Source organism: Pararhodobacter sp. CCB-MM2 (genome assembly GCF_001691415.1).
In the GTDB taxonomy this organism is placed as follows: domain Bacteria; phylum Pseudomonadota; class Alphaproteobacteria; order Rhodobacterales; family Rhodobacteraceae; genus Pararhodobacter.
Map to the genome: position 1 here is coordinate 1 of NZ_LRRR01000012.1, position 56,076 is coordinate 56,076.

A 56,076-nucleotide genomic window follows, 5' to 3' on the forward strand; every position below is an offset into this window, starting at 1 on the left:
GGCTAAACTCACGATCCCTTCCCGAACTCGATGGATAAGGGCCGGAACGCCAATGGTACTGCGTCTTAAGACGTGGGAGAGTAGGTCACCGCCAAACTCGATAAGAAACAGCCTCTCTATAACGATGGTCATATAACACCAACGCCGCCCTTCGGGGCGGCGTTGGTGTTTGTCGTTCATGGTCTTAATGCCAGGACTTGGCTCGAGAACGCCAGAATGAATAGGGCAGGGGCATTTGCCTCCGCCCTATTACATGTCCTGAAGATTGGCATGCATCTGGCGCATCACATTGCGAAAGGTCTCGAGATCTTCCTCGGTGATGCCACGGACGAGCTGATCTTCCCGTTCCAAGGCAACTTGCAGCACAGCGGCGTGCAAGGCGTAGCCTGCCTCATTCAGCGACCACAGCTTGCGCCGGATATCCCGCTCGGCACCGGCTTTGTGGTCCAGAACCCGCAGCTCATCAAGGCGGGTGAGGGCGCGGCTCACGGCGCCTTTGTCGAGATCGATCAATTGGCAGATGCGCGAGGCCGGGATTTCGGGCTCGATGGCCAAAGATGCCAGGACACGCCAGTCGACGATCCCGATCCCGAAACGGTCAAGATAGATCTGTGACGACCCCCGAGAGAGGCGCGTGTTCACGATGGCTAGAAAATAGGGCACATAATACTCCGCGTTCAACACGAGCCGTCCGTCAACGATCCGGGTCGAGAGAGAAGTCGCGGGCGCAGGGCCGGAGCTGTCGGTCATGGCACGGTCCTCGCTGGTGTCTTGATCGCACGACAAAATGGTCGGGGCGCTTTGGACATTGGCCGGATCGTCGGCAGAGATAGGCTCGACGCTTAGGGTGGCATTGAAACCGTTCATGTCAAGTCTCCTCCCATCCGCGCACGTGCCGGACCACCCTAAAGGGGCCTCCAATGGTTCAGGAGTGCGCATGATACATAGTTCACAGGTACATATTCCAACATGTGCATGCTAGCACGAGGACCTGGGATCTAGGGAAGGAAATCGTCGCAGGTGCGACGAAATTCGGAGTGAATGCCCGATTTCGTGTCAGGCACTCCCTCTATGCGTGAGCGAATGTCGGGCATCCGCTCACGCTTTGCGTGTTCTTCGACTCTCAGCACCCTTGAGGGGCTAAATGCTCCGCCGGGGCGGCGTAAGCCGAATCAGCGCGAAAACTTTTTGTATTTCACACGTTTAGGTTCGACCGAGTCCGGGCCAAGGCGGCGAATCTTGTCTTCCTCGTAGGCTTCGAAGTTGCCTTCGAACCATTCAACATGCGCTTCGCCCTCGAAAGCGAGGATATGCGTGCACAGGCGGTCGAGGAAGAAGCGGTCGTGCGAGATGATGATCGCGTTGCCGGCGAAATCCTCGATCGCCGCTTCCAGCGCCTGCAGCGTTTCCACGTCCAAATCGTTGGTCGGCTCGTCAAGGAGCAGCACGTTGCCGCCCTCTTTCAACAGCTTGGCCATGTGCACGCGGTTGCGCTCACCGCCCGACAGCAGGCCCACCTTCTTCTGCTGGTCGCCGCCTTTGAAGTTGAAGGCGCCGCAATAGGCACGGCTGTTGACCTGCGCATCGCCAAGCTCGATCAGCTCGGCGCCGCCCGAGATCTCTTCCCAGACGGTGGCATTGGGGTCGAGCGCATCGCGCGACTGGTCGACATAGGCCAGCTTCACCGTGTCGCCCAGCGTGACCGAGCCCGCATCCGGGGTCTCGTTGCCGGTGATCATGCGGAACAGCGTCGATTTGCCGGCGCCGTTCGGACCGATCACGCCGACGATGGCGCCCGGCGGGATCGACAGCGTCAGGTTCTCGATCAGCTGGCGGTCGCCGTAATGCTTGCTCAGGCCCTCGACCTCGATCACCTTGCCGCCCAGACGCGGGCCGTTCGGGATGATGATCTGGGCCTTGCCCACGCGATCCTTCTCGGACTGGTCGGCCATCTTCTCATAGGCCGAGATACGGGCCTTCGACTTGGCCTGACGGGCCTTGGCACCGGCGCGGATCCACTCGAGTTCCTTTTCCAGAACCTTCTGCTTGGCCTTGTCTTCGCGCGCTTCCTGCGCGACGCGCTTCGCTTTCTGTTCCAGCCACGAGGAATAATTGCCCTCGTAGGGGATGCCGCGGCCGCGCTCGAGTTCCAGAATCCACGAGGTGATGTCGTCGAGGAAGTAACGGTCGTGCGTGACGCAGAGGATCGTGCCCTTGTATTCGATCAGGTGCTTTTGCAGCCAGGCGATGGTCTCGGCGTCGAGGTGGTTGGTCGGTTCGTCGAGCAGCAGCATGTCCGGGGCTTCCAGCAGCAGCTTGCACAAAGCGACGCGGCGACGCTCACCGCCCGAGAGTTTCGAGACATCGGCATCGTCCGGCGGGCAGCGCAGGGCTTCCATCGCGACGTCGACCTGGCTGTCCAGATCCCAGAGGTTCTCGGCGTCGATCTCGTCCTGAAGCTGGGCCATCTCCTCGGCGGTCTCGTCCGAGTAGTTCATTGCCAGCTCATTGTAGCGGTCGAGCTTGCCTTGCTTGGCAGCGACGCCCAGCATGACGTTGCCGCGCACATCGAGGTTCTCATCCAGCGCCGGCTCCTGCGGCAGGTAGCCGACCTTGGCACCCTTGGCAGCCCAGGCCTCGCCCGAGAAATCCTTGTCGATGCCGGCCATGATGCGCAGCAGCGTCGACTTACCGGCACCGTTCACGCCGACGACGCCGATCTTCACGCCGGGCAGGAAGTTCAGGCGGATGTTCTCGAAACATTTCTTGCCGCCCGGATAGGTCTTGGACACGCCGTCCATGTGGTAGACGTACTGATACGAGGCCATGTCATGCTCCAGAAGTTTGGCGGCCGAAAAGGGGCCGGAAATAACGGGGATTTGCAGCGATCCCTACAGGGGCGGGGGCAAAGCTGCAAGCGCAGGCTCTTTTCCTGCGCCGCGCTTGGCGGCATAATGCGCGGGTTCATTTGTTATTTGGCCGTGCCGTGAAACCCGACGAGCTTCCGACACCTCAGCCCCTGACCCCGGAGTCATTCATGCCCAATTTCATTGGCGGCGGCACCATTGTGCTGATCCTTCTGGCGCTGTTCATCATCATCTCGGTCTTCCTCGGGGTGCGGATCGTGCCGCAGTCGCAGAAATACGTGGTCGAGCGGTTCGGGCGCCTTCGTGCCGTACTGGGGCCGGGTATCAACCTGATCGTCCCCTTCGTCGACACCGTGGCGCACAAGGTCTCGATCCTGGAACGCCAGCTGCCCAACCAGCGGCAGGACGCGATCACCACCGACAACGTGCTGGTGCAGGTCGAAACCTCGGTCTTCTACCGCATCATGGAGCCGGAAAAGACGGTCTACCGCATCCGCGACGTGGACGCGGCGATCCTGACCACGGTTGCGGGTATCGTGCGTTCCGAAATCGGCACGATGGAGCTGGATGAGGTGCAGTCGAACCGCGCCCGTCTGACCCAGAAGATCGGCGCTGCGATTGCCGATGTCGTCGATGACTGGGGCATCGTGGTGACCCGTGCAGAACTGCTGGACGTGAACCTCGACGAGGCCACCCGCGCCGCCATGCTGCAGCAGCTCAACGCCGAGCGTGCCCGCCGCGCCGCCGTGACCGAGGCTGAGGGCAAGCGTCGCGCGGTGGAACTGGCCGCCGACGGTGAGCTTTACGCCGCCGAGCAGGAGGCCAAGGCCAAACGCATCTCGGCCGATGCCGAGGCTTATGCGACCGGCGTCATCGCCGAGGCCATCGCCAAGAACGGTCTGGAAGCCGCGCAATACCAGATCGCCATCGCGCAGGTCGAGGCGATGAAGCAGGTGGCCGAGGGGCCGGGCAAGCAGACCATCGTCCTGCCGGCCAATATGATCGAGGCCTTCGGCGATGCCTTCAAGATGCTGAAAGGGCGCGTGTAATGGCCGAGCTCTGGTGGATCTGGATCGCGGCCGGTCTGGCACTGGCGATCCTTGAGGTCTTGGTGCCCGGCTTCCTGTTTGCGGGCTTCGCCGTGGGCGCGGTGATCACTGGGGCCATCGTCGGCACGGGCCTGTTTGGTGATGCCAGCGAGTCACTGGCGATCATGGCCGTGGTCTTTGCCGTGATCTCGGTCGTCGCGTGGCTGGGGATGCGGCAATTCATGGGGGTCCGGCAGGGCCAGATGAAGCGGATCGACCGCGACATCAACGAAGACTGAGCAAAGGGGCCTGCGGGCCTCTTTCCCTTACCGGGCCGAGGAAAACAGCGTCTTGCGGACCACGTTCAGGTCGAAGCAAAAGCTCCAGTTGCGCTGATACATCAGATCAATATGCGCCTTTCGGGGCACGCAATTGCGGGCATAGACCGCGTCCGTCTCCTCGGGGGTCGAGGTGCGGGCCAGCATCCGTTGCTCATGCTTCGAGTAATAGATCGAGGCGAGGCCGGTCAGGCCCGGACGGCTTTTCAGCACCTCGTTGTAGAGGCCGGGAAACCGCTCGACATAATCGCGCAGCGGCGGGCGCGGTCCGACGACCGAGATATCGCCGCGCCACAGGTTCCACAGTTGCGGCAGCTCATCCAGTCGGCGCTTGCGCAGCCAGCCGCCGATCGGCGTGATCCGCGCGCTCTTGTCCCCGCCCGAGACGCCCCGGTCCCCGGGATCGACCCGCATCGAGCGGAATTTCCACAGGCTGAAGCCCTTGGTCGGCGTCTTCATCCGTTCGCCGCCATAGAAGATCGGGCGCCCGTCGGTGATCAGAATGATCAGCGAGAAAATGACGATCAGCGGCAAGACAAACGGCGTGATCGCCGCGGCCGTGAACAGGTCGAAAGCGCGTTTGAGCGGGTTCATGCGGGCCTCATACTGTGGCGCCATTGCGCGACCATGGTCGCCGGGTCGCTGTCGGTGTCGTCGAAACGGAACAGGGTTTCAAGCCGGGCGGTGGCCAGCGTCAGCCGGGGCAGGGCGCTCGCTGGTGCCGGTTGTCGCTCCATCGGCAGGTCCGCGGCGCGGGCGAGGGCAGCCATATCCACGGGCCGCGGTGTGGCGATGTTCAGAACCGGCGGCAGGGAAGGGGCTTCGGCCAAGGCACGTAGCACCTGCGCCAATGTCCGCGGGCCGATGTAGTTGCGTACCGGCCCGGCCCCGTCCGGGAAGCGGTCCAGCAGCAACGGCCGGCGCGGGTTGGTCAGCAACGCATCGGCCCCGGCGACATTGCCGATCCGCAGCATCGTCACCCCCGGCCCGGCGCAGGCGCGCTCCATCGCCAGCTTTGCCTGCCCATAGGGCGAGGGCGGCTCGGTCGCGTCTTCCTCATCCCACGGCTGTGTGCGGGAGAAGCCATAGACCGCCGAGCTGGACGCCAGCAGCACGCGCGCGATCCCGGCTGCGCGCGCCGCCGCAACCGTGGCGCGGCCGATCGCCACCTCGTCGCCCCGGGCCAGCTGTATCAGGCAGGATGGCGCGCCGTTCAGTCGGCAGAAGTCCAGCAGGGGCTCGGGTCCGGTCAACGGGTCCCAATCCAGCGCCTCGCCCGGGCCGCGACGGCACCGCAGGGTATCCTCGCCCAACCAAGGGCGCAGCAGCCGCCCGACGCGCCCGTTGGCGCCTGTGATCATCACGCGTGTCATGGCCCAGACTTGCCATGCAGCCGGGGCCGAGGCCAGCGAAAGAGTATGAAATAGATTGACTGACCGGACGGTTGATGAAATCCTCCAGCTCAGAGGCGCAGCAATGCGCAGGGAGGATGATGATGAGCGATTCGGACACCGTGCTGGTGCGCCTTGAAGCTGGCGTGCTGGAAGTGACCCTGAACCGGCCTGGCCGGTTGAATTCCTTCACCGAAGAGATGCACATGGCGCTGCGCGCAGCCCTGCAACGGGCCGAGCGTGAAGCCCGCTGCGTGCTGCTCACCGGCGCCGGGCGGGGCTTCTGCGCCGGGCAGGATCTGGGCGACCGCGATCCGCGCACGATGGACGGCCCGCCCGATCTGGGCGACACGGTTCGTCGCCTCTGGGCCCCGTTGATCCGTCAGATCAAGGCCCTGCCGATGCCGGTGATCTGCGCGGTGAACGGCGTCGCGGCGGGGGCGGGCTCGTCTCTCGCCATCGCCTGCGACCTGACCTTCGCCGCCGAGAGCGCCAAATTCATCCAGTCCTTCAGCAAGGTCGGCCTGATCCCCGACACCGCCGGCAGCTGGCACCTGCCGACCCTGCTGGGCCCGCAGCGCGCCATGGGCCTCGCCCTGACCGCGCAGCCGCTGCCCGCGAAACAGGCCGCCGATTGGGGGCTGATCTGGCAATGCCTGCCCGACGACCAGCTGATGGCCGAGACCCGCGCGCTGGCCACCAAATTCGCCGCCGGCCCGACCTTCGGCTATGCCCAGACCAAACGCGCGATGCAGGCCGCCGCAACGAACAAGCTGGCCGATCATCTGGAGCTGGAAGCCGAGCTGATGAAGGCTTGCGGCGAGAGTGCCGATTATGCCGAGGGCGTCGCTGCCTTCCTCGACAAGCGCCAGCCGGAGTTCAAAGGTCAATGACGCCCGACGAACTCGCCCAAGCCTGCGCCGACGCAATGTGGGCCGACGACAATGCGACCCAGCATCTGGGCATGCAGCTGTCCGATGTCCGCGCCGGCCACGCCACGATGACGATGACCGTGCGCCCCGAGATGACCAACGGCCACAAGATCTGCCACGGCGGCTATATCTTCACGCTCTCGGACAGCGCCTTCGCCTTCGCCTGCAACACCTACAACCAACGCGTCGTTGCGCAGATGGCGCAGGTGACCTTCCTCGCCCCGGCCTTCGAGGGCGACGTCCTCCGCGCCGAGGCCCGTGAGGTCTGGAAGCAGGGCCGCGGCGGCATCTACGACATTACCGTGACCCGTGCCGACGGCGTGAAGATCGCCGAGTTCCGCGGGCATTCGCGCAGCATCAAGGGCACGCATCTGCCCGACCTCTCGCAGGAGTAAGCCATGGAAGACCTCTCCCCCCGTCCCGGTGACCTCGAAGCCATCGAAACCGCGTCGCGCGACGAGATTTCGGCGCTGCAGTTGGAGCGGCTGAAATGGTCGCTGAGCCATGCCTACGAGAATTCCGCCTTCTACCGCGCCAAATTCGATGCGGCGGGCGTGCATCCGGATGATCTGAAGTCGCTGAAGGATCTGGCGAAATTCCCCTTCACGGTGAAGACGGACCTGCGCGACAACTACCCCTTCGGCATGTTCGCCGTCCCGCGCGAGAAGATCTCTCGCATCCATGCTTCGTCCGGCACCACCGGCAAACCGACGGTCGTGGGCTATACCGCCAAGGACATCGACACCTGGGCACAGCTCGGCGCGCGCTCGATCCGCGCCTCGGGCGGCCGGGCCGGCGACATCGTCCATATCGCCTATGGCTACGGGCTGTTCACTGGCGGTCTCGGGGCGCATTACGCGGCCGAGAAGCTGGGCGCGACGGTGGTCCCCGTCTCGGGCGGGATGACCGAGCGGCAGGTGACGCTGATTCAGGATTTCAAGCCGCGCGTGATCATGGTCACGCCCAGCTACATGCTGTCGATTCTTGATGAATTCCGCCGCCAAGGCATCGACCCGCGCGAAAGCTCGCTCGCGGTTGGCATCTTCGGCGCCGAGCCCTGGACCAACGCCATGCGCCGCGAGATCGAGGAAGCCTTCGACATGCATGCCGTTGATATCTATGGCCTCTCCGAGGTCATGGGGCCGGGCGTGGCGAATGAATGCGTCGAGACGAAGGATGGTCTGCACATCTGGGAAGACCATTTCTACCCCGAGATCATCAACCCCGAGACCGGCGAGCCGGTCGAAGATGGCGAAATGGGCGAGCTGGTTTTCACCACGCTGACCAAGGAAGGTCTGCCGATCATCCGCTACCGCACCCGCGATCTGACCCGCCTGCTGCCGGGCACTGCGCGCTCGATGCGGCGGATGGAGAAGATTACCGGCCGTTCGGACGACATGATCATCCTGCGCGGCGTCAATGTCTTCCCGACCCAGATCGAGGAGCAGATCCTGAAATGTTCGGGCCTCGCACCGCATTTCCAGATCGAACTGGTGCGCAACGACCGCATGGACGCGATGATCGTGCATTGCGAGGCGACCGAGGCCGCGGCCAACGCTGAAGGGCGGGCAGCCTCGTCCAAGGAGCTCGCGCATCACATCAAGTCGGTGGTCGGCGTGTCGACGAAGATCCAGGTGCACGAACCGGGCGGTGCCCCGCGCTCGGAAGGCAAGGCCAAGCGCGTGGTCGACAACCGGCCCAAGGGTTGATCGGCCATGGCACGCACACGCGCGGCCGATTTTGAAGACAAGCAGCGCGCGATCCTGTCGAGCGCTGCGTCCGTGCTGGCCGAGCAGGGGATGGACAAGGCCTCGATGGCACAGATCGCCGTGCAGGCGGGTGTGTCCAAGGCCTTGCTCTACCACTATTATCCCGGCAAGGACGCGCTGATCTTCGACATCATCCGCACCCATCTGACCGAGCTGGACGAGGCCTTGTCAGCCGCCGACGCCCCGGAGGCCGAGCCCCGATCGCGCCTTCGCGGCCTCGTTGGGGCGGTGCTGGAATGCTACCGGGACGCCGACAATTACCACAAGGTTCAGCTGAACGGCACACAGACCTTGCCGCCCGAACAGAAGGACGAGATCCATGCGATCGAGCGTCGGATCGTCCGTCGCTTCTCCGACGCCCTGCGCGCGGTACGCCCCGAACTACCGGCGGCGATGCTGATGCCGGTAACCATGTCGCTCTTTGGCATGGTGAATTGGGTCTATATGTGGTTCCGCGACGGTGGGGCACTGACGCGCGAGGGTTATGCCGACATTGCGACGGCATTGATCCTTGACGGGATCGGTGGCGTGAAGTCGGCTTAAACAAGCCGCGTCAAGCAATATCGCCCCCGAGCCGCGCGACATCGACCGCGCGTGTCGGCCTTTTCGGCCAAGTCGGCGTCAACCTGATCCGCCGACATATCTGGTGCTCGCTCACCTGATGTCCGCCTCTACGCAGATGCCAGGGCATTTGCCGGACACCGCGAAAGAAAGCGGCTGCAAGAACCGCTCATCGCTCTCGTCGAAACTACGTTGTGACGGTTGGGCGGTGGATCTGCCGCACCAGGCCGAGGTTCTGTTCGATCTCGCCAGTGATTGTTGCAGTACGACAAGCGCGCGCCGACAGGCCAGGGTGGTAAAACTCGATTATTCTGGCTCGCGATTGGTCTCGGCCAAAAGGCTCGCTGTCTAAGCTTGGCATGACGCTCCGCAATCTGCTGGCCACGTAATCGGTGGCAAGCCACCAGGAAAATGCGCATTCCGGGCCGGCAAGTGAGGCGCGAGGTGATTGAACGTGCCCAGCCCAAGCTGTCGGTCGGAGCGCAATGCCGCATGACATGTCGAAGTGGGAGCCCGAGGTTAACCCGGCGCTGATGCTGGTATTGCCAGCCAATTGCTCGAAGCCTGCTCGATGGCGCCCTGCAGATCACCTGGCACCTTCGGAACGAGGGGCGGTCTGTGACCGTAACGCGCATCTGGCGCCTGATCCGGCGCATGCCCACGCCTCTCGGCTGGTTTGCTTCGCAATTCGCCTGCTGGTCAACGGATGTCGATCTGCAAGGAGCGCTGCATCGACAACATATCCATCGAACACCTCTGACGAACCCGGATGCATGAGCGCGACTATCTGCACGCTCGGGAGACCAGCACGCAATCCCACGCCGCCCATGGCGGGCTGCCGCCTGCCCAAATCTACCTCCCTCAAAGAGAAGCCGGCTGACAGAGGCAGAGAAGTGCTGAAATCCCACCCGTGAATTATTCATGAGATGGGGGGGCACGTCCCGTAGTTCCTCGTTGCCGGCAACTTGCCCGCCAGGGACGTGACTGACACGCGATATCGTCCTCGCGGCCTTGCTCTATCCCAGCGCCAAGGTGCAGCACACGTGCCGACCGATAGGCGATATTGGCCCACGCGCCGTCACGACTGTCTGAATGATGTCACGGTGAGCGACACTGAGGCTTTTGCGGACCCATGGTTGGATGAACGATGGTATAAGCCCAAAACACCCCGCATCCCTTAACGGCATTGCCCTGCCCAGCGCTTCCGCTACCCAGATCACGCATTGTGTCGAACGCTTCGACCGCCAAGGACGCGGAGTGAGTTTGCTCAGCGTGACCGCTTTAGACCTGCATGTCGAAAGCGCACCTGCCTTGATCAAGCAATGCGAACCGATCTGCGGACGTTCACAAAGCACAGATGTGGCGCCGCAGAAAACTCGCCGTCTGACCTCGACCAATGCACGCGACCACGCTCCGCCATTGTTCTTCAGACAACGCGGGGTGTTCCGTGGATGTAGGTTTCGATCAAGCTTCGTCGGGCGCGGGCTTGGCTAGGCACAGTGGCCGCCACTAACGTCGCGCTGACATTTGTTCTCCGGTTACTCGCTTGAGATCATCAGCGGGGCCAGCGCATCACGGAGGCGCTCCGATTCCGCCAACAGGGTCGAGCTGCGGCGCACCAGGCCCAGACGATCATACTCGGCTCCGGCGTCGGGAAGCGGTTCTGCGGGGACGAACTGGGCAATGACCTCTTCCGTCGCCGTGGCGTGCGGGTCGCCGTGGCCGGCCTCTGCCGGGGCGGCGCCGTGCTCCTGGGGTGCATCATGCCCGGCTTGTGCGACGGCTTCTGCCGGCTGCGCATTCGTATCGCCGTGGGCGACCGGAGCCGGCGTATGATCTGCAGCCGGTGCTTGGGCCATCGGCACGTCATGGGCCTGAGCCGCAGGGGCCCTGGGCGCGTGGTCGGGGGCCCCTTGTGCCGCCGGTTCACGTGCCGTGGCGGGCGCGGCCGGCGCCGGGCTATGTGCCGGAGCAGGAGCATGCGCGGGAGCGGCGTGTTCTTCTGCCGGGGCACGGGCGGCCTCTTCGGCAGCGCGCTCAATCGCGATCTCGGCATGGCCGGGCGCGCGACCCAGCATCTGACCGAGGTCGGCCGCGGCCGGGGGAAGGACCCCTTCGTTGCGCAGGGTTTCCACGCGGCGCCAATCGCCGCCGGCGATGGCTGCGCGGGCCGCCGAGTCGGTGATGCCCAGTGCGGCAAATTCGGCTGCCGCGCCTGCATGGTTGCCGAGACGCTCCATCGCGGCGGCGCGGGTTTGGCGGGCTTCAACACCCATCAGCCCATCGATCATCGACAGGGCCGTCCGTGGATCGTTTTGTTCCAGATAGGCACGGGCCCGGGTGACGCGGGCGTCGTTGTCCTCGAGATTGCCGATCAGATCCTCAACCGGCGTTGCGAAACCGAGGTCCAGAAGACGACGGGCAAGCTTGCGGCGCGTGTCTTCCGTCAAGCCGCCGTCACGCCAGTCTTCGCGCGCCAGAACGGCTTCGATCAGGCCAAAATCGGTCCCGTTGGTTGCCAACGCATCCCAGACGGTATCGCGCAGATCGGAGAGGATCCGAAGGTTCTCGCCGGTCTCGCTCATCCAGCTTTCCAGCCGGTCGAGCGCCTGGAAGGCGTCAGGCAAGGCACCCGAGCGTGCGTGCAGGCGAATGACCGAGGCCATCAGCTCGGGCCCGCTTTCTTCACTTCTGGCGCCGGCAGCGATGGCTTCGACGTCATCAAGGTAGGCGGGGTCCATGCTGCCATTGGTCTGCAGGGCCAGATCAAGGCGGGTCTGAACCGTTTCGGTATCATGGCCGCCTTCCTGGGCAAGACGGGCCGCCGCCGCGCCGGGAAGGCCGCGGGCACGGTCAAGGCGGGCCTCGACCAAGGCCAGCTCTTCAGGGTTGACCCATTCCGAGCGATGGAGGGCATCCGCGACGATGCGGGCGGCATCCATCGCACCAACATCAGCAAGGGCCTGTGCCAGCGGAAGGCCCGTCAAATCGCGCAGATTTGCCGGCATGTTGACGAAGGCCAGTGCGAGTCGATCCGCCTGCGCGCGCACGCGATCTTCAGGGGCGCCCGCAAGGGCCGCCATGACCGAGACGGTGCCGCCGCAATCGATGGCTTGGGCCAGACGCATGCGCGAGTTTGAGGCGCGATCTTCCAGCACATCGGCAACGCCCATGGCGAGGTCCCGAACGGCAACGGGGTCCGCGGCATTCTGCAGCAGCGCCCGCGCTTCGGCGCCGAAGCCGGCCGCGAGATACAGGCCGACGAGTTCGGCACGCGCTTGTGGGTTGGGCTGATCGAACTCGCCGTAAAGTTCGCTGCTGAGGCGGCCGAATTCTGCGGCGAAGTTGTCGACATCCTTCGTCATCAAGCTGCTCAGCTCGGCCCCACCAACACAGATCGGCGGAAGCGGCTGTTCGGGCATGGCTTCGGGGTTCGGACGGTCCATCACGGTGGACACCCGCATGTTCGCCGGCATTTCCGGCGTTTCTGTCCCATTGAGAAGCCCCAGCGCACCGGGATTGTGGTCCGCGGAAGGCTCCAGCAGGCCTTGTCCCAGCGCGGCGGCGACCGTGCGGCCAAGATCCTCGGCCAGCGTCTGAAGACGCGGGTCGTCTTCCGGCGGCGGAGCCGGGGCTTCTTCGGTCGGCGGCATCAGTCGGGCCAGCGCGGCGCCCGCAGCCCGGCCGGCTGCGATAGGATCGATGTTCGGCCGGGGCAGGGTGACGGGACGTCGCGGAACCGGAGCGGGCTCAGGCTCGACCGCAGCGGTTTCGGCTTCGGTCAGGGGCTCTGGCGTGCCGGGAATGACGATGGGCGTCGCGGGGACCACGACGGGCGTGCGTGCCGCGGTCGCGTCCGGGGTACCTGAGATGTCGAGGACCAGAAGGCCGGGACGTTCCTCCCAGGCGCGGATCGTGCAATCGCAACCCATCGTCAACAGAAGATCGCCGCTGTCGTCCCGGGCGCCGGTCAGACGTGCGCGCGGGATTCGGTCGAACAGGCGTGAGACGTCAAAGCGCGTGTCGACGCCCTGTACGCTGACCCGGCGGTCGCGGCCCTCTGGCGTGATGGCCCATTCCGAGCCGGCGGGCAGGCGCAGCACGACGCGGGTGAAGGTCGCGTGTTCGCCGGCGAAGGGCGAAACGGTCGTGGCATTGGTCGCCCCTGCTGCGGCCGGTATCACCACGGGGGCACCACCGACCTGCGCCAGAGCCGGCGAGGCGAGGAACAATCCCAGCAGGATCGACCGAGAAAAGGGGCGAAGAACCGAACGCATCAGGCCGCCTCACGCTTGAGCGAGCGCATCGCTTCCTCTAGGTCGCCATAGGACGGGCGGACGTGGTGCGGCGCATTCTGGCGGCCGACCTCGATGCACATGTTGGCCGGGTGGTTGTGGAGGTTCGCGATCAGCACTTCGCGGATCAGCTTGTAGAAAGCGGCGTCCTCGTTGACGACGGTGGCCATCTTGGTCGCGAAGGGCGCGACGAAGCCATAGGCCAGGAACACGCCAAGGAACGTCCCCACCAGTGCGCCGCCGATCAGGCCACCCAGAACCTCGGGCGGCTGGTCGATGGCGGCCATGGTCTTGATCACGCCCAACACGGCGGCCACGATCCCCAGAGCGGGCAGGCCGTCAGCGATGGTTTGCATGGCGTGGCTGGAATGGAGGGCATGGTGCAGCGAGGCATCCATCCGCTTGTCGAGGACCTCTTCCACCTGCATCGGATCGTCATAGCTGAGCGTCATCGAGCGCAGCGTGTCGCAGATCAGCTCGATCGCCTCGTGATCTTTCAGGATCTTGGGGTAGCGGGTGAAGATGTCCGAATCGTTCGGCGCCTCGATATGTTCTTCCAGCGCGACCGGGTTTTGCCGGGCGAGGCGGATCAGTTCGAACATCAGGCACAGCAGGTCGCTGTAATCCTTGGGTTTCCAGGCGGCCCCCTTGAACACCTTGGAGATGTCTTTGAGCGTGTGCTTCACGCCCGCGCCGTTGTTGGAGATCAGGAAGGCGCCCACGGCGGCCCCGCCGATCATGGTCATCTCGTACGGGAGCGAGTGCAGGATGATGTCGAAATGTCCGCCGGCCATGACGAATCCGCCGAACACCATCACGAACACCACCACGATGCCGATGATTCCGATCATGTCTCGCTCCGTTTACCTTTTTTTCCAAGCTCTCATCCGGAGCTTAAGAAAGCCTAACCAACTGGTGTCATTCTCGTGGCACGAGGGCGTTTCTTCCGGCGACGATCGCCGAGAGCGCATAGGCGTGTCGCGGCTCCATGCCGGCAAGGATCGCAGCGGCTGATGCCGGTTCCAGACGGGCCAGGAAGCCCGCGGCGAATTCCGGGGCCATTTCCGTGAAGACTCGGGCGGCTTCCTCAGCGCGCATGGCCTGGAAAACGCTGACCATACGGGTGATGTCGTCCTCGGCGGCGCGGTCGGCCTGGGCCATGGTCGATTGCAGTTCAGCCTCGGCGGTCTGCAGGGCCGCGATCTGTTCCTGCACGCGCGCCTGGGCGGCTTCCAGAAGGGCGGCACGTTCTTCAATCTGGGCTTCGCGCTCGGCCACCGCCCGCTCGCGCTCGCGAATCGCCAAGGAGAGCTGGGCATCGCTGACGGGGCTCGAGCGCAGGGGCGCGGGCTGACCCGGCGTCGCGCTGGCGGCGACAGGGATCGGCATCGGGTCCTGCGCCAGAGCCTCACTCACCGTCGGCACCAGTCGCAGGGTGCCGCCGGTCAGAAACAGCAGGGCGAGAATCGGCAGAACCCGCGCCCGGCTCCGCGGCGGGGCAAGGCGCGCACGGGGTTTGGCAGCCGCCTTCTGGGGCGCCTTGGCCTTGGCAGGGGCCGGTTGAGCCGCGGGCTGCGGCGCCGGCTGAGGGGCGGCTTGCGTTGGTGGCCGGCGGCGCGGGTGAACCTGCGCGGCCTCGGCCGGTGCGCCGCGCCGGGCGGCGCCTTCAGGGGGTTTGGGAAGCGACAGCATCACGCAACTCCAGCGCTGGAGCGACGCCGCACAACACGGGCGCGCGGAGCGGCATCGGCAAGGTCATCCTGCTCGAAATCATCCTCGGTCGCGCGCAGCGAAGCGCGCTTCACGGTGTTGGTCGGCCAGGCGGTCGGCGCACGCCCGGCCGGAGCGCGGCTGGCGCGCGGGGCGGGTGCCGCGGGGGCCGGAGCCGGCTCCTCTTCCGGCAGGTCGTGCATCGAGGCCAGCAGCAGTTCCAGCTTGCGAGAGACGGCTTCGGCGCGCATGGCCTGCGCATCGAGGCGTCCACCGGTTTGGCCGGCCGCGTCCTGCGCGGCGCGCAGCGAGCGGGTCAGATCGTCGACCTGCGCGGACAGAACGGCGATGGCGGATCCCATGCCCCCTTCCAGCGAGCCCAGCGCCTTCAGGCGGCGGGACAGGACGACACAATAGGCGGCGGCGCCAAGGGACGCGGCGGCAAGGATCAGGTCAGACACATATTCCATTGGTGCGGTCCCTTAGTTGAAGACGAATTCCATGATGAGAAGGTCGTTCACCATGCCGGGGCCGGTGACGATCTGGATGCGGCGCAGCATCTGGCCACGCAGGCGCAGCAGCGCCGAGGGTTCCTCCAGTTCAGGGGGATCCAGGGCGCGCAGGTAGATATTGATGACATCGGTGATGCGCGGCATCAGGTTGGTGACATTCGCGGCCTGTCCCGGTGCCACTTCCAGCTGGGCCGAAAAGCGCAGGTGCTGCGAGTTGCCGCGTTGCCCGAGGCTGACGATGATCGGCTGCATGGGCACGAAATTCGTTCCGCCCGCCGCGCCCGCTTCGCCATGCCCGTCTGCGGCGGCTTCGCCATGACCTTCGGCTGCAGGCGCGCCATGCGCATCTGCAGCGGGGGCTCCGTGGCCGTTATCAGCGGGGGCGCCATGGCCCTCTGCCGACGATTCGTTACCACCTCCGAGAACCGAGTCGAGCAGGCCCGAATAGGCGGCATAGAATCCCCCGCCACCACCGGCCAACAACATCACCAGCCCAATAATGAGCGGCAATTTCGATTTCTTTTCAGGTGTTTGGACTTCAGCTTCTGCAGTGGCCATGACGGATTCTTCCCCGGGTGGCAGATTCGATTTCTTCGATGTTCCGAGGATGTTTTTCGCACGATGTAGCTAACTGATTGTTAATCGAACTCCGTCAAAACTGGCCTCATCGGGACAGAAGGTCCGCGAAGGGGAATAAGTTGGAACAGCTCCTGTCGACATGGAACGCATTGGAACCGCGCCGACGGATTATCGCCGTTGTCGCAGCATTGGGTGTATTCGCCGCCGTCCTGGCTTTGACCAGGCTAGCCACGGCGCCGGGGATGTCCCTTCTTTACGCAGGGCTCGAGGGCGCGCAGGCTGGTGAAGTCGTGCAGGCGCTCGATCAGCGTGGCATTGCCTATGAGGTGCGAGGCGACGCGATCTACGTCGATTCGACCCAGCGCGATGAGACCCGCATGGCACTTGCCGCCCAGGGCCTACCGGCCAATTCCTCGACGGGATACGAGCTTCTGGACGGTCTGACCGGCTTCGGCACGACCGCACAGATGTTCGACGCCGCCTACTGGCGCGCGAAGGAAGGCGAGCTGGCACGCACGATCATGGCCAGCCCCCATATCCGATTCGCCCGCGTTCACCTTGCGCAGAGCGGCTCGCAGCCGTTCCGCCGTGACCAGCAATCCTCGGCATCCGTTACTGTGACCCCCGCGGGTCAGGCCCTGACGGCGCAACAGGCGCAGGCGCTGCGTTATCTGGTGTCCTCGGCTGTGCCGGGCATGCGCGCGGAAGATGTCGCGGTGATCGATTCGAACGGCGGCATGATTGTCGCCGAGGAAGACAGCCCCAACAGCCAGTCCGGTGATCGCGCCGAGCAGCTGCGCCACAATGTCGAGCGTCTGCTGGAGGCCCGCGTCGGCATCGGCCGCGCCGTGGTCGAAGTTAACGTCGACACCGTCACCGAACGCGAACTGATTACCGAGCGTCTTGTCGACCCCTCGAGCCGCGCGGCTGTCAGCCAGGAAACCGAACAGCGCAACAACACCTCGTCCGATAGCGGGGGGGCCGGTGTGACCGTCGCCTCGAACCTTCCGGACGGCCAGGCGTCGAACACCAGCGGCCAATCGCAAAGCCGCGAGCAGACCTCGCGTGAGCGCACCGCATGGGAAGTCAGCCAAACCAGCCGCGAAGTGGAGCGTCAGCCGGGTGCGATTCGCCGCCTGACCGTCGCGGTGCTCGTCGATGGTGTGCGCACGCTGGATGCCAATGGCGATCCGCAATGGACGGCCCGTCCGGATGACGAATTGACGGCGCTGCGCGATCTGGTGGCCTCGGCCGTCGGCTTCGACGAGGCGCGGGGCGATGTGATCACGCTGCGCTCGCTGCAGTTCGAACCGCTGCCGACCGATCTGGGCACCGCTGGCGCTGCCAGCTGGGTGAGCGCGCTGGACATGATGGGGCTGATCCGCCTCGGCGCGCTGGCGCTCGTCGCCCTGATCCTGGCGCTGTTCGTGCTGCGGCCGATCCTGAAAGGCTCGGGCGGGGCCAGCAACGGCGGCGCGGCCGCTTTGGAAGAGGATGATCCGATGGCCGGCTTTGCCCCGATGATTGCCATGAGCCCGGCGCTGACCGGTGAAATCGACAGCGACTTCGGGGGCGGCGGCGATGCCGATGAATCGGAAGATCCGGTCGAGCGCATGCGCCAGTTGATCGCCGAGCGGCAGGATGAAACCATGGAAATCCTCCGGAGCTGGATGGAAGAACCTGAGGAGCAGCGCTGATGTCTCATCCCCTCAAACTGGAGGTCTTCGAGACCCCGGACGCGCTGGTCGGCCCGTCGCTGATGATGCCCGAGGATATCGAGGATATTCGCCTCAACGCCTATGAAAAAGGCTATGTCGCGGGCTGGGAAGACAATGGCAAACAGGCCGATGCCGACGAGGCCACGCGCCGCGCCGCCATCGAGCGCCAGGTGGAGCAGCTGAGCTTCACCTACCATGAGGCGCGCGGCCATGTGCTGAAGTCCATCGAGCCGCTTCTGGGCGCAATGGTCGAAACCCTGCTGCCGGCGCTGGTGAAATCCACCATCGTGCCGCTGACCATCGAACAACTGCTGCCCTTGGCCCATGCGGCCTCGGAGCAACCCTTGACGCTTCGGGTGGGCCTCGGCTGCCGCGATGCGTTCGAAGACGCGCTCAAGGGGCAGATGTTGCCGCCGCTCGAGCTTGTCGAAACCGCCGACCTGGCAGAAGGCCAGGCGGAATTCGTGATGGGGGTGGCCGAGACGCGAATCGACCTGACCCATGCCGCCGAAACCATCGGCCGCGCCATCGACCGTTTCTATCAGATCCAGACCGAGGAGAACCTCCGTGCCTGATACCGCAGAAGCCACCCAGAACCTCGGTCGCAGCGCCTTTACGCAGGTGCCGATTGAGATCACCGTCGCCGTGGGCCGGGCCCGCCCGCTCGTGCGCGACCTGCTGCGGCTGCAGCGCGATTCGGTGCTGCCGCTGGACCGCCGGGTCGAGGATCCGGTCGAGCTCTATGTCGGCGACCGGCTCATCGCGCGCGGTGTGTTGGAAGAGCTGGAAGGCGATCAGGCGGGCCAGATGGCCGTGCGCCTGACCGAGGTTGCGGATCTGTCGGACGGGATCTGAGACCATGAAAACCCGTGCGGTTCTGGCGCTGCTTCTGGCAGCGGTTGTCCTCGGCTTGCCGATGGCAGCCGCCGCTCAGGAACTGACGCTCGACATGGGCGAGGGCGGCAGCCTGGCGGTGCGCTCGGCGCAGTTGCTGGTCCTGTTGACCCTGCTCAGCCTGGTGCCTGGTCTGATGATCATGGTCACCTGCTTCCCGTTCATCGTCACCGTGCTGGCGATCCTGCGGCAGGCGATCGGTCTGCAGCAATCGCCGCCGGGCATGCTGCTGACGACGCTGGCGCTGTTCCTGACCTACTTCGTCATGGACCCGGTGTTCACCGCGGCCTGGGAGACGGCAGTGGTGCCGTTGCAGAACGGCCAGATCGGGGTCGAGGATGCGGTCGTTCGGGCCATCGACCCGTTCCGCGCCTTCATGGCCGCGCGCACCGATCCGGACACTTGGGAAGGCCTCGCAGTCCTGCGCCCCGATCAGCCGGAATTCACGGCCGAGGGCCCGTTGTCGGTGATGATCCCGGCCTTCCTGCTGTCCGAGCTGAGCCACGCCTTCGAGGTCGGCTTCGTGATCTTCCTGCCGTTCCTGATCATCGACCTCGTCGTCGCCGCGGTGCTGATGTCGATGGGCATGATGATGGTGCCGCCAGCCGTGGTCTCGTTGCCGTTCAAGCTCGCGTTCTTCGTGGTGGCGGACGGCTGGACACTGGTCTCGGCCTCGCTGGTGCAAGGATACTTCTAGCGGGCCTCAGTGCCAGCTGACATCGCCGAGAAAGATATAGCCCGCGCCGTAGATTGTCTTGATCAGGCGCGGGTTTTTCGGATCTTCCCCCAGCTTTGCGCGCAGACGGGAGATCCGCACATCCATCGCCCGGTCGAAGCTTTCGCCCGCGGCACCGCCCAGTTGCTCCTGCATCTGCGTGCGCGAGATCAGGCGCTTCGGGGCCTCGAGGAACAGGCGCAGCACCTCGCCCTCGGCATGGCTGAAGGGCACCTCGGTCCCATCGTCGCCGACCAGCAGGTAGCGGTCGAATTGCGCTTCCCAGCCGTTGAACCGCGCGACCGAGCCGCCTTCATCCGGGGTCGGACGAGCCTTGCGCAGGCGGGCGCGGATGCGGGCGACGACCTCGGCGGGCTCGAAGGGTTTGATGATGTAATCGTCGGCGCCCAGCTCCAGCCCCGTCACCCGGTCCGACGTACCCGCGCGGCCCGAAATGATGATGATCGTCGCGCCTGATTCCAATGCCAGCCGGTGGACCAGCGCCAAGCCGTCACGGTCCGGCAATCCGAGGTCCACAAGGCAGACATCCGGGGCGGTGCGTTTCAGCGCGGCTTCGAATTCCGTGGCACGCGAATAGGTCGAGGTGCGGAACCCGGCATCCGTCAGCGCCTCGGCGAGGATGCGGCGGATCTCGGCCTCGTCGTCAAGGATCGCGACATGAGGCTGCGCGGCCGGGCTATGGGTCATCGGGGGCGCCTCCCTGCGGTCCGACTACGGTCTTGGCGATCACTGCGCGGCAAGGGCCGGAGGGCCCAAAGCACGCAGGAACGCCTCCAGATCGCCCGGATCGAAGGGCTTGGGCAAGAGGGGGAAGACCTCTGCGGCTTCGCGACGCAGCGTGTCATTGGCCGGAAGCGAGGTCATCAGCCCCATCGCCAGCCCCGGACGCGCCTGCTGCAGGCGGGTGAGCAGGGCAAAGCCCGTCTCGTCGCCCTTCAGCTGCACGTCCGACAGGATCAGCCCGATCTCGGGCAGGGTGGCCAAGGCCTCGGCATCAAGGGCGGTTTCGGCTTCGATCACCTGATGGCCCAAGCCGACCAGCATCTCGCGCACATGGGTGCGGATCTCGGGGCTGTCTTCGACCAGAAGGACCAGCCGGCTTTCGTCGGGCAGGGGCTCGGCCGCGGGGCGGAAGGGCAGGCGCAGCACCACGCGCGCCCCGCCGGACGCACGGTTGGCCAATCGGACCGAGCCCCCCGCCAAGGTCGCCTGATCGAAGACCATCGCCAGCCCCAGCCCGGACCCCTCGCCACCCTTGGTGGTGTAGAAGGGATCGAGCCCGCGCTTCAGCGCCTCGTCGGAAAAGCCGGGGCCGTCATCGTCGACGGTGATCTCCAGCCATGTGTCCAGTACCCGATGCGCGATCAGGCGGATCGCGCCGGGCATCGGTCCCATCGCGTCGCGGGCGTTGAGGATCAGGTTCAACAGCGCATCCTGTAGCGCGCCCTGATCCAGCATCACCAGCCCGAGGTCCGGCTCCAGCTCGATTGTCAGGCGCAGCCCGTCCGGCAGCGAGGGCGAGGCCATCATCCGCAGATCATCGAGCAGAGGCTCAAGGTCGGTGGGTTCCGGGCGCAGCACCCGCGCGCCCGAGATCTCGCCGATCCGGCGCAGCAAGGTGCCGCCGCGACGGACGGCGCCCTGCGTGGCGCGCACCAGCTCGGCACCCTCGGGCGGCATTTCCGGCAGGCGGGACAGGCGGTCCTGCAGGCCAAGGATGATCGTCAGAAGGTTGGCGAAATCATGCGCGAGGCCCGAGGTCAGCTGCGCGGCCAGCTCGCGCTTGCGGGTCTGCATCAGCGCCGCGCGGGCCTGCGTTTCGGCGGTGATGTCGGTCGACAGGATATAGACCCCGCCGCCCTTGCCATCGGTGCCGGGATCGGGCGTCAGCGCCACGCGGACCCGGCGGCCACTGTCTTCATGCGTGATCTCGCAGACCGCATTCTCGCCCGCCAGCGCGGTTTGCAGATGCGGCAGGATGCGCGCGAAGGTCACCGGGCCCAAGGCAACAGCGGCATGCAGCCCCACCACGCCTGAGGCCGGGGTGCCGGGCATGACACTGCTCAGCCGCCGGTTCGAATAGGTGTAGATCAGGTCGCGATTCACATGCGCGATATGGGCCGGCATCATCTCGGTCACGAGGCGGGTGCGGGCCTCCATCTCGGTCAGCTCGCGCTGGGTTTCGGCCAGCATCGCGTTGGTCGAGGCCAGCTGCCGGTTGGCCAGCCCGAGGCGCTGGGCATGGGCCACCAGCTGGCCGGACAGCTCCTCGGACCGGGCCTTGAGTAGCCGTTCCTGCAGCTTGATCTCGGTGATGTCGGTATAGACGGTGACCCAGCCACCCTGCGCCAGCGGCGCCCCCTCGACCGAGACCCAACGGCCATTGGCGCGCTCGCGCTCCATGTAATGCGGGCGGAAGGCGCGGGCGGTCTCGACGCGCAGGCGGACGGCCTCGTCCTCGTTCTCCTGCGGGCCGTATTCGCCGCGATTGACGAGGAAGCGGATCGTCTCCTCGAACGAGGCGCCGGGTTCGACCAGAGCGTCGGGAAGCCCGAACATCTGCTGGTAGCGCGGGTTGCAGACCGCAAGGCGCAGGTCGCTGTCAAAGATCGACAGGGCCTGCTGGATCAGGTTGAGGCCGGCTCGGGTCAGCTGCTGAATGGCATCGGGTTGCATGCGCGAACCCTAGCGCCGGGGCAGGCCGCGCGTCCAGCGTGCTGGCGGTTCAGTCCAGCGTCTCGCCGGGATCGAGGCCCCACAGCGCCGTCCGGTCGACCCAGCCGCGCACACCCTCGACGCTGAGCTGGCACCAGATCGGGTCGCAATGCATGATCCGTGCAACCACCCCGGTCTCCAGCCGCGCCACTTCGCTGGCGTCAGGCATCGGGTTCGAGCGCATCGCCACCATGTCCTGCGTCACCAGCACGGTGCGAACACCCGACAGCAGCGAATAATGGACCCAACCGCCTTCGCCCTCGGCATCCTCGACCCGGCGCCAATGTTCGAACTCGCCGGTCACGCGCAGGGGCAGGTCGCGATGGGTGAAGATCCAGTCGACGCGGTGGGTGTCCGACGGCCCGCGCCGTGCCCGCCCGCGGGAGGTCTTCAGCGAGACATAGCGCGGCATCGGCAGGCCCGTGACCGGTCCGACGGACCGTGTGGGCGCAGCCTCGGCGGTGGTGACGGAGACGGCAACGGGTGTCGCGCTTTCCTGCGCCTGCAGCAGCGCGGGCGCGAGAAGGATGGTCGTCGCAATGGCCGGGATTGCCCGGCGGAGGGCCTTAAACATGCTGTCCTGCCCGGCCCGCTTGCGCGGGTCTCGTTTTCGCCACAGCCGCCCCGATTGGTCTTTGCGCAATTTTATTTCGCGTGGGGTCGTGCGGATGGCTTGTGCCTCGGTTCGCTCTGCGCCACTTTGCCAGCACGCGGCCTGATTTGAAAGACCCCAGGAGGTTCCCATGCCCCTCAAGCGCCTGAGTGTTGTCGTTACGCGACGCTTGCCCGATCCGGTGGAGACGCGGCTGAAGGAGTTGTTCGACGCCGAGCTGCGCGACGACGACACGCCGATGTCCCGTGACGAGCTGGTGGCAGCGATGGCGCGCGCCGATGTGCTGGTGCCGACGCTGGCTGATCATATCGACGCGGGCATGCTGGGGGGCGCCGGCGAGCGGTTGAAATTGATCGCGAATTACGGCGCGGGCGTCGATCATATCGACGTCGCCTCGGCCCGTCAGCGCGGCATTCTGGTGTCGAACACGCCCGGTGTCGTGACCGAGGATACGGCCGACATGACGCTGGCCCTGATGCTCGCCGTCACCCGCCGCATCCCCGAGGGGCTGTCCGAGATGCAGGCCGGAAATTGGCGCGGCTGGTCGCCGATGACGCATCTGGGCAGCCGGATCGGCGGCAAACGGCTGGGGATCCTCGGGATGGGGCGCATCGGTCAGGCCGTGGCGCGCCGCGCGCAGGCTTTCGGCATGCAGATCCACTATCACAACCGCAAGCGCCTGCGGCCCGAGATCGAGGCGCCGCTGGAGGCGACCTATTGGGAGAGCCTCGACCAGATGGTCGCGCGGATGGATGTCATCTCGATCAACTGCCCGCACACGCCCTCGACCTTCCATCTGATGAACGCGCGGCGGCTGAAGCTGATGAAGCCGAATTCGGTGATCGTGAATACCTCGCGTGGCGAGGTGATCGACGAGAATGCGCTGACCCGGATGCTGCGCGCGGGCGATATCGCCGGGGCGGCGCTGGACGTCTACGAGCGCGGCGCCGAGGTGAACCCGCGGCTGCGTGAGCTGCCCAATGTCGTGCTGCTGCCGCATATGGGCTCGGCCACGCTGGAGGGCCGGATCGAGATGGGCGAGAAGGTGATCCTCAACATCAAGACCTTCGCCGACGGGCATCGGCCGCCGGATCAGGTGCTGCCGGGGATGCTGTGAGACCGGCCCGGCCGGGTTCCGGGCGGTGGGGTTTCTTGAGTATTTGCAACAAGGTGAGAGGGGCGCGGTTCAGCGCACCCTCAGGGCGGGGTTCTGATCCGGGGCGCGGAGTGTGCCGATGCGGGCGGCTGTGTAGCCGGAGTCGGTGAGGGCTGTCAGGAGAGTTTCGACTTCGGTTTCCGGCACGGCGGCGAGGAGGCCGCCAGCGGTTTGCGGATCAAAGAGCAGGGCGGCGCGCGGGATTTGGGGCGCGGCGATGCGACCCAGCAGGGCGGCGCGGTTGGCGGGCATGATTGTCGAAGCGACGCCCGCGACAGCGAGGTCTTCGGCGCCCTCGAACAGCGACACGGCAGCGAGGTCGAGATCGGCGGAGAGGTTTGAGGCGCGCAGCATCTCGTCGAGATGGCCGGCAAGGCCGAAGCCCGTCACATCGGTCATCGCCTTGGCATGGGGCGACAAGATCGCGGCGGCGCGGCCCTGCGGTTGCGTGAGATAGGGCCAGAGGGCGGCCACCGTCCGGCCCGGCGCCTGTTTCAGCATCTCGGCGGCGAGGATCGTGCCCGAGCCGATCGGCTTCGTCAGGATCAGCGCATCGCCCGCCGCAGCCCCGCCCTTGGTCAGCACCTTCGGCCCGGCGAGCCCGGTCCCCGTCACCCCCACCGTCAGCTCGGCCCCGGGCGTGGTATGGCCGCCCGCGATGCTGGCGCCGGCGTCGCGCAGCCCCTCGGCCACGCCCGCCATGATCTCGGCCAGCATGCGCTCCTGCAGGGGTTCGGACTGGCGGGGCAGGATCAGGCTGACGAGGGCGGCCTGCGGCTCGGCCCCCATCGCCCAGCAATCGCCGAGGGCATGGACCGTGGCGATCTTGGCCATGAGATACGGGTCCTCGGTGAAGGCCCGCAGATGGTCGGTGGCGATCACCTGCCGCGCGCCGCCGCCCTGCAGCACCGCCGCATCATCGCCCGCGCCGAGTTCCACCGTGCCCTGGGCTGCGAGGCCGTGAAGTGCGTGGCGCAGGGCATCGGGCCCGACCTTGGCGCCGCAACCGCCGCACATGGGCTTCTCACCGATAGCTTCAACGAGCCCCAGCGCGTGATGGCGGGGCAGGGGATCGGCCTTCATCGCGGGCAGCGCGTGGAACATGCGCATGAACTTCTGGTCGATGCGATCCTTCAGCCGCCACATCGCGCGCCCGTGCAGCGGCAGGCCCCATTTGTCGGCCAAAGCCTCCTTGCCGCCCAGCGAGATCAGCTTCAGGTAATCGCGCTGAGGCTGGTAGGCCCGTAGCGGCGTGCCACTCAGGGCCGCGCGCAGGTTGTGGAAGAGGATCGGCGCCTGCCGGACGGCGAAGACCCCGGCCTTGGGGCGCGGGCTTTCGACCATATGCGCGCAATCGCCGACGGCGAAGATCTCGGGATGCGAGGTCGAACGCAGCTGCGGGTCGACGCTGATATAGCCTTCGGTCAGGTGCAGACCGGTAGCGGACAGCCAGTCTTGCGGACGGCTGCCTGCCGCGCCGAGGGTGAAATCGGAGGGCAGGCGGGTGCCGTCGGACAGGATCACCGCATCGGCCGTAACCTCCTGGGCGTCAGTCCGCTCACGCAGTGTGATCCCACGCGCGGCCAAAAGGCCCAGCAGATACGTCCGGGCGGCCTGGCCGAGATGGGGCAGGGCGGTCTCGCGCTCCAGCACCGTCACCTGTGCCGAGGGCAGTCGATGCTGCATGGCGAGCGCCAGCTCGATCCCGCCCACCCCCGCGCCGAGCACGGTGATCCGAGGTGCCTCGGGCGGGGAGGCGGCGAAGGCCTCCCAGCGCTGGGCATAGGCGCCGAGCGGTTTGGCGGCAGTGGCGTGGGCTGCGAAGCCAGGAAGCGCCGGCAGGTCCGAAGTGATGCCGACATCAACCGACGCTATGTCGAACGCCACTGGCGGGCGGCCCGGCACCGTGACGGTCTTGGCCTCGGGATCAATCCCCGTCGCGCGCCCCAGAATCAGCCGCGCGCCCGCATGCCGCGCCAGCTTCACGAGGTCCATCTCCAGATCCCCGCGCTGGTAGTGCCCGGCGATCAGGCCCGGCAACATCCCCGTGTAGGGCGCGGTCGGATTGGGATCGATCAGCGTCAGCCGCGCGCCTGCCAGCGGGTTCATCGCCCAGCGCAGCAGCACCAGCGCATGGGCATGGCCGCCGCCGACAAGCACGAGATCACGGGTCTGAGGTAGGGTCTGCATGAGGCCTCCGCTGCTGCGATCAGCTTTAGCGCGCAGGCGCCGATCAGGCGAGGAGACATTGCGTCGCCTCTCGTGTCGATTTCCCTCTTGACCCTGTCTTTGGCCTCCCATAGGAAGCCGTCAGTCCGCAGCCGAATGGCTTTGGCAGCGTGGCGGAGTAGCTCAGTTGGTTAGAGCAGCGGAATCATAATCCGCGTGTCGGGGGTTCAAGTCCCTCCTCCGCTACCATCCTTCCCTTGCAAGAAAATGTGTCGAGTAAACCCTACGCCAGGGTGACACAGGCTGATGGCAGCCTCCAGTCTGACAGGGATCAGAGCCGCGCAAGTCCCTCGCACATCTTAGATCATTCGGCCTTGGCGCCGGGACGCCCAAACCATTCGATGTTGGAAGCCGCTCTCTTCGTGCGGGACTGACGCATCGCAGGCATGGAGCGACGCACCATCGCCGATCCATGCCTTACTCGCAGCCGTTCGCTCAGGACAGCGTGACGCCGTTCGATGTGATCAGGCGCACGGGCGGCGTCGCGCCATTCGCGCCGATGGCACCGGTCGGGTGCTCCGAGCGCACGTCGTTCCGGCGGAACCGGGCAGGGCGTGCGGCGGGGTCAGCCGGGCGGGGCGTGCGCAGACGCTCGGCCTTGGGAATGACGGTGAAATCAGGGCTGCGATTCAGCTCGTCCCAGTTGCGCGGCCAGTCGGTCGCCGCAGGGGCCCCTTGGCCCGCGCGCGGCGCGCCCTCGGCGCCCGACAATGCCCAAGCTTCAACCCTGCGTTTCTGCAATTCCTGCGTGATGACGATCCCTGCCGCGTCCAGCGCGGTCGCCGAGGCCGTCAATCCGTTTTCGTCCGCGAAATCCTGAAGATCACGTAAGACGTTGATAATCCACTCTGTATCCATGCCAGTCATGCCTGCCTCATGCTCTTTTCTCGCGCCTTCTGCTCTGCGAGTGAGGCGCGTTATGAGTAACATCTATTTGACCGATGCGCGTCTGGGAAGCACTTATCCACAACCGAGGCGCGAAGCCCGGTGCGTGATGCGTCCGTGCTACAGGCGCGAGTTGCTGCCGCGCGCGCTCGCGCAACAGTTGCGGTGTCAAGGGGCGTGGGCGACCAGCACATCCGAGGGCGGGGCCCGCATCAGATCGCGCGCATAGGGGTCCAGCGTGGTGCCGCCGGCATGGCCATGAGCGCCGACGCACAGCAGATCCGCCGACAGCTCGGCATGGCGATAGGCGAGGACCTGATGAACTCCGCCGGGAATGATCTCGGGCGGCTCGGCAAGGGGCGGCAATCCGGGGGTGGCGAGGAAGGCCTCTCGCGCGGCCTCGGCGCGGGCCATGGCGGCCTCGGCGTCGCGGCCCAGCGGCACCTGCAGGGCGTGAATCGCGTGGAACTCGGCCTGCGGCGCGACGCGCGCGGCCGTGATCAAGGCGGCGGCCGAGGCCGGTGAGAAATCCGTGGCCAGCAGCACTTGCGCATAGGGCTTTTGCGCCGGGTCGCGGGCGATCAGGACGGGGCAGGGCGAGGTCAGGACGATCCGCTCCATGGTCGTCAGGCGCAAGAGGTCCAGCACCCGGCGTTCGCGGTGCAGGCCCAGCACGATCAGCCCGGCTTCCTCGGCTTCAGCCAGTGCGGCCAGCGCGGTCCCGGCGTCGCCCGACAACAGGCGGACGCCGTCGGCACCGGCCTCGGCGGCGAGAGCGTGGAGCTCGGCCTCGGTCTCGGCCAGCGGCGGGCGCTTCTTGCCCTCGGGCGGCGCGACATGGGCCAGCAGCACCTGCGCGCCGGGGCTTTGCGCCAACTGGCGCGCACGGGCCGGCACTTGGGCCGAGCGCTCGGTCAGGTCGGTTGCGGCGATGACGGACGCGAAGGGCATGGCGTTACTCGGACTGCGGCGTGCGATCGGCACGATAACCCGGCCGGTCGCGAAGGCGCGAGAGGATTTCAGGGTTAAGATCGGCGCCGGGATGCGCCCGCTGCTCGAGGCCCGGAAAAGCGGCACGCAGCGGGGCGGCGAGATCCTCGGGCAGGCGGGTCACGACCGAGGGGCAGACCATCAGGCTCTCGCAGGGGACGCCTTCGGCATAGATCACTTCATGCGCGTCGAACACCAATGAGAAATAATCGACATAGCCACCCTCGCGCCGGACGATGGCTTGCCCATCGACGAGGTGGCGCGCCTGCACCAGCAGCTCGGCGGCCCCCGTCACGGCGCGGGCATCGCGGCGATAGAGGAACAGCCGGTGATGCGGGCTGACGCTGAGGGCGCCGGGATTGCCCATCACGCCGGGCAGGACGGTGACGGGGGCAAAGCCCCCCTCGGCCCTGAGGGTCACATCGCCCTTCCAGCGCAGGGCCTGCGCGCCGTGATCGCGGGTGATGACCGTGTCGCCGGGTTGCAGATCCTCGACCGGGACTTGCCGCCCATCGGCCATGGCGATGCGGGTGCCGCGGGCAAAGGCCCCGGCGACGATATCGGCCAGCCGGATCGGGCCGGGCGCTTCGTCGATGGCGATCAGGCTGTAGGTCAGACGCAGGCGCAGCGGCGACAGCGGCAGGGCCACCCTTTGCGCGGGCAGGGCCAGCACCAGAACCTCCACCAGATCGCCATCGGGGGCCATCAGGGACAGCCGGCCCTCCAGCTGCACGGCGTCTCCGGGCTGGCCGGCTTCGCTGCCCGGAGCGAGGCGCCCGCCCTCGGCCGTTTGGTCCAGGGCCAGCATCAGGGTCAGCGCGCTGTCTTCTTCCAGCCGGTAATAGTCGCCGCAGATGCTGTCGCCGGGCGCGGGCAGCTGATCGCCGGCATTGGCGCCGGACAAGACTCGCAGGGCCGAGGCCGGGATCACCGTCACCGCATGCGCGGTACTGGCGCCGGGCATGTCGGGGGGCGAGGCGGCGGCCATGAGCAAGTCCTTGAAAGCGCGGGGGAGGGGTTCGGGTCCGGCGCCGATCTTACGGGGCGGGCGGAGGGCGCGTCAATCGGCCCGGGTTGTGGCGGCAACCTTGGGGCGGGACGTTGCCGGAGGCAGGGTCGGGTGTTACCTCTGCCGCATCTGACAGGAGGGACGACATGGATCTGGGGATCAAGGGGAAGCGCGCGCTGGTCTGCGCCTCGTCGAAGGGTTTGGGCAAAGGCTGCGCCGAGGCGCTGGCCGATGCCGGTTGCACGCTGGTGCTGAACGCCCGCGGTGCCGAGGCGCTGGAAGCGACGGCGGCAGACATCCGCGCGAAATACGGCGTCGAGGTGATCGCCGTTGCCGCCGATATCACCACCGACGAGGGTCGCGCGAAGGTGCTTGAGGCCGCGGGTCAGATCGACATCCTTGTGACCAATGCCGGCGGCCCGCCCCCGGGGATGTGGACCGACTGGACGCGCGACGATTTCATCAAGGCGCTCGATGCCAACATGCTGACGCCGATCGCGCTGATGCAGGCCGCTCTGCCGGGCATGATGGAGCGCGGCTGGGGCCGGGTGGTCAACATCACCTCGCAGGCCGTGAAGGCGCCGATCGGCGTGCTGGGGCTGTCGAACTCGGCCCGGACGGGTCTGACGGGCTTCGTCGCCGGTACCTCGCGTCAGGTCGCGGGTTCGGGGGTGACGATCAACAACCTGCTGCCGGGCATCCATGCCACCGACCGGGCGGTCTCGCTGGATACGGGCGTGGCCAAGGCGCAGGGCAAGTCGCTGGACGAGGCCCGCAAGCAGCGTGAGGCGACCATTCCCGCCGGACGCTATGGCACGGCCGAGGAATTCGGCGCTGCCTGTGCCTTCCTGTGCAGCCAGCATGCGGGCTTCATCGTCGGGCAGAACCTGTTGCTCGATGGCGGCGGGATCAACACCACGCTTTGAGGTCACTAAGGGGGGCTCTGCCCCCCTCGCCCTGCGGGCTCACCCCCCCGGGATATTTGCAGCACAAAGACGGGGCGGGCGCCTTGCTGCGACTTCAGGCGCATGGTCTAGTGCGCGAAAACGAGGGACTGGACATGCCCCATTTCACCGCCCCTGACGGCGCGCAGCTTTTCTATACTGACGAAGGCCATGGCATTCCGCTGCTCTGCCTTGCTGGCCTTACGCGCAATGGCAGCGATTTCGACTACATGGCGCCGCATCTGCCGCCCTTGCGGTTGATCCGTCTCGATTATCGCGGGCGCGGCAAATCCGATTGGACCGGGGCCGAGACCTATACCATCGTGCAGGAAGGCGCCGATGTGCTGGCGTTGCTGGATCATCTGGGGCTGGAGAGCGCGGCGATCCTCGGGACCTCGCGCGGGGGGCTGATCGGCATGTATCTGTCGGCCGTGGCGCCGGACCGGGTGCGGGGGCTGATCCTCAACGATGTGGGGCCGGTGATCGACCCGCTGGGGCTGTCGCGCATCGGCGATTACATCGGGCGCACGCCGGTCGTGCATTCCTATGCCGCCATGGCGGTGGCTCTAGAGCATGTGATGGACGGGTTCGACGCGCCGCCCTCGCGCTGGATGGAAGAGGCGAAGAAGCACTACATCCTGACCGATCAGGGCCTCGATCTGAACTACGACCCGGCGCTGCGCACGGCCTTCCTTGAGGCGATGAAGCAGCCCGCCGCCGATGCCTGGCCGCTGTTCGAAGCCTGCAAGGACAAGCCGCTGGCGCTGATCCGCGGCGCGAATTCCGACCTTCTGACGCAGGCGACCGCCGACGAGATGGCCGCCCGCGCCCCTGAGATGATCTACGAGGAAGTCCCCGACCGGGGGCATATCCCCTTCCTCGACGAACCCGAGGCGCTGAGCGCCATCCACCGTTTTCTGGGCCTTCTGATATGACCGACATCCATCTAATCGACGCCGCCGCCCGCCGCCTTGAAGGCGAGGCGCGCCGTACGCCGCTGCTGTCCTCGCCGTTCCTCGACGAAATCGCCGGGCGGCCGCTCTTCGTGAAGGCCGAATGCCTGCAGCATACGGGATCCTTCAAGTTTCGCGGCGCGTGGAATGCCGTGTCCGCGCTGCGCGAGGCCGGGGATGTGAAGGGCGTCATCGCCTTCTCGTCGGGCAACCATGCGCAGGGCGTGGCACTGGCGGCAAAGCGGCAGGGCTTGCCCGCGGTCATCATCATGCCGGCCGACGCGCCGGCCATCAAGATCGCCAACACCCGTGCCCTGGGGGCCGAGGTGGTGGAATTCGACCGTGCGACCGAAGACCGGGACGAGATCGGCGCGCGGCTGTCGGCCGAGCGGGGCCTCGCGCTGGTCAAGCCCTTCGACATGGCCGAGGTCATCGCGGGCCAAGGGACCGTCGGGCTGGAAATCGCCGAGCAGGCGGGCGAGTTGGGGATCGACAGCGCGCGGGTGCTGGTGCCCTGTGGCGGCGGCGGGCTGACCTCGGGCATCGCGGTGGCTTTGGCCGCGCGCGCGCCGGGCTTCACTGTCCATCCCTGCGAGCCCGAGGATTTCGACGATGTCGCGCGCTCGCAAGCCGCGGGGCAGCGGGTGCGCAACCAGCGGCTCGCGGGCTCGATCTGTGACGCGATCATCACGCCGGAGGCCGGCGACCTGACCTGGCCCCTGATGCGCGATCTGTGCGGGCCGGGGCAGGTGGTGACGGAAGACGAGGCGCTGCGCGCGATGGCGTTGGCGCATGACCGACTGAAGATCGTGCTGGAGCCGGGCAGCGCCGTGGCTTTGGCGGCGGCGCTGTTCCATGCGGGCAAGCTGGAGGGCGACGCCCCTCTGATCGCCGTCGCGTCGGGCGGGAATGTCGACCGGGCGATGATGATCCGCGCGCTTCAGGCATGAGCCTGCCGGACCTCAGCCCGCGCGCCGAACCCGGTGCGCGGCTGGCCGTCCGGGCGACCCCGCGCGCCAAACGCGATGCCATCGAGGATGGCGATCCGATCCGGGTCTGGGTGACCGCGCCCGCCGATCAGGGGCGCGCGAACGAGGCCGTGCGCAAGCTGTTGGCCAAGGCCATGGGCGTCGCGCCCACGCGCCTGACTCTGCTGCGGGGCCAGACGGCGCGTGACAAGCTGTTCCAGCTGGACTGAGGGTTACGCGTCGTCGTCTTCGGGCTTGGTGCCGGGCTGGCGGACGCGGTAGATGCCCTCGGGCAGATCCAGCGCGGCGCGCAACTCCTTGAGTTGGTGCATCGACAGGTTGATGACCATCACCTCTTCGGTGTCGGGATCGACCTGCGTGAGGGTCACGCCCTCTTCATGGCTCTCGATCACCACGTCCTCGTTGAGGGGCGCGGGGCCCTCGTCGATGAGGGTGATGACGGTGGCGTCGAAATCGTGCTCGATGGTGAACATAGTGCAGACCTAAGTCGCCGCATTGGCACGGCAAGGTCATGGTCGCGCAGCCGGGCGACAGCCGCAAGGGGCATCGGCGCGGCCTCGCCGAAGCAGGACCGCGCCGGGCAGGGTTAGTTGGTGTCGTTGATGTTGGCCGCGCCGAGGTTGGCTTCGGCCACCGGCGTCTCACCAAAGAGCAGCGTGGCGTTCGCCAGCCCCTCAGGCACTAAGAAGATCACATTGCGCTCGGCATCGTCGCCGATGTTCACGCCGTTGAACTGCCAGTCGAGGATGCGGCGCATGAAGCCCTCGCCGACCAGCGGCATCGTGTGGCCCTCGGCATCGACCAGCCGGAAGTTATGCGTCGACCAGTTGAAGCGGTCGCCGCCATCCGCTTGGTTCGGGGCCACACCCGTCACCTCGATCTCAAGTTCGGCCAGAACCATGCCGGGCGTCGCGGTGATCGAGGTATGCAGCGCGTCGCTGCCCGTGCCGTCCTGCAGATCGGCGCGGCGATAGCGGCGGACGGAATTCACCTCGAAAGTGGCGAAATCCGCGGCATCCTCGGGCTCCGAGGTCTTGGGGATCGTCACCGCGCCCTCGAAGCTGATGTCGTCACCGCCGATCGTCAGGGTGGCCGTGCTGACGCCCTCGGGCACCATGAACAGGCCGTTCCAGTAGACGTCCTGATCCTCGTCGGGGAAGTTGCGCGGGCGTCGGGCCGAGACGCTGCGGGCGTTGAGCTGCATCTGGCCCCAATATTGATAGCCGCCCTGCGGTTCCAACTCGGTCCCGTCGGGCAGGATCAGCTTGATGTCGCGCGAATTGGCGCGGACGCTGTCGACCTCATCCGACCAGGGGCCGTCGGCGACGAGGCGCACATCCACCAGAATCTGGCCGGGGACATGGACGATTTCGGTCAGGCCGGCGGGGCGCCAGTCGCGTTCCTGCCAGCTGACCACGCTGTCATAGGCATGCGCGGTGAGGCTGATGGCTTGAAGCGGGATCTGGGCCGAGGCGGGAAGGGCGACCGAAGCGAGAAGGCAGGACAGGGCCAAGCCCCTGCGGGAGAGTGAGTGCATCATGAAAATCGACCTTTGCAAAAGCCCCGCCGAAAAAGGCGGGGCTTGCAGGGTCGGCCACCGGGGATGAGCTGTCAACCCGCGGCTGTGTGATGTCGCTTGGCGATCAGGCGCGCACGCCCGAGAAACGGGCCTGCCAGTCCTCGCGCTGCTCGTCGGCGATCTTGGCGAACAGCACCTCGGGGGTGGTGAAGGCGTGACCGGCGGGCAGGGTGGCCAGCGCAGCGGCGACATCCGTGGGCCAGGACCAATCGTCCGAGCCCATGGCCTGCATCATCGTCTGCGCAGCGTCCGGGATGAAGGGCTGCGAGATCACCGCATAGAGGCGGATCAGGTTCAGCGCGAGGCGGACCTGCGCCGCGGCGGCTTCGGGGTCGGTCTTGAAGGTCGACCACGGCGCGGCTTCCTGCAGGTATTCGTTGCCCAGAACCCAGAGCGCGCGCAGCTCATTCGAGGATTTGCGCACTTCCATGGCTTCCATGAAGCCCTCATAGGCGCGCAGCTTCTCGGTCAGATCGGCGATCAGCTTCTCTTCGCGCGGGCCGTAGGCGCCGCCCTCGGGGACCACTTCGCCGAATTTCGAGCGGCAGAACTTGGTCACGCGCGAGACGAGGTTGCCTAGCACGTCGGCGAGGTCCTTGTTCACCGAGGCCTGGAAATTCTCCCAGGTAAATTCGCTGTCCGAGCTTTCCGGCGCGTGGCTGAGCAGCCACCAGCGCCAGTAATCCGAGGGCAGGATCGACAGCGCCATGTCCATGAACACGCCACGCCCCTGCGAGGTCGAGAACTGGCCGCCATCATAGTTCAGGTAGTTGAACGACTTGATGTAATCGACCATCTTCCACGGCTCGGTGCCGTCGTGGTTGGCGCCCATCAGCGTCGCCGGGAAGCTGAGGGTGTGGAAGGGCACGTTATCCTTGCCCATGAATTCGTAATACTGGACGTCCGAGGCGCCCTTGTCCTCGCGCCACCAACGTTCCCAGGCCTCGTCGCCGAGGTTGTTGGCATGGGCCCATTCGGCGGTCGCGGCGATGTATTCAATGGGCGCGTCGAACCAGACGTAGAAGACCTTGCCTTCCATGCCCGGCCAATCGTTCTGGCCGTCCTTCACTGCGACGCCCCAGTCGAGGTCGCGGGTGATGCCCCGGTCCTGCAGACCGTCGCCGTCATCGAGCCATTTCAGCGCGATGGAGGTCGTCAGCACCGGCCAGTCCTTCTTCGACTTGATCCAGTCGCGCAGCTGGTCGCGCATCTCGCGCTGGCGCAGGAACAGGTGCTTGGTCTCACGCACTTCCAGATCGGTCGAGCCGGAAATCGCCGAGCGCGGCTCGATCAGGTTGGTCGGGTCGAGCTGCTTGGTGCAGTTCTCGCATTGGTCGCCGCGGGCCCGGTTATAGCCGCAGTTCGGGCAGGTGCCCTCGATATAGCGGTCGGGCAGGAAGCGGCCGTCGGCGTTGGAATAGACCTGCTTTTCCGAGACCTCGGCAATGAGGCCCGCGGCCTTCAGCCGGCCCGCCATGTGCTGGGTCAGCTGGTGGTTCTCGGGGCTGGAGGAACGGCCGAAATGATCGAAGGACAGCTTGAAGCCCTGCGCCAGTTCCGACTGCACCTCGTGCATCTCGGTGCAATATTCGTCGACCGGCTTGCCGGCCTTGGCGGCGGCCAGCTCGGCGGGGGTGCCGTGCTCGTCGGTGGCGCAGATGAACATCACCTCATGGCCGCGCGCACGCATGTAGCGGGCGAACAGGTCCGCGGGCAGCTGGCTTCCGACCAGGTTCCCGAGATGCTTGATCCCGTTGATATACGGGAGGGCCGAGGTGATGAGGATGCGCGCCATGCCGGGATGTCCCTGTTCGTCGTCGTGGTCGGTCCAGAAGGCCGGATTTGCCTGTCCTTACAGCAAGGGCGGGCGCGCTTCCATCCCAACAATAACGCGATTGCACCATGCCGTGAGCCGGGGCTATTCGCATTGACGCGGGCGGCAGGGGCGCGGCACACTCGCCTCGCTGGCCTCCTGCCGGTCCCCTCGGGCCCCCGTCGCAGATCATTTCCGCCAGCCGAGACAAGGATTCCACGATGATGCGATTTTCGCGCCCGCGTTTGATGCTCTCCACCGCCACTGCCGCCCTGCTGCTGCCCCTTGGGGCGCCTGTGGCGATGGCCCAGCAGACCGAGGGCACGACGCCCCCCGCCGCCGCACAATCCGCCGCACCGATGGCCGGGATCGCCATCGAGATCGGCGCCGACATGGACCCCTACAATCCGGGCCGCGTCTCGGTTCGGGTGAACGGTCCGGTCAGCGAGCCCGCTTCGGGCTTTGTGCGGGGCTGCACCGGGCAGGTGATGGCCGAGGCCTCGGGCGTGGCTTTCGACGTGACCGACCGGCGCGAGCGTCTGGCCTTCACCGCCGCCGGCGAAGGGCTGGTCAGCATGGTTCTGGGCACCCCCGACGGGCTGTATCGCTGCGCCTTGGCCGATGAGCGCGGCCTTGCCAGCAGCGCTTTGGCGGCGGTCGATCCCGGTCGCTACACCCTGTGGCTGGGCACCGAGGAAGGCGGCAGCATCGACGCGCGCGTGATCGCCTCGGCCGAGCCGGTCTCGCCGATCGAGCTGTTCGGCTTCGAGGTGGATCGTCTGGGCGAGGTCCGCCAAGGCCGTCACGACTTCACCGCGACGGCCGAGACCGGGCGTCAGACGCTGGTCAGCGGAGCCCCGGTGCTGGCGTCGGAATCCCTCCGTGTGCTGGGCAGCGAAAGCTGCTGGGGCTATGGCGATCTGACCTCCGCCGATGCCGTTCTGACCCTGCCGGAAGGCGCCGGCGCGTTCAGCGTCTTCGCGCGTTCGGACCGGGATCTGGTGATGGCGGTCGTGGATCCCTCGGGCGCGGTGCGCTGCAACGACGACGCGGATGGCCTGAACCCGGCGGTCAGCTTCGACGGCGGGCAGGCCGGTGACTATCAGGTGTTCGTCGGCGGCTATTCGCAGGGTCCGGGCTCGACCTATGACCTCTATGCCTCGGCGGGCGGCAACCCGATGTTCAGCGATGTGGTCGTCAACCTCGACGCCGATCCGCGCGTGGGCCGCGTGGCCTTCGACGCCAGCTCCGGCGCTCAGCTTGTCGCAACCGCTGCCTTGTCGGGCGGGGCAGAGCCGATGGAGGCGCTGCCGGTCGGCTCCTATTGCCCCGGCTTCACCGACGTGACCGCCCCCGACGTGGTGCTGTCGCTGGCCGAGGGACAGCCGCTGCTGTCGATCTACGCCCGCGCGCAGGCCGACATGGTGATGGCGGTCCGCGCCCCCGATGGCAGCTGGAGCTGCAACGACGACGCCTTCGAGCTGAACCCGGGCGTCACGCTGTCGGACGCTCAGCCGGGCGACTACAGTGTCTACCTCGGGACCTATGCGCCGGGCGAGGCGGGGCAGTACAACCTCTATGCCTCGGCCGGGCAGGCGATGTGGGACAACACCACGCCGGGCGGCGGCTTCATGGCCCCGGAATCGCTGAACTTCATGGCCGACCCTTCGGTCGCGCAGCTGACCTTCGGGCCGGAGACGCGCCTTGATCCGCGGATCATCTTCGACATCGAGGCCAGCCAGACCGAGGCCTTCGGCATGGGCGACGGCTGCGCCGGTTTCATCACGCCGAACCAGCCCGATCTGGTCGTTGACACCACCGAGGGTCTGCCGCAGCTGATGGTCTACATGGTCTCGGAAGCGGACGGCACGCTGGTCGTCGTCGGCCCCGACGGGCAGATGCATTGCAACGACGATTTCGAACAGCTCAATCCGGGGGTCATGATCCCGAACCCGACGCCGGGCCGCTACGCCGTCTTTGCCGGCAGCTATTCGGGCACCGGGGGGCTGGCGACGCTGGGGGTCACCATGGCCTCGCCGCTCTGGGTCATGGACCGCGAGCATTGACCGACCTTTCCCCCGCCGGACCACCGGCGGGGGCTTTTCGACCGAGTGATTTGCGGGGGGACCGCCCATGACTTTTTCATCGATCCGCTTGGGGCTGGCGCTGGGGGCTGCGCTGATGGCGATGGCACCGACCTTGGCCTCGGCGCAGGCCAACACCTGCCACTGGGCCAATGACAACGAATGCGACGAGCCGCGCTACAACGGCACCGGCGCCTGCGAGAACGGCACCGATGCCAATGATTGCCGCACCGAGGCCGCGGCGTGGCAACGCCTGATGGACGCGGTGCCGCAGGACATCCGCCTGCAACTGGGCGACGACACCTGCCGCTGGGCCAACGACCGCGAATGCGACGACATCCGCTTCGGAGGCACGGGCGCCTGCACGCCGGGCACCGATGCCTCAGATTGCCGGGCGCTCGCCATCGGCTCGGACGACAGCTGCCGCTGGGCCAATGACGGCGAGTGCGACGATCCGGGCATCGGCACCGGGGCCTGTATCTCGGGCACCGACCGTACCGATTGCGCCGCCGTGGAGATGATGCGCAACCGCTCGAACAGCTGCGCGACCTCGTTCAACAACATCTGCGAGGAGCCGGGCAGCGGGCAGGGCAGCTGTGCCGCCTATACCGACACCGCCGACTGCATCGGCCGCGACCGCCCGGTGGTGATGCGCGACCATTTCTTCGGCCACGACGACCGGGTCCATCCCGACGTCACCCAGATGCCGTGGCGCGCGGTGGGCCTGCTGACCATGGCCGATGGCCAGTGCACCGCCACGCTGATCGCCCCGCGCGTGATCGCCACGGCGGCGCATTGCATGGAGGGTTTCGGCACCGACATGGTCAAGGGCGTCGAGTTCCGCGCCGGCTTCTCGGGCAACAGCGATCAGGGTCGCGCCCGCGTGGTCAGCGCCGTCATCGCCCCCGATTACAGCGAAAGCAGCTTCCCGCCCAACGGCGGCAACGGCAACGATTGGGCGCTGCTGACGTTGGACCGCGATCTGGGCACCGAGATCGGCTTCGTACGTCCCTATGTGTTCGACAAGGACGATCTGGAGCAGATCGCCACCAGCGAATACCTCGTCAGCCAGATGGGCTATAGCTGGGACACCGGCTCCTATCCCTCGGGGCATATGGATTGCCGCATCCTGACCGCCTATCGCGATGGCTCGATGATCCATACCTGCGACACCACGCGGGGCGACAGCGGCTCGCCGATCCTGCATCAGGTCGATGGCGAATGGCGTCTCATTGCGGTCGACAGCCAGTTCTTCGACGCGCAGCCGCCGTTCCCGGAGATGTCCTCGTCGCATCTGGCGGTGGATACCCGCGCCTTCGAGCGCCCGCTGCGCGAGGCCGGGGCGCTGGATTGAGCCCTTCGACCGACGGACGAAAAAGCAACGGGCGGCGGGTCATCCGCCGCCCGTTCCGCATCCCCGGTTGACAGACGGGGGCGAAGGGCGCATCTGACGCGCAGGTTCCGGCACCTGCCGCCCGCGGACGCAAGTCACGGTGAAGCCCGGATCGACCGATATCCTCCCCTCGATGCATTCCATCGATGGACAATGCGGGCCCCATCCTTCCGGAATGCTCTGACGAGGAGCGAGCGATGTCTGTTGGACAAGCTTCCGAGAATACCTTTCTGACCGCCCCGATCGGGCGGCTATTCGTGAAGAACGCCCTGCCCATGGCGGTGATCATGGCGCTGAGCGGGCTTCTGAACGTGACCGACGCGGTCTTCCTGGGCCGGTTCGTCGGCCCCGAGGCGTTGGCCGCGCTGTCGCTGATCTTCCCGCCGGTGATGCTGACCATCGCCCTGTCGACGCTGGTGAGCGGCGGCATGTCGAGCCTTTATGCCCGCCATCTCGGCGCCGGTGACACCAGCGCCGCCGCGCAGGTGCTGGCCCGCGCGCATGGCTTGGCACTGCTGATGGCACTGGCGGCCATCGTCGCGCTCTTCGCGCTGGGCCGCCCTTGGGTCGCCGGGCTGGCCGAGGGCAACCCGACGGTCGCCGCGATGGCCTGGGACTATCTCGCCATCATGGTCTGCGCGACACCCGTGCAGTTCCTTCTGGGCCTCCATGCCGATGCCTGGCGAAATGAGGGGCGGGCCGGGATGATGGCCGCGTTGTCGGTCGGCGTAACGCTGGCCAACATCGCTCTGAATTACGCGCTGATCGTCGGTGCACAGATGGGCATGGCAGGTGCCGCTTGGGGCACGGTCATCGCGCAGGCCTTGGGCCTTGTCCTGCTGGTCGGGCTGCGGGGGCGGGCGCGGGTCACGCTGGGCGCACTGCTGGGGCATCGCTGGTGGGGCGGCTGGGGGCGGATCATCGCATTGGGCGCGCCGTTGAGCCTGCGTTTCCTCGGCATCGCGCTGGTGTCGTCCTGCGTGCTGGCGGCCCTGCGCTTCAGCCAACCGGACAGCTACGCGCTGGCGGTGGCGGCTTATGGCATCGTCACCCGGCTGCTCAGCTTCGTCTTCCTGCCGATGATGGCCATGGGCTTTGCCGTGCAAAGCATCACCGGCAACAACGCGGGCGGGGGCCGGATGGACCGCGCACGGGCGGTGCTGCGCCTCGCCGTGATCGTGGCACTTGTCTATGGGCTGGCGGTCGAGCTGGTGCTGATCGGTGGCGGGCAGGCCATTGCCGCGGGCTTCAGTGACGACGCGGCGGTGCAGGCCGAAGTCTCCCGCATCCTGCGCTGGATGTGCGCCTTCTACCTCGTCACCGGGCCGGTGATGATGGTGGCGTTGTGGTTTCAGGCGCTGGGCCAGCCCGGTCGCACAGCCTTGCTGACGCTTGTGAAACCCTTCGTTCTGACGCCCGTGTTGATCGCGCTGGCCGTGGCGCTGGGTTCGGAGGCCGGGCTCTGGCTGGCATTTCCCTTGAGTGATCTTGGCATGATGGGGTTGGCCGCGTGGCTGTTCCTGACCCGCAATCGCAGCATGGGGAGGGCCCCGGCATGAGCGTGACGAGTATTGACGAGGCCAAGGCCCGCGCCCGCGCCCTGCGCGCCGCGCTGGCCGAGGCGGGCACCGCGATCAGCCATGCGCAGGCGCTTGAACTCATTGCCAAACAAGAGGGCGCGCGGGACTGGAACACCCTGCACGCGCGGCTCACACGGTCGAACGGCGCGCCTTTGCCGCTGCGGTTGGACGGGCGCGTCGAGGGGCAATACCTCGGCCAGCCCTTCACCGGGCGGATCACCCGGTTGGCCCGGATGGGCGAGGGGCACAGCGTGACGATCAAGCTGGATCAGGCCGTCGATGTGGTGCGGTTCGAGAGTTTCTCGAACCTGCGCTCGGTCATCACCGGCACGCTGGATGCCGAGGGGCGCTCGCCGCGCGCAACCTCGGACGGGGTGCCGCAGCTGATCGTCCGGGCGCTGCCGGACTGAGGGCAGTCAGCGGTCCCAATCCTCGCGCGTGATCCAGTCACAGAAGGACCGGATCGCGCGCACCCGGCGGTGGCTGCGCGGCACCACGAGGTAGAAGCCGGGCACCTGCTCGGGGGGCAGATTGGCCAGCGCCTCGGCCCCGAAGGGCGCGACGAGGGCACCGCTGGCCAGATCCTCGGTCGCGTCGCGGTGGGACAGCAGGCCCACGCCCAGCCCCGCCAGCGTCGCACGGCGCATCGTCGCCGCATCCTGCAGGCGCATGTCGGCCCGCTTGCTGTCCCCCTCGACGCCCAGATGGCGCAGGATGTCGGGCCACAACGTCCCCGGAATGGCCGTGTGCAGCAGCGGCACGCCGACCAGATCCTGTGGTGATTGCAGGCGTTCCGCCACGGCCGGGGCACAACACAATACCTTGGGATCGCGGACCAAAAGCGTCGCCTCATGTGGCGGGAAGCTGCCAAATCCCCATTGGATCGTCACATCCACGTCGTCGGCGGCGAAATCCGGCATGTCGACCATCGTCGTCAGGCGCAGATCGGCGTCCGGCAGGATCTCTCGGAAGCGGGCGAAGCGGTCCAAAAGGAAATGCTGGGCGAAATAGGGGCTGGCGTTGACGTTGATGCGCTGCCTGTGGGCGTTGCGCGTCACCCGGCGCAGGCCCTCCTCAATCTCGGCGAAACCCGCGTCGATGAAATGTGACAGCAGGATCGCGGCCTCGGTCGGCTCCACCGCGCGGCCCTGACGGGTGAACAGCGCGACGCCCAAGGTCTCCTCCAGCTGGCGGATCTGCTGGCTGACGGCCTGAGGCGAGACCCGCAGCGCCTCGGAGGCGGCGCGGAAGCTGCGACCGCGGACCACGGCGTGGAACACGCGCAGGGCGTTGAGGGGCAGGGGCTGGCTGGGCAGCAGGGACAAGGCGGGGCTCCGCGTCGGGGTCACCCCCGCGATAGCAAAGCCCCGGCCTTTGGGCAAACGCGCGCTCAGATGATCGCCTTCTCGAGGAACAGCCGACCCTCGACCACACGCTCGTAGCCGACCTCGGCGAAATCGAGGCTACGGTAGGCACCGTAGATGATCTGCTCGGATACCGCGCGACCGACGGCAGGGGCTTGCTGCAACCCGTGGCCCGAGAAGCCGTTGGCGAAGACGAAGTTCGTCACCTCGGGGTGCCGTCCGACCACGAGGTTATGGTCCAGCGTGTTGTAGTCGTAATGACCGGCCCATTGGTTGACGACCTTCATCGCCTCGAAATTCTCCGAGCGTTCAGCTAAGGCGGGCCAGATGATCTCTTCGAATTCCTCGTAGCGCGGGGTGAAGTCGTCGTAATCCACCGCCGGGTCGTCGACCGGGACGGCGCCGGCGAGGAAATACCGGCCCTCGGGACGGACGAAGACCCCCGTGGTGTCGATCATCAGCGGCAGGCGCCCACCGGCCACGCGGGCCGAACCCTCGGGCGTCTTGGCGCAATCCAGAACGAACAGCGTGCGTTTGCGAGGCTCGACCGGCAGGTGCAGTCCGGCCATCTTCGCCGTCAGACCGGCACGCGGGCCCGAAGCGTTGACCACCGTTCCCGCCTTGATGACGGCTCCGGATTTCAGCGTGACCGTGGTGACGGCGTTCCCGTCGCGCCCGATTGCCGTGACTTCGTCATGGATCAGCTCGGCGCCTTGGGCGCGGGCCTTGGCGCGGAAGCCGTTCATGAGGCCGGTGTTGTTGAACCAGCCCTCGCCCGAACGGCCATAGGAAGCCATGACGATGTCATCGACACGCAGATGCGGGAAGGCATCGGCCAGTTCGGCCTGCGACCAAAGGACGGTATCCGCCCCGCAGGCGCGTTGGACCTCGTGGTTCTCGCGCAGGATCTGCGCCTGTGCCTCGGAATTGGCGAGGAACAGATAGCCCGCCTCGTGGAAGTTGAGGTCGGGCCGGTCGTCGCCCACCGCCATGGTGTTCGCGAAGTCACGGATGAAGGACAGGCCGAACTGGCTGATCTTCACGTTGATGGCGTTCGAGAATTGGGTGCGGATCGACGAGGCGGATAGCCCCGTCGACGCTTGTGCAAAACGCGGATCCCGCTCGACCACCAGAACCGAGCCCTTGAAGTCCGGGTTGGCGGTCAGGAAATACGCCACCGACGCGCCGATCACCGCGCCGCCGACGATCACCACGTCATAGCTGTCTTTCACTTCTGGGCCTCGTCATCGGGATGCGGGAAATCGACATAGCCGCCACCCAGATGGATGGTCGACGGTGCGAAGGGGTCCTGCGGCGGCACGGTGGCCTCGACGCGGGCGCGGTGCGGCTCGGCCGATTCCTGCGGCTGGTAGCCCAGATGCGCGGCATAGCGGTTGTCGGTGGTCTTCACCTTGTTGTCCGACATGCCGAAGACGACCGTATGCGCGACGCGCGGCGCGCACAGCGCGTCGGTCACCAGGCGCACGCAGTCGTTGAAGGTCAGGAAGGACCACAGATGGCGGCGGTCGACGGGCTCGGGGAAGCAGGAGAAGATGCGCACCATGACGCTCTCGATGCCGAACTTGTCCCAGTAGAGGCTGCCGAGATCCTCGACGAAGCATTTCGACAGGCCGTACAGCGTGTCCGGGCGATGGGCCGAGCGTGCGTCGATCTGGTCTTCCATCTTGTGGAAGCCGATGGCGTGCACCGACGAGGCATAGACCACGCGCTTCACGCCATGTTTCCGCGCGCCTTCATAGATGTGGTACGAGCCGCGGATCGAGCTGTCGAGCACCTCTTGCCACGGCTTCTCGACCGGCGCGCCGCCGAAATGCACGATCATGTCGACGCCTTCGCAGGCGGCCATCACTGCCTCCATATCGGCCAGATCGCAGGTCACCATCTCTTCGTTCGGCTGCAGATCCGTGCACTCGATGCGGTCGAGCAGCCGCAGCTTGCGGGCCAGCGGCGCGAGGCCGCGGCGCAGTTGCGAGCCGAGGTTGCCGGCCGCGCCGGTGATGAGCAGGGTGTCGAAACGGGGTGTGTCGGTCATGCCGTGTCCTTCAATTCCTATCGCGGGGATGAGCCCGCCCGCCGCGACTGTAAAGCCGGGCGGGCGCTGCCGTGTCAGATGTCGTCGCGGTCTGTGTATCCGCGCAGCGTGTCGGTGGCGCGTGCCTCATTGCTGCGCTTTGCCGGATCGCCATAGCCGCCGCCGCCGGGGGCCTTCAGCACCAGCCGCCGACCGGCGGGCACATGCTGCCAGCCCTTGGGGTTGAGCTTCGTGCCATCGTCCAGCGCGACCACGCCCGGCGCGCCCTCGGCCCCGCCGTCGCGGCCCTTCGGCGCGTGGTTCACCCGGTCGAACATCGCCGAGAAATCAAACTCATGGCCCGGCAGCGCTTCGATCTCCAGCACCTGTCCCAGACCGCCCCGGAACTCGCCATCGCCGCCCGAGCCGTCCCGCAGCTCCTTGCGCCAGACGACGATCGGGCCGGTCTGCTCGGTCGCCTCGACCGGCATGGTCATCACGCCCGAGGGGAAGGCGGTCGCGGACAGCCCGTCCAGAGTCGGCCGCGCGCCCATGCCGCCCGAGTTGAACAGCAGCATCTCGGCACGACGCCCGGTCTGACCGGCGACGGGGCGGGCCGAGATATGCAGGTTCCACAAAGCTGCGGCCCCCTCGGCGAGGATCTGGCCCGGCAGCGCCTGCGAGAAGGCGCCGAGCACGAGGTCCGGCACCATATGGCCGAAGACATGGCGCAGGCTGACCGGCGCGGGGCGCGGGGCGTTCAGGATGCAATCGGGTGCGGCGATGGTGAACAGCGACAGCGAGGCCCAGTTGTTGGGGATGTCGGGCGCGACGACGCACATCAACGCGTAGCAGGCATAGGCCTTGGTGTAGATCAGCGGCACGTTGATGCCCCAGCGGCTGACCCCGTCCGAGCCCGCGAAATCGGCATGGACCCGGCCCTCGCCGATCTCGACCGCCACTTCCAGCCGCACCGATTGGTCATAGCCATCGGTCATCAGGCTGTTGGACCAGCGGCCCTTGGGCAGGGCGGCGATCCGCTCCAGCATGGCGGCGCGGGTGCGGGTGAAGATGAATTCGCCCAGCGCGTCGAGGTCGGCCATGCCGGTCTCGCGCATCATATCGACCAGTCGGCGGTGGCCCACATCGTTGCAGGCCGCGAGCGAGTAGAAATCGCCAACCACTTGATTGGGCTCGCGAACATTAGCGCGCAGCAGACGCACCAGATCCTCGTTCACCACACCCTTGCGGGCGAAATGCATGATCGGGATCTGGATGCCTTCCTCGTAGACCGATTTCGCATCGGCGCCAAAGCCGCGCCCGCCCACGTCCACCACATGCGCAGTGCAGGCGAAGAAACCGACCAGCTTGCCATCCAGGAACGAGGGCGAGACCATGGTGATGTCGTGCAGATGCCCGGTGCCCTTCCACGGGTCGTTGGTGACGTAGGTGTCACCGGCATGCATGTTCTCGGGGCCGATCTCTTCGATGAAATGGCCCACGGCCTCGGCCATGGTGTTCACATGGCCCGGCGTGCCGGTCACCGCCTGCGCCAGCATCCGGCCCTTGGGGTCGTAGATGCCGGCGGACAGATCGCCCGCCTCACGCACCGAGGTGGAAAAGGCCGTGCGGATCAGGGTCATCGCCTGTTCCTCGACGACCGAGATCAAGCGGTTCCACATCACCTGCAGGCGGATGTCATCGAGCGCGCTCATTGCACTTGCTCCTTGCGGATCAGCATCAGGGTGCCGTCGGGCTGCATCACGGCGTCGAACGGCGTGGTCACGACGGTCGAGGTTTCCCGCTCGACGATCACGGCGGGGCCTTCGACGCGCTGGCCGGGCTCTATCGCGCTGCGCTCGATGATGGCGCTGGGCAGCATCGCGCCCTGCGCCGGGTCGAAGACCGCGCGGGTCGTGGGCGCTGCCATGGCGGCGCCGGTGTCGATCATGGCGACGCGGGCGGGGGCGGGGCGGATGTCCTCGGCCTTGACCGAGAGCGTGACGATTTCCACCTCCAGCCCGCCGAGCCCATCGATCGCCCGGCCGAAGAACTCCGCATAGGCTGACTGGAACATGCCGCGCAGGACGTCGGCATCAGCCGCGGTGAACGGGCGGTCGGGGAGGGGGACCGGGATCTCCCAGCCTTGGCCCGAATAGCGCATGAAGGCCGTGACCTCGCGCCGGATCTCGCCCGCTGAGCCGGATTTGACGAAGCCCATGGCAGTCTCGGTCAGTTCCGCGATGAGGGTGTTGAAGGCGTTCGCGTCGAAGCCCGAGAGCCGGATGACCTTCGACGCCAGCGCCTCGTAGCCGAAGGGCGCGCGCAGGAAGCCGATGGCCGAGCCGACGCCCGCGCCCTGCGGGATCAGGCAGCGGTCGATGCCCAACTTCTCGCACAGACGCGCGGCATGCAGCGGGGCCGCGCCGCCGAAGGCGATCATCACGTTGTCGCCGATGGTCTTGCCGTTCTCGACGGCATGGACGCGTGCGGCGTTGGCCATGTTCTCGTCGACCACCTCGCAGATGCCGAACCCGGCCGCGAGGGAATCTAGCCCCAGCTTGCCTGCGACTTCCGTCTGGATCGCCTGTTCCGAATTCGCCACCGACAGCCTGATCGCGCCGCCGGCGAAATTGTCGGGGTCGAGCTTGCCCAGCACGAGGTCGGCATCGGTGATCGCCGGCCGCTCGCCGCCGCGCTGATAGCACGCGGGCCCGGGTTCCGAGGCGGCGCTTTCCGGCCCGGTCTGGATCCGGCCCATCGCGTCGACCCAGGCCAGCGACCCGCCGCCCGCGCCGATTTCGATCATCTCGATCACCGGAATGGAGATCGGCATCCCCGAGCCCTTGGCGAAACGGGTGGTCCGCGCGACCTCGAAGCTGCGGGCAGTCTTGGGCGCGAAGCCCTCGATCAGGCAGATCTTGGCGGTCGTGCCGCCCATGTCGTAGCTCACGACCTTGTCGAGGTTGAAGCGCTTCGCCACATCCGCCGCGAAGATCGCGCCGCCGGCCGGGCCGGATTCCACCAGCCGGACGGGGAATTCGGCGGCCGTCTCCAGCGAGATCAGCCCGCCGCCCGAATGGATCATGAAGACCGGGCAGGTCGCGCCCATCTCGGCCAGACGGATCTGCAGGCGGGCGAGGGAATCTTCCATCTGCGGGCGCACATAGGCGTTGGCGCAGACGGTGTTGAAGCGCTCGTATTCGCGCATCTGCGGCGAGACGTCGGAGGAGATCGAGATCGGCAGGCTGACCTTGCGCGACAGGATTTCGCGCGCGCGGCGCTCATGCGCGGGGTTCATGTAGCTGTGGAGGAAGCCGATCGCCACGGCGCCATAGCCACCGGCGGCGATACGGTCGGCGAGGGCTTCGAGCGCGGCTTCGTCAAGCGGCAGGAGCTCCTGACCCTCGGCGCCGATGCGCCCGGCGACGGGGAAGCGGTCCTCACGCGGGACCAGCGGCGTCGGCAACTTTAGGTTCAGGTCGTATTGATCGAAGCGGCTTTCCGTCCGCATCTCGATCACGTCGCGAAAGCCTTCGGTGGTGATGAAGGCAGTCTTCGCGCCGCGGCGTTCGATCAGGGCGTTGGTGGCAAGGGTCGTGCCGTGGATCACCAGTTCCAGCGCCGAGGGGTCGATGCCCGCCTCGCCGCAGACCGTCTCGATGCCATCGAGGATCGCCTGTTCAGGCGCCGTGTAGTTGGTCAGAACCTTGGTCGAGAACAGCGTCCCGTTCAGGTCCAGCACGATATCCGTGAACGTCCCGCCGATGTCCGCGCCCAGCCGGATCGCCTGTTGCGTGCTCTTACCCATGCCGTCCCCGCGCTCGTCGTTGATCGCGCCATCCTGCCTGTCGATGCGCTTTGGGCCAAACAAGAAATACTCCTGATTGGCAAGCTGAACTTGCTAATGGGCGGGATTGGCAGAGGCATCAGGTCTCGTCGTGAGGTCAATCGCCGATATAGCAAAGGCCCCCGACGGTGCCGGGGGCCGAAAGGTTTGGTTGTGCCAGTGTCCGATTAGAACAACGTAACCCCACCAGATGCCGGGCGACGTGCTTCAGGCTTCGGCGGAGGCGGAGCGGCGATGGCGGGTTCGACCGTGCCGGCGATATGCACCACGCGCGCCTTTCCTGTTACCGGATGGAAGTTGACGCGCCGAGCCTCACTGCCACCCAGATCCTGTGCAAGGACGGGAAAATCCTCAGCCGCGAGGAAGCGCAGGGCGAAGGCCGCGTTGCGAGGACCGATGTCGGCGAACCGACCGCTCATCCGGCTGCCGCCGAACACCTTGGCTTGCATGTGAGTCCGGGAGGCGCCTTGCCGCAGAAGCCGGTTGATCAGCAATTCCATGGCATTGGCGCCGTATTTCAGGTTCGCAGCTTCACCTTCGGCCGCATCGGCCAGAAGATAATGGTTCATGCCGCCGATCTTGCAGGTCGGATCGTACAGGCAAACCGAAACGCAGGAGCCCAAGACCGTCGACAGAACAATCTCAGGATCGGTCGAGACCTGGAATTCACCACGGATCACGGGGAGGGTGCGGGTTCTGAAGCCATCGGGCCAGTTTTGATATTGTTGCATCAGGCCTTAACCCCTTGAGTAACGCGTAGAATTGCCGGTCCGATCGCCGACAACGGCAGTTCTTTTTCGACTGCGCCGAGGCGCGCTGCGTGACCCGGCATCCCATAGACCACGGAGGTTTCCTTATCTTGGCCAATGGTGCGGGCGCCGGCCCTGCGTAAGGCCAAGAGACCCTCTGCACCGTCGCGTCCCATGCCGGTCAAAAGGGCGGCAGTGACGCGCTTGGCGATCGGCACGGCAGATCGGAAAAGCGCGTCCACCGAGGGCCGATGGCCGGTCAACTTCTCTCCCGGATCCAACCTGCAAGCGAGCCCAGCCCGCGTGTCGAGCAAGAGATGCGATTCAGCGCCGGGAGCCAGCAGGACCAGACCACGGCGCAGCTTGTCACCATGAACGGCCTCGCGGACTTCGGGCGCGGCGTTTCGGTCCAGCAAGCGGGCCAGCCCCGCGCTGTAGGCTGCACCGGTATGCTGGACGATCAATGTTGGAGGACAATCCCGAGGGAAGCTATCCAGAATGCGCAGCAAAGCATCGACACCGCCTGTAGACGAGCCAATCAGCACCACCCGGTCAGAGGTTGCGGGCTCCAGCGACTGCAGCAGGCCTGCCGCCGCGCGGGGGGCCGGTTTGCTGGCGCCGACCAACTGGTGGCGCAGAGCCGCCATCAGTTCCGTGTCCGAACCGTCGAGGTCGATGATCGCGTCGGTCGCGCTGATCCCCGGCATCGCCGGACCCCGTGCGCTTCCGACGAAGACCCATCGGACACTCAGCATCCGAAACAGGGATTCCATCATCTCGAATTCAGGGCGCTGCGATAGCTCCTGCGCCAGCACCACCATGGTGGGCGGCCGATGTTCCACGCAGTTGAACGTGGTCGTCAGGTCGGCGCAAAGATCCGTGATCGTGATCCCGGGCAGGGCGGCAAGCCGCTGAGCAACGCGGTTTCGCCGGTTCCGATCGGGATCTGCCACCAAGAGTCGCATCATCTATTCCTTCACGGCCCGAGATCAGAAGTCCTGCCAGCGACCGGCATTGGCCGCGGCGGGGAAGTCCGGGGTTTCGTCGACATTATCGAAAGCGTCCAAGTCCGGCAGCTCGGCGCTGATCGGCGTCGGCTCTGGCAGGTCGATCACTTCGGCGCTTTCCGGCAGCGACGGCGTTTGCGGGTTGTCGCTGAGGCGGAAGCGCACGACGACTTGCGTCAACGCTTTGGATTCGTGTTTCAGCGTAACGGCGGCGGCAGTCACTTCTTCGACCATGGCTGCGTTCTGCTGCGTGACCTGATCCAGCTGCGAGACACCCACGTTGATCTCGCCCAGGCCCGAGCTTTGCTCACGTGCACCGGTCGCAATCTCGCCGACCAGCGTGTCAATATTGCCCACGCGCTCGATGATCATGCTGAGCGTTTCGCCTGCGCGGCCAACCAGGCCAACGCCGGTATCGACCTGATCCGAGCTGTCATTGATCAGCGTCTTGATCTGCTTCGCCGCATCGGAGGACCGTTGCGCCAGCGCCCGAACTTCCGAAGCAACAACCGCGAACCCACGTCCGGCATCTCCGGCACGGGCCGCTTCGACCCCGGCATTCAGCGCCAGCAAATTGGTCTGGAACGCAATATCGTCGATCACACCGATGATCTGCGAGATCTCATTCGACGACTTGCGGATGAGCGACATTGCGGCCACGGCTTCCGAGACGACCTGGCCGCTCTTCTCGGCCTCGTTGCGGGCATCGGCGACCACACGTTCCACTTCGGACGCACTGTCGGCGGCCGCGCGGACACTCGCCGTCAGCTCGTCCAGTGCAGCGGCCGTTTCCTCAAGCGTGGCGGCCTGATTCTCGGTCCGGTGTGACAGATCGTCGGAGGAAGCACTGATTTCCTCGGCGCGCGAGCGGATCTCGGCGGCATTCGCCGAGATGGAGCGCATCAGGTTCTCCATCGTATCAACGGTTTCGTTGAAATCGGCCCGGAGCTGCTCATAGCCCTCACCGAAAGGACGGTCGAGGCGGATGTCCAGATGGCCGCTGGCAAGATCGCGCAGGCCACGGCCGAGGTCTTCGACGACGTGTTCCTGTTCTTCGCGGGCGGCGGCCTGAAGGGCGCGTGCCTCGCTCGCGGCGCTCAGCTTGTGACGGAAGTCCTCCAAGCCACGCGCAAGGTCGCCGATCTCGTCATGGCGGTCACAACCGACGACGGCATCGTCGTATTGCTCTTGGGCCAACGCCTCCATCGAGCCGGAGACAGCCAGCAGCGGCTTCGTGATGGAGCGGGCAACGAGATAGCCGATACCGAGCGAGAGCACGATGCCGAGCGCCATGAACAGGGCGGCTTGCTGGCCGAAGGTGTTCAGCGCGGCGAATGCGGTGCCGTGATCCATCTCGACGATCGCGGCGAGAGGAGTGCCCTGGGCCATGAAACTGACAACCGCGGCATTGACGATGTTGCCGGCAATGCCTTCGACCTCAGGCAGGTAGCCGCTCTCCAAAGCTTGTGCGAGCTCGGTTTGCGGAAGGTCCGGCAAGCGGTCCAGCGCCGAGAAGATCGGGCCGCCTTCGTGGAGGCCGCTGATCACATCGCTGCGTGCACGGCCGTCGCCGGTCATCAGGTAAATCGTGTCGGCTGCGTTGAGATCGCCAGCCCCTTCCAAGGCTGCTGCCGCAGCTTCATTCGACAGTTCGATGATGACCGTGCCGATCAGCGGGCGCGATGGCAGATCATGGTCGTGAATTCGGCGTGCGATGAACGACGCAGGGGCGCCTGTTGCTGCGTACAGCTCCACCTCGCTGCTGCCGTTGGTGCCTGCCGGCGCGTGCAGTGCATTGTACCAAGCGCGCGCCAGCGGCGAATCCGCATAGGGGCCATCATTGAGGTTCGTACCGAAGTCGTCATTCTTCTCAATGGAGTAGATGATGTCGCCGGCGGTATTTACCAAGATCAGGTCGGCGTAGCCAAAACGCTCACGATGATCGCGCAGGAAGCCGTGGAACCGCGAATGGGCGCCATCATAGGCAGGACGGCTGTGGCCCATGTCCAGCGCATCGCGCTCGCCTTCCTCATGGGGGTTCCCGGCGAGATAGGCTGCGCGCATGTCATCAAGCAGACCCGGCGCCTGAAGAGCCAATGCTTCGTTGAAATCGCGCAGCGCGTCGGGCGCAAGGTGACCCTCGGCGAGATCGCCCACGGTGACGTGCATCGTGGTCAGCCAAGTCATGAAGCTGTTCCGCGCGTGATCGGCGACCGTGCGGGCATAACCCTCGGCACGGGCGCTCGTCTCGCTGCGGAAGAGCAGGAAATAGATGGAACTCGACGCGGCGATACTGAAGACCAGTGCGATGACCACAAGTGCGGGCAGACGCAGGCTGATACGAGACTGGGTAAGGCGTTTGAACATCACGGGAGCCTCCGGAATCTTTGCATCGGAAGGTGTTAGCGGGCAGAACCACCGGTCGCGGGAGCCGTTTTGGCGGGCGCGGGGTCTGTCGAGAAAAGGTCGATCTGGGGAACGGGCGGCGTGTCCGGGGCCGGTGCGCCGCGCGCCGCCGCGACAAAGCGTCGGCGGCTGCGCTCCAGCCGCAATCCGGCCAGTGGGAGCGAATGATGCGCCATCAGATCGGGCGGCAGTTCCGCGGCCAGCTTTTGCGAGATATGCTCCAGGTCCTGCAGGATCTGGACCGCAAGGTCGAAATCCTGCGCTGCCCGCCGATTTTCAGGCGTGCGCGGGGCATCGACCATGGCCTCTTCGTAGCTGAGGAGCATCTGACGGATCTCCTCCATCGCATCGGCCATGCTTCCCAGAAGCGGCGGGATCGGGAACGGGGCGGTGAGCGTCATAGCTTGCCCACCACCGCCTCGATGGATGCTTTCAGGCTGGCCGTGGTGAACGGCTTCTTGATCAGGTTGTTGAGGCCCAGCTTGATCCCGCGATCCAGCAGCTCCTGACTGGGCGAGCCCGTGATCAGGATAAAACCGACTTTCGCGGTCGCCTTGTTGGTGCGCACCTTTTCCAACAGATCCAGGCCGCTCATCCCGGGCATGTTGTAGTCACTGATGATCAGGTGCGCAGGGTTGACGGCAAGTCGGCTCAGCGCCTCGGCGCCAGAGACCTGGAAGTCGATATTCTTGATGCCGATTTCCTCGAGACTCTGTGTCATCAGCCCGCGGCTGACCGACATGTCGTCGACGATCATGACTTTCAGGACGTCCTTGAGTGCCATCTTGATTCCGTTCTTATTTTCGGGCCGTTGCGGCGATGGGGCCTTGGCGGCGATAGGCGGTGATGCCTGCAGTGACCAACCCGACATCGGCCGGTGCGGTGATCCGCTCGGAATGGCCAATGAGGAGATGGGCGCCGGGGTTGAGAAGCTCGGCGAAACGTGTCCAGACCTGCATCTGGGTCGGCTTGTCGAAGTAGATGACCACGTTGCGACAGAAAATGATGTCGAAGCGGCCGGTGAAGGGCCACGGCTGAACCAGGTTCAACCGCCGGAAAGTGATGAGCTGCTTCAGCTCAGGGCGCACGGGGCGCTGGCCGGGGCGAGCACTGGCGGCATCCGAGGGCCTGTCCCCGAAAATGCGCGCTTCGTGCTCAGGCGTGGGGAAGATGCAGATCTTGGGGTCGTAAAGTCCTTCCTGTGCGGTCTTCAGGACCGCCGTGTCGATATCCGTGGCCAGAATCCGAAGGTCGTAGCGCGCCGCATCGCGCGACTGGGCCAGGATGGACGCGGCCAGCGAATAGGGCTCCTGGCCAGTTGAGCATCCTGCCGACCACATGCGGATTCGTTCACCCTTGCGGGCGCGCTCCAGCAAACCGGGGAGGACCTCCTTTTCGAGCAGGTCGAAATGGTGCACTTCCCGGTAGAAATGCGTGACATTCGTGGTCAAGGCCGACACGAAGTGATCGCATTCCTGCGCATCGCCGGATTCGACGATATCGCAATAGGCGTCAAAGCCAGGCAGCCCCAGCACCTTGAGACGGCGACCCAGACGCGAGCGGATCAAAGGCCGCTTCGCGCTTTCCAGGCTGAGACCCCAACCGGCCTTGGCAATCCGCGCGATCCGCGCGAATTCCGCCTCGGTCAGAGGGACCTCGCCGTCAGTGCCAGGGTTGCGCAGCTGCGTGTTCATGCGGCTTCCTCGGCTTCGTTGGCGAAGAGAGCATCCAGGTCGAGGACCCGCAGCATGATGTCGTCGACCGGCAGCAGGCCCGTCACATGGCTGGTGCCACCGTCACGACGCAGGGTCGGGTTGGGGCGGATGGTCTCGCTCTCGACCGAGAGGATCTCGGAGACAGAGTCGACCAGGAGGCCCATGATCCGTTTGCCGATGGCAACCACGACCACAATGTTGCGCGAACCGATCTCGGTGGTGCCGAGGCCAAGGCGCGAGGCCAGATCGATGATCGGGATGACCGCGCCACGCAGGTTCATCACGCCCAGCACCGAATCTTCGGAGAAGGGCAGGGCCGTGACCTGGCTCCAGCGGCGAATCTCACGGATCGACGTGATCTCGACGCAGAAGCCTTGTCCGCCAGCGCTCAGCGATACGAATTCGATCGTATTGCCGCGGTCTTGGGTTTCTTCTTCGCTCATGTCAGGCCTCCAGCTCGATGAGGGCGCGGGTGTTGCGGCGCGGTGAGACAAGCCCCACCAACGCTTCGGAATCGATGATCAGGGCGATCTTGCCATCGCCGAGGATGGTGGCAGCGGCGATGCCGGTGACGGTGCCGTAGTTGCCTTCGAGGCTCTTGATGACGACCTGGCGCTGGTCCTGGATCGCATCCACCGCGACGGCGATGTTCGACCCACCGGCATCCAGCAGCACATAGGAGCGGTCCGCAGGACGGGTTTTCGCCGTGCGCATCCCGAACAGATGGGCCAGATCGACCACCGGGACGTAGGAGCCCCGAACGGACAGAACACATTCGCCCGGCCCGATCTCATGGATGTCGCGGCGGCTCGGGCGTACGGTTTCGACCACGCTCGAGAGCGGCAGAACCATCGTCTCCTCGCCCACGCCGATGATCATGCCATCAAGCACGGCCAAAGTGAGCGGCAGCGAGATTGTGAAGGTCGAGCCTTTGCCCGGCACCGAGGTGATGCCGACCTTGCCGCCCAATGACGTGATCGTCGTCTTCACCACGTCCATGCCGACGCCGCGACCGGACAGGTTGGTGATGCTTTCCGCCGTCGAGAAGCCCGGCGCAAAGAGCAGGTTGTCGATTTCAGCCTCGCTGAGCTTGGCATCGGGCGGAACCAGGCCCTTCTCCATGGCCTTGGCCAGGATACGTTCGCGGTTGAGACCGGCGCCGTCGTCCGACACTTCGATCACCACATGGCCCGAGCGGTGCGCGGCCGAGAGACGGACGATCCCGACCTCGGGCTTGCCCGCGGCGATGCGTTTTTCTGCGGATTCAAGGCCGTGGTCGACCGAGTTGCGCAGCATGTGGGTCAGCGGATCGGCCAGACGCTCGAGGATGGTCTTGTCGATCTCGGTGCCTTCACCCTCGGAGATGAAGTTCACAGGCTTTTTCGTCGCTTCGCCAGCCTCACGGACCACGCGGCCCATGCGCTGGAACAGCGCCTTCACCGGTTGCGCGCGGATGGACATGACGCCTTCCTGGATCTCGCGGGCGAGATAGCGGTAGTCGTCCAGCGCGGCCATGATCTCGGAATCGTTGCCAAGGCCGCAGCTTTCCAGTTTCTGGCTGATCACCGCATGGTTGATGATCAATTCGCCGACGCTGTTGATCAGGCGGTCGACGCGGTCCGGATCGACCCGAAGCGTGGTGGCGACGGGATTGCCCGACGATTTGGCCGCTTTCGGCGCGTTGGTCTTTTCTGCCTCGGGCTCGGCCTTTGCGGCGACGGGCGCGGGCTCAGGCTTGGCCGCCGTGACAGGCAGAACGACGGGTTCAACCTCGGGCTCGCCCAGGCCGATGCCTGTCGAGGCGATGAAGTCCGGGATGCCAGCGTCGCTGTCGTCCTCGGCCTCCAAAGGGGTGATGTCGAGATCGCACAGACCCATGGCGAAGCTGAACACGGTGCGGATCGAGTCTTCGTCCGTTTCACCGGTGAGCGTCAGCGTCCACGAGAGATAGGCGGCATCGAAGTCGAAGGCGTCCAGCGTCGGGACCGCGGTTGCGTCGCAATCGATCTCAAGCTCGCCCAGCGGCTCCAGCGCGGTGAAATAGCGCCGGGGCTCGTGGCCGTTGAGATAGAAGCTCGCATGCGGCTTGAAGCGGATCGTGAACCCCGAGGGGCCAGCCGGCTTGTCGAGTTCGATCGGATCGATCTGCATCACGGCCAGCGGCGCAAAGGTGAATTCCGGCTCGGGCGGGGATTCGGCCTTGGCGGCCGAGGCCACGCTTTCCAGCTCGGCAATCAGGTCGGCGAGGGGCTCCAGCGATGCAGAGCCCTCTTGCCGGGTGGTATCGACCAGTTCGGCCAGCGCATCCGACGAGCGGGTGATCAGGCGCAGGATTTCTGCCGAGATCTCCAGCTTGTCGGAGCGGATCAGGTCCAGCACGGTTTCATAAGCGTGCGTGAAGGTGACCAGATCGTTGTAGCCAAACGCCCCTGCCGCGCCCTTGATCGAATGCACGGCGCGGAAGATCGCGTTGATCGTTTCCTTGTCCCAGTCGCCTGACGCGACAATGTCCAGCCCCTCGGTGAGGGATTCGATCAGTTCCTCGCACTCGGCGAAGAAGGTTTCGCGGAGGGTGTCGTTGCTCATGCGTTATCCGCCCCCGTCACCAGCTTCAGGATGTCGACGAGTTGACGATCCTCGAAGGGTTTGACGATCCAGCCGGTTGCGCCGAGGTCACGGGCCTTGTCCTTG

52 protein-coding genes, 1 tRNA gene and 1 rRNA gene (1 of these 54 only partly in view) are annotated in these 56,076 nt (G+C 66.1%); 21 read left to right on the plus strand and 33 right to left on the minus strand.

Annotation, left to right across the window (positions count from 1 at the left end; all coding sequences use genetic code 11):
- A 5S ribosomal RNA gene (gene rrf / locus BCY78_RS13010) occupies positions 1-97 on the plus strand; the annotation flags it as partial.
- A 152-nt stretch (positions 98-249) separates the two neighbouring features.
- Here rrf and BCY78_RS13015 read toward each other — a convergent pair.
- Together BCY78_RS13015 and ettA are read right to left on the minus strand one after the other, a co-directional pair.
- Complete coding sequence (locus BCY78_RS13015) at positions 250-867, minus strand: MarR family winged helix-turn-helix transcriptional regulator (RefSeq protein ID WP_083195018.1); 618 nt, start codon at positions 865-867, stop codon at positions 250-252.
- A 305-nt stretch (positions 868-1,172) separates the two neighbouring features.
- The gene (ettA, locus tag BCY78_RS13020) at positions 1,173-2,828 is read right to left on the minus strand and encodes an energy-dependent translational throttle protein EttA (RefSeq protein WP_068302503.1); all 1,656 of its coding nucleotides are present in this window, start codon (positions 2,826-2,828) and stop codon (positions 1,173-1,175) included.
- Positions 2,829-3,037: 209 nt separating this feature from the next.
- Between ettA and BCY78_RS13025 the strand changes: the two genes are divergently transcribed.
- Together BCY78_RS13025 and BCY78_RS13030 are read left to right on the plus strand one after the other, a co-directional pair.
- A complete protein-coding gene (locus BCY78_RS13025) occupies positions 3,038-3,916 on the plus strand; it encodes an SPFH domain-containing protein (RefSeq protein WP_068302505.1) in 879 nt (292 codons plus the stop codon).
- Positions 3,916-4,194, plus strand: a complete 279-nt coding sequence (locus tag BCY78_RS13030) for an NfeD family protein (RefSeq protein ID WP_068302509.1) — start codon at positions 3,916-3,918, stop codon at positions 4,192-4,194. The genes BCY78_RS13025 and BCY78_RS13030 overlap by 1 nt, the downstream gene beginning before the upstream one ends.
- Before the next feature lie 27 nt (positions 4,195-4,221).
- Here the strand turns inward: BCY78_RS13030 and BCY78_RS13035 are convergent, their stop codons facing one another.
- Both BCY78_RS13035 and BCY78_RS13040 read right to left on the minus strand, forming a co-directional pair.
- On the minus strand, positions 4,222-4,827 hold the full coding sequence (locus BCY78_RS13035; RefSeq protein WP_068302512.1) for a sugar transferase: 606 nt from the start codon (positions 4,825-4,827) through the stop codon (positions 4,222-4,224).
- On the minus strand, positions 4,824-5,594 hold the full coding sequence (locus tag BCY78_RS13040; protein WP_158515937.1) for an NAD(P)-dependent oxidoreductase: 771 nt from the start codon (positions 5,592-5,594) through the stop codon (positions 4,824-4,826). Before BCY78_RS13040 ends, BCY78_RS13035 begins: the two co-directional genes overlap by 4 nt.
- A gap of 134 nt (positions 5,595-5,728) precedes the next feature.
- Here BCY78_RS13040 and paaG point away from each other — a divergent pair, with 134 nt between their 5' ends.
- From paaG to BCY78_RS13060, 4 genes are read left to right on the plus strand one after another with little or no spacing between them, the layout of a single operon-like run.
- Positions 5,729-6,517, plus strand: coding sequence for a 2-(1,2-epoxy-1,2-dihydrophenyl)acetyl-CoA isomerase PaaG (gene paaG / locus BCY78_RS13045; RefSeq protein WP_068302756.1), 789 nt, complete (start codon positions 5,729-5,731; stop codon positions 6,515-6,517).
- Positions 6,514-6,951: a hydroxyphenylacetyl-CoA thioesterase PaaI gene (paaI, locus tag BCY78_RS13050; RefSeq protein ID WP_068302517.1), complete on the plus strand. Its 438-nt coding sequence runs from the start codon at positions 6,514-6,516 to the stop codon at positions 6,949-6,951. The genes paaG and paaI overlap by 4 nt, the downstream gene beginning before the upstream one ends.
- Positions 6,952-6,954: 3 nt before the next feature.
- Positions 6,955-8,265 carry a phenylacetate--CoA ligase PaaK gene (gene paaK, locus BCY78_RS13055; protein ID WP_068302520.1) on the plus strand — a complete coding sequence of 437 codons (1,311 nt, stop codon included), beginning with the start codon at positions 6,955-6,957 and terminating at the stop codon, positions 8,263-8,265.
- Positions 8,266-8,271: 6 nt separating this feature from the next.
- Positions 8,272-8,868 (plus strand): TetR family transcriptional regulator, encoded by a 597-nt coding sequence (locus BCY78_RS13060; RefSeq protein ID WP_068302523.1) that lies wholly within the window; start codon positions 8,272-8,274, stop codon positions 8,866-8,868.
- A gap of 1,556 nt (positions 8,869-10,424) precedes the next feature.
- On the opposite strand, the gene BCY78_RS13065 is transcribed toward BCY78_RS13060, so the two are convergent.
- The 5 genes from BCY78_RS13065 to BCY78_RS13085 all read right to left on the minus strand — a co-directional run bounded on the left by BCY78_RS13065 (position 10,425) and on the right by BCY78_RS13085 (position 15,961).
- Positions 10,425-13,163 carry a hypothetical protein gene (locus tag BCY78_RS13065; RefSeq protein WP_068302526.1) on the minus strand — a complete coding sequence of 913 codons (2,739 nt, stop codon included), beginning with the start codon at positions 13,161-13,163 and terminating at the stop codon, positions 10,425-10,427.
- Positions 13,163-14,032: a flagellar motor stator protein MotA gene (motA, locus tag BCY78_RS13070; RefSeq protein WP_068302529.1), complete on the minus strand. Its 870-nt coding sequence runs from the start codon at positions 14,030-14,032 to the stop codon at positions 13,163-13,165. Before motA ends, BCY78_RS13065 begins: the two co-directional genes overlap by 1 nt.
- Positions 14,033-14,099: 67 nt before the next feature.
- Positions 14,100-14,873: a MotE family protein gene (locus BCY78_RS25265; protein ID WP_139103165.1), complete on the minus strand. Its 774-nt coding sequence runs from the start codon at positions 14,871-14,873 to the stop codon at positions 14,100-14,102.
- A complete protein-coding gene (locus BCY78_RS25860; protein ID WP_068302532.1) occupies positions 14,873-15,361 on the minus strand; it encodes a hypothetical protein in 489 nt (162 codons plus the stop codon). Before BCY78_RS25860 ends, BCY78_RS25265 begins: the two co-directional genes overlap by 1 nt.
- A gap of 12 nt (positions 15,362-15,373) precedes the next feature.
- Complete coding sequence (locus BCY78_RS13085; RefSeq protein ID WP_068302535.1) at positions 15,374-15,961, minus strand: flagellar basal body-associated FliL family protein; 588 nt, start codon at positions 15,959-15,961, stop codon at positions 15,374-15,376.
- A gap of 140 nt (positions 15,962-16,101) precedes the next feature.
- Between BCY78_RS13085 and fliF the strand changes: the two genes are divergently transcribed.
- From fliF to fliP, 4 genes are read left to right on the plus strand one after another with little or no spacing between them, the layout of a single operon-like run.
- Positions 16,102-17,679 carry a flagellar basal-body MS-ring/collar protein FliF gene (fliF, locus tag BCY78_RS13090; RefSeq protein WP_068302537.1) on the plus strand — a complete coding sequence of 526 codons (1,578 nt, stop codon included), beginning with the start codon at positions 16,102-16,104 and terminating at the stop codon, positions 17,677-17,679.
- Positions 17,679-18,275 carry a hypothetical protein gene (locus BCY78_RS13095; RefSeq protein WP_068302540.1) on the plus strand — a complete coding sequence of 199 codons (597 nt, stop codon included), beginning with the start codon at positions 17,679-17,681 and terminating at the stop codon, positions 18,273-18,275. The genes fliF and BCY78_RS13095 overlap by 1 nt, the downstream gene beginning before the upstream one ends.
- Entirely contained in the window at positions 18,268-18,555 is a 288-nt protein-coding gene (locus BCY78_RS13100) for a FliM/FliN family flagellar motor C-terminal domain-containing protein (protein WP_068302543.1), read from the plus strand. The genes BCY78_RS13095 and BCY78_RS13100 overlap by 8 nt, the downstream gene beginning before the upstream one ends.
- A 4-nt stretch (positions 18,556-18,559) precedes the next feature.
- Positions 18,560-19,291 (plus strand): flagellar type III secretion system pore protein FliP, encoded by a 732-nt coding sequence (gene fliP / locus BCY78_RS13105; RefSeq protein WP_068302546.1) that lies wholly within the window; start codon positions 18,560-18,562, stop codon positions 19,289-19,291.
- A 6-nt stretch (positions 19,292-19,297) separates the two neighbouring features.
- Here fliP and BCY78_RS13110 read toward each other — a convergent pair whose 3' ends face one another.
- Genes BCY78_RS13110 through BCY78_RS13120 form a run of 3 tightly spaced genes read right to left on the minus strand, consistent with a single transcriptional unit; the run spans position 19,298 to position 22,619 of the window.
- Positions 19,298-20,017, minus strand: coding sequence for a response regulator transcription factor (locus BCY78_RS13110; protein WP_068302549.1), 720 nt, complete (start codon positions 20,015-20,017; stop codon positions 19,298-19,300).
- A 39-nt stretch (positions 20,018-20,056) separates the two neighbouring features.
- Entirely contained in the window at positions 20,057-22,006 is a 1,950-nt protein-coding gene (locus tag BCY78_RS13115; RefSeq protein ID WP_068302551.1) for a PAS-domain containing protein, read from the minus strand.
- A 49-nt stretch (positions 22,007-22,055) separates the two neighbouring features.
- Positions 22,056-22,619, minus strand: coding sequence for an SH3 domain-containing protein (locus tag BCY78_RS13120; RefSeq protein ID WP_068302553.1), 564 nt, complete (start codon positions 22,617-22,619; stop codon positions 22,056-22,058).
- Positions 22,620-22,788: 169 nt separating this feature from the next.
- On the opposite strand from BCY78_RS13120, the gene BCY78_RS13125 reads away from it, so the two are divergent.
- A complete protein-coding gene (locus BCY78_RS13125) occupies positions 22,789-23,775 on the plus strand; it encodes a D-glycerate dehydrogenase (RefSeq protein WP_068302556.1) in 987 nt (328 codons plus the stop codon).
- 69 nt (positions 23,776-23,844) lie between these two features.
- Here BCY78_RS13125 and selD read toward each other — a convergent pair whose 3' ends face one another.
- Positions 23,845-26,004 carry a selenide, water dikinase SelD gene (selD, locus tag BCY78_RS13130; protein ID WP_068302559.1) on the minus strand — a complete coding sequence of 720 codons (2,160 nt, stop codon included), beginning with the start codon at positions 26,002-26,004 and terminating at the stop codon, positions 23,845-23,847.
- A 151-nt stretch (positions 26,005-26,155) separates the two neighbouring features.
- On the opposite strand from selD, the gene BCY78_RS13135 reads away from it, so the two are divergent.
- Positions 26,156-26,232, plus strand: a tRNA-Met gene (locus BCY78_RS13135).
- Between the two features lie 246 nt (positions 26,233-26,478).
- Here the strand turns inward: BCY78_RS13135 and BCY78_RS13140 are convergent.
- The 3 genes from BCY78_RS13140 to BCY78_RS13150 form a co-directional block, all read right to left on the minus strand.
- Complete coding sequence (locus BCY78_RS13140) at positions 26,479-26,910, minus strand: hypothetical protein (RefSeq protein WP_068302561.1); 432 nt, start codon at positions 26,908-26,910, stop codon at positions 26,479-26,481.
- Positions 26,911-27,096: 186 nt separating this feature from the next.
- Positions 27,097-27,879: a universal stress protein gene (locus BCY78_RS13145; protein ID WP_068302564.1), complete on the minus strand. Its 783-nt coding sequence runs from the start codon at positions 27,877-27,879 to the stop codon at positions 27,097-27,099.
- Positions 27,880-27,883: 4 nt separating this feature from the next.
- Positions 27,884-28,906, minus strand: coding sequence for a Hint domain-containing protein (locus tag BCY78_RS13150; RefSeq protein WP_139103166.1), 1,023 nt, complete (start codon positions 28,904-28,906; stop codon positions 27,884-27,886).
- Between the two features lie 167 nt (positions 28,907-29,073).
- Between BCY78_RS13150 and BCY78_RS13155 the strand changes: the two genes are divergently transcribed.
- The 4 genes from BCY78_RS13155 (at position 29,074) to BCY78_RS13170 (ending at position 32,022) form a co-directional block, all read left to right on the plus strand.
- Complete coding sequence (locus BCY78_RS13155; RefSeq protein ID WP_068302568.1) at positions 29,074-29,853, plus strand: SDR family oxidoreductase; 780 nt, start codon at positions 29,074-29,076, stop codon at positions 29,851-29,853.
- Between the two features lie 134 nt (positions 29,854-29,987).
- A complete protein-coding gene (locus tag BCY78_RS13160) occupies positions 29,988-30,806 on the plus strand; it encodes an alpha/beta fold hydrolase (RefSeq protein ID WP_068302571.1) in 819 nt (272 codons plus the stop codon).
- Positions 30,803-31,774 carry a threonine/serine dehydratase gene (locus BCY78_RS13165; protein WP_068302575.1) on the plus strand — a complete coding sequence of 324 codons (972 nt, stop codon included), beginning with the start codon at positions 30,803-30,805 and terminating at the stop codon, positions 31,772-31,774. Before BCY78_RS13160 ends, BCY78_RS13165 begins: the two co-directional genes overlap by 4 nt.
- Positions 31,771-32,022: a DUF167 domain-containing protein gene (locus BCY78_RS13170; protein WP_068302579.1), complete on the plus strand. Its 252-nt coding sequence runs from the start codon at positions 31,771-31,773 to the stop codon at positions 32,020-32,022. The genes BCY78_RS13165 and BCY78_RS13170 overlap by 4 nt, the downstream gene beginning before the upstream one ends.
- A 3-nt stretch (positions 32,023-32,025) precedes the next feature.
- Here the strand turns inward: BCY78_RS13170 and BCY78_RS13175 are convergent, their stop codons facing one another.
- From BCY78_RS13175 to metG, 3 genes are all read right to left on the minus strand, one after another.
- A complete protein-coding gene (locus BCY78_RS13175) occupies positions 32,026-32,286 on the minus strand; it encodes a hypothetical protein (RefSeq protein WP_068302582.1) in 261 nt (86 codons plus the stop codon).
- A gap of 113 nt (positions 32,287-32,399) precedes the next feature.
- The gene (locus BCY78_RS13180; protein ID WP_158515938.1) at positions 32,400-33,350 is read right to left on the minus strand and encodes a hypothetical protein; all 951 of its coding nucleotides are present in this window, start codon (positions 33,348-33,350) and stop codon (positions 32,400-32,402) included.
- Between the two features lie 106 nt (positions 33,351-33,456).
- Positions 33,457-35,187 carry a methionine--tRNA ligase gene (metG, locus tag BCY78_RS13185; RefSeq protein WP_068302589.1) on the minus strand — a complete coding sequence of 577 codons (1,731 nt, stop codon included), beginning with the start codon at positions 35,185-35,187 and terminating at the stop codon, positions 33,457-33,459.
- 266 nt (positions 35,188-35,453) lie between these two features.
- Between metG and BCY78_RS13190 the strand changes: the two genes are divergently transcribed.
- The 4 genes from BCY78_RS13190 (at position 35,454) to BCY78_RS13205 (ending at position 40,672) form a co-directional block, all read left to right on the plus strand.
- Positions 35,454-37,271: a hypothetical protein gene (locus BCY78_RS13190; RefSeq protein ID WP_139103167.1), complete on the plus strand. Its 1,818-nt coding sequence runs from the start codon at positions 35,454-35,456 to the stop codon at positions 37,269-37,271.
- 67 nt (positions 37,272-37,338) lie between these two features.
- On the plus strand, positions 37,339-38,643 hold the full coding sequence (locus BCY78_RS13195) for a serine protease (protein WP_068302595.1): 1,305 nt from the start codon (positions 37,339-37,341) through the stop codon (positions 38,641-38,643).
- 236 nt (positions 38,644-38,879) lie between these two features.
- Positions 38,880-40,241 carry an MATE family efflux transporter gene (locus BCY78_RS13200; protein WP_068302597.1) on the plus strand — a complete coding sequence of 454 codons (1,362 nt, stop codon included), beginning with the start codon at positions 38,880-38,882 and terminating at the stop codon, positions 40,239-40,241.
- The gene (locus tag BCY78_RS13205) at positions 40,238-40,672 is read left to right on the plus strand and encodes a glyoxalase superfamily protein (RefSeq protein WP_068302599.1); all 435 of its coding nucleotides are present in this window, start codon (positions 40,238-40,240) and stop codon (positions 40,670-40,672) included. Before BCY78_RS13200 ends, BCY78_RS13205 begins: the two co-directional genes overlap by 4 nt.
- A 6-nt stretch (positions 40,673-40,678) precedes the next feature.
- Here BCY78_RS13205 and BCY78_RS13210 read toward each other — a convergent pair whose 3' ends face one another.
- The 14 genes from BCY78_RS13210 to BCY78_RS13275 all read right to left on the minus strand — a co-directional run.
- Positions 40,679-41,587 (minus strand): LysR substrate-binding domain-containing protein, encoded by a 909-nt coding sequence (locus tag BCY78_RS13210; RefSeq protein WP_068302601.1) that lies wholly within the window; start codon positions 41,585-41,587, stop codon positions 40,679-40,681.
- Between the two features lie 65 nt (positions 41,588-41,652).
- Positions 41,653-42,858: an FAD-binding oxidoreductase gene (locus tag BCY78_RS13215; protein ID WP_068302603.1), complete on the minus strand. Its 1,206-nt coding sequence runs from the start codon at positions 42,856-42,858 to the stop codon at positions 41,653-41,655.
- The gene (locus BCY78_RS13220) at positions 42,855-43,679 is read right to left on the minus strand and encodes an NAD(P)-dependent oxidoreductase (RefSeq protein ID WP_068302606.1); all 825 of its coding nucleotides are present in this window, start codon (positions 43,677-43,679) and stop codon (positions 42,855-42,857) included. Before BCY78_RS13220 ends, BCY78_RS13215 begins: the two co-directional genes overlap by 4 nt.
- A gap of 74 nt (positions 43,680-43,753) precedes the next feature.
- Positions 43,754-45,373 (minus strand): hydantoinase B/oxoprolinase family protein, encoded by a 1,620-nt coding sequence (locus tag BCY78_RS13225; RefSeq protein WP_068302607.1) that lies wholly within the window; start codon positions 45,371-45,373, stop codon positions 43,754-43,756.
- Positions 45,370-47,469, minus strand: coding sequence for a hydantoinase/oxoprolinase family protein (locus BCY78_RS13230; RefSeq protein ID WP_068302761.1), 2,100 nt, complete (start codon positions 47,467-47,469; stop codon positions 45,370-45,372). The genes BCY78_RS13225 and BCY78_RS13230 overlap by 4 nt, the downstream gene beginning before the upstream one ends.
- Before the next feature lie 206 nt (positions 47,470-47,675).
- Complete coding sequence (locus tag BCY78_RS13235; protein WP_068302608.1) at positions 47,676-48,239, minus strand: chemotaxis protein CheD; 564 nt, start codon at positions 48,237-48,239, stop codon at positions 47,676-47,678.
- Complete coding sequence (locus tag BCY78_RS13240; RefSeq protein ID WP_068302611.1) at positions 48,239-49,222, minus strand: CheB methylesterase domain-containing protein; 984 nt, start codon at positions 49,220-49,222, stop codon at positions 48,239-48,241. The genes BCY78_RS13235 and BCY78_RS13240 overlap by 1 nt, the downstream gene beginning before the upstream one ends.
- Before the next feature lie 24 nt (positions 49,223-49,246).
- A complete protein-coding gene (locus tag BCY78_RS13245) occupies positions 49,247-51,631 on the minus strand; it encodes a methyl-accepting chemotaxis protein (RefSeq protein ID WP_068302614.1) in 2,385 nt (794 codons plus the stop codon).
- A gap of 35 nt (positions 51,632-51,666) precedes the next feature.
- On the minus strand, positions 51,667-52,071 hold the full coding sequence (locus BCY78_RS13250) for a hypothetical protein (RefSeq protein ID WP_068302616.1): 405 nt from the start codon (positions 52,069-52,071) through the stop codon (positions 51,667-51,669).
- Positions 52,068-52,454: a response regulator gene (locus BCY78_RS13255; RefSeq protein WP_068302617.1), complete on the minus strand. Its 387-nt coding sequence runs from the start codon at positions 52,452-52,454 to the stop codon at positions 52,068-52,070. Before BCY78_RS13255 ends, BCY78_RS13250 begins: the two co-directional genes overlap by 4 nt.
- A 13-nt stretch (positions 52,455-52,467) precedes the next feature.
- Positions 52,468-53,364, minus strand: coding sequence for a protein-glutamate O-methyltransferase CheR (locus BCY78_RS13260; protein WP_068302619.1), 897 nt, complete (start codon positions 53,362-53,364; stop codon positions 52,468-52,470).
- Positions 53,361-53,828 (minus strand): chemotaxis protein CheW, encoded by a 468-nt coding sequence (locus BCY78_RS13265; protein ID WP_068302621.1) that lies wholly within the window; start codon positions 53,826-53,828, stop codon positions 53,361-53,363. The genes BCY78_RS13260 and BCY78_RS13265 overlap by 4 nt, the downstream gene beginning before the upstream one ends.
- A 1-nt stretch (position 53,829) precedes the next feature.
- Positions 53,830-55,971 (minus strand): chemotaxis protein CheA, encoded by a 2,142-nt coding sequence (locus BCY78_RS13270; RefSeq protein ID WP_068302623.1) that lies wholly within the window; start codon positions 55,969-55,971, stop codon positions 53,830-53,832.
- Positions 55,968-56,076: the end of a response regulator gene (locus BCY78_RS13275; RefSeq protein ID WP_068302625.1), read on the minus strand. The gene runs 272 nt beyond the window's last position; only the last 109 of its 381 coding nucleotides appear in the window; the start codon falls outside the window, past its right edge; it ends in the stop codon at positions 55,968-55,970. The genes BCY78_RS13270 and BCY78_RS13275 overlap by 4 nt, the downstream gene beginning before the upstream one ends.

Coding starts and splice junctions, on each gene's coding strand:
- BCY78_RS13015 (WP_083195018.1), bottom strand. CDS start 867: ATGAACGGTTTCAATGCCACCCTAAGCGTCGAGCCTATCTCTGCCGAC.
- ettA (WP_068302503.1), bottom strand. CDS start 2,828: ATGGCCTCGTATCAGTACGTCTACCACATGGACGGCGTGTCCAAGACC.
- BCY78_RS13025 (WP_068302505.1), top strand. CDS start 3,038: ATGCCCAATTTCATTGGCGGCGGCACCATTGTGCTGATCCTTCTGGCG.
- BCY78_RS13030 (WP_068302509.1), top strand. CDS start 3,916: ATGGCCGAGCTCTGGTGGATCTGGATCGCGGCCGGTCTGGCACTGGCG.
- BCY78_RS13035 (WP_068302512.1), bottom strand. CDS start 4,827: ATGAACCCGCTCAAACGCGCTTTCGACCTGTTCACGGCCGCGGCGATC.
- BCY78_RS13040 (WP_158515937.1), bottom strand. CDS start 5,594: ATGATCACAGGCGCCAACGGGCGCGTCGGGCGGCTGCTGCGCCCTTGG.
- paaG (WP_068302756.1), top strand. CDS start 5,729: ATGAGCGATTCGGACACCGTGCTGGTGCGCCTTGAAGCTGGCGTGCTG.
- paaI (WP_068302517.1), top strand. CDS start 6,514: ATGACGCCCGACGAACTCGCCCAAGCCTGCGCCGACGCAATGTGGGCC.
- paaK (WP_068302520.1), top strand. CDS start 6,955: ATGGAAGACCTCTCCCCCCGTCCCGGTGACCTCGAAGCCATCGAAACC.
- BCY78_RS13060 (WP_068302523.1), top strand. CDS start 8,272: ATGGCACGCACACGCGCGGCCGATTTTGAAGACAAGCAGCGCGCGATC.
- BCY78_RS13065 (WP_068302526.1), bottom strand. CDS start 13,163: ATGCGTTCGGTTCTTCGCCCCTTTTCTCGGTCGATCCTGCTGGGATTG.
- motA (WP_068302529.1), bottom strand. CDS start 14,032: ATGATCGGAATCATCGGCATCGTGGTGGTGTTCGTGATGGTGTTCGGC.
- BCY78_RS25265 (WP_139103165.1), bottom strand. CDS start 14,873: ATGCTGTCGCTTCCCAAACCCCCTGAAGGCGCCGCCCGGCGCGGCGCA.
- BCY78_RS25860 (WP_068302532.1), bottom strand. CDS start 15,361: ATGGAATATGTGTCTGACCTGATCCTTGCCGCCGCGTCCCTTGGCGCC.
- BCY78_RS13085 (WP_068302535.1), bottom strand. CDS start 15,961: ATGGCCACTGCAGAAGCTGAAGTCCAAACACCTGAAAAGAAATCGAAA.
- BCY78_RS13095 (WP_068302540.1), top strand. CDS start 17,679: ATGTCTCATCCCCTCAAACTGGAGGTCTTCGAGACCCCGGACGCGCTG.
- fliP (WP_068302546.1), top strand. CDS start 18,560: ATGAAAACCCGTGCGGTTCTGGCGCTGCTTCTGGCAGCGGTTGTCCTC.
- BCY78_RS13110 (WP_068302549.1), bottom strand. CDS start 20,017: ATGACCCATAGCCCGGCCGCGCAGCCTCATGTCGCGATCCTTGACGAC.
- BCY78_RS13115 (WP_068302551.1), bottom strand. CDS start 22,006: ATGCAACCCGATGCCATTCAGCAGCTGACCCGAGCCGGCCTCAACCTG.
- BCY78_RS13120 (WP_068302553.1), bottom strand. CDS start 22,619: ATGTTTAAGGCCCTCCGCCGGGCAATCCCGGCCATTGCGACGACCATC.
- BCY78_RS13125 (WP_068302556.1), top strand. CDS start 22,789: ATGCCCCTCAAGCGCCTGAGTGTTGTCGTTACGCGACGCTTGCCCGAT.
- selD (WP_068302559.1), bottom strand. CDS start 26,004: ATGCAGACCCTACCTCAGACCCGTGATCTCGTGCTTGTCGGCGGCGGC.
- BCY78_RS13140 (WP_068302561.1), bottom strand. CDS start 26,910: ATGACTGGCATGGATACAGAGTGGATTATCAACGTCTTACGTGATCTT.
- BCY78_RS13145 (WP_068302564.1), bottom strand. CDS start 27,879: ATGCCCTTCGCGTCCGTCATCGCCGCAACCGACCTGACCGAGCGCTCG.
- BCY78_RS13150 (WP_139103166.1), bottom strand. CDS start 28,906: ATGGCCGCCGCCTCGCCCCCCGACATGCCCGGCGCCAGTACCGCGCAT.
- BCY78_RS13155 (WP_068302568.1), top strand. CDS start 29,074: ATGGATCTGGGGATCAAGGGGAAGCGCGCGCTGGTCTGCGCCTCGTCG.
- BCY78_RS13160 (WP_068302571.1), top strand. CDS start 29,988: ATGCCCCATTTCACCGCCCCTGACGGCGCGCAGCTTTTCTATACTGAC.
- BCY78_RS13165 (WP_068302575.1), top strand. CDS start 30,803: ATGACCGACATCCATCTAATCGACGCCGCCGCCCGCCGCCTTGAAGGC.
- BCY78_RS13170 (WP_068302579.1), top strand. CDS start 31,771: ATGAGCCTGCCGGACCTCAGCCCGCGCGCCGAACCCGGTGCGCGGCTG.
- BCY78_RS13175 (WP_068302582.1), bottom strand. CDS start 32,286: ATGTTCACCATCGAGCACGATTTCGACGCCACCGTCATCACCCTCATC.
- BCY78_RS13180 (WP_158515938.1), bottom strand. CDS start 33,350: ATGCACTCACTCTCCCGCAGGGGCTTGGCCCTGTCCTGCCTTCTCGCT.
- metG (WP_068302589.1), bottom strand. CDS start 35,187: ATGGCGCGCATCCTCATCACCTCGGCCCTCCCGTATATCAACGGGATC.
- BCY78_RS13190 (WP_139103167.1), top strand. CDS start 35,454: ATGCTCTCCACCGCCACTGCCGCCCTGCTGCTGCCCCTTGGGGCGCCT.
- BCY78_RS13195 (WP_068302595.1), top strand. CDS start 37,339: ATGACTTTTTCATCGATCCGCTTGGGGCTGGCGCTGGGGGCTGCGCTG.
- BCY78_RS13200 (WP_068302597.1), top strand. CDS start 38,880: ATGTCTGTTGGACAAGCTTCCGAGAATACCTTTCTGACCGCCCCGATC.
- BCY78_RS13205 (WP_068302599.1), top strand. CDS start 40,238: ATGAGCGTGACGAGTATTGACGAGGCCAAGGCCCGCGCCCGCGCCCTG.
- BCY78_RS13220 (WP_068302606.1), bottom strand. CDS start 43,679: ATGACCGACACACCCCGTTTCGACACCCTGCTCATCACCGGCGCGGCC.
- BCY78_RS13225 (WP_068302607.1), bottom strand. CDS start 45,373: ATGAGCGCGCTCGATGACATCCGCCTGCAGGTGATGTGGAACCGCTTG.
- BCY78_RS13230 (WP_068302761.1), bottom strand. CDS start 47,469: ATGGGTAAGAGCACGCAACAGGCGATCCGGCTGGGCGCGGACATCGGC.
- BCY78_RS13235 (WP_068302608.1), bottom strand. CDS start 48,239: ATGCAACAATATCAAAACTGGCCCGATGGCTTCAGAACCCGCACCCTC.
- BCY78_RS13240 (WP_068302611.1), bottom strand. CDS start 49,222: ATGCGACTCTTGGTGGCAGATCCCGATCGGAACCGGCGAAACCGCGTT.
- BCY78_RS13245 (WP_068302614.1), bottom strand. CDS start 51,631: ATGTTCAAACGCCTTACCCAGTCTCGTATCAGCCTGCGTCTGCCCGCA.
- BCY78_RS13250 (WP_068302616.1), bottom strand. CDS start 52,071: ATGACGCTCACCGCCCCGTTCCCGATCCCGCCGCTTCTGGGAAGCATG.
- BCY78_RS13255 (WP_068302617.1), bottom strand. CDS start 52,454: ATGGCACTCAAGGACGTCCTGAAAGTCATGATCGTCGACGACATGTCG.
- BCY78_RS13260 (WP_068302619.1), bottom strand. CDS start 53,364: ATGAACACGCAGCTGCGCAACCCTGGCACTGACGGCGAGGTCCCTCTG.
- BCY78_RS13265 (WP_068302621.1), bottom strand. CDS start 53,828: ATGAGCGAAGAAGAAACCCAAGACCGCGGCAATACGATCGAATTCGTA.
- BCY78_RS13270 (WP_068302623.1), bottom strand. CDS start 55,971: ATGAGCAACGACACCCTCCGCGAAACCTTCTTCGCCGAGTGCGAGGAA.